The sequence below is a fragment of the Aureimonas sp. Leaf454 genome, assembly GCF_001424685.1.
Lineage (GTDB): Bacteria > Pseudomonadota > Alphaproteobacteria > Rhizobiales > Rhizobiaceae > Plantimonas.
The window spans coordinates 1-53848 of the sequence record NZ_LMQT01000003.1 but is presented as its reverse complement, the minus strand read 5'-3'; the positions used below and the strand labels follow the sequence as shown (position 1 = coordinate 53848).

Sequence of the window (53848 nt, the reverse complement as noted above, 5' to 3'; positions counted from 1 at the left end):
TACCGCGCCTCGGACCTCGACGGAGGCCTCCTCTGCGCCCCCGATCGGGACAGCTGGAAGGCGCTGCACGAGACGCTGTTCCAGGGGCGGCTGCAGCGAGAGGGATAGGCTCGAGACCCCATCGAGGTCGCCGTCCGTCGGCGGGCGTGGACGAACCTGCGCCGTCGCCGGATGGGATCCAGGCGCCGCTCGAATCAGACGCTCGCGCCGGTCTCGCGCTCGTTGCGGCGCAACAGTCGGCCCACCCCCAGAAGGAGGATGCCGACCGCGATGGTTGGCTGCATCGTCACCGTTTGTAAGATCGCCATGGCCATGTAGGGGTGGAAGCTGGTGATCACGGCGATGGGCGCGAGACCGAGAACGAAGACGATCCAGCCCACCATCGTCACGACAAGCCCGAGCGAGCGACGACTGAGCCAGATCATTCCGGCGAGGAGCACCACGGCGAAGATCAAGCCCATCGGGTGCTCCATCGCTTCGTTCAGATTGGCGAGTTCGTATCTCGCGGTTCAAGGATGAGTCCAGCGACGGACATGCGCCGTACGCGTCTCTTCGATTCCAATCCTGGGGTCTATTCCGCCGGCGTCTGAGCCTCCGCCTCGGCGATGTGCGGGTGGGGCTCGTTGAGGCGGGCGAAAAACTGGCCCTTCTCGGCGATGAAGACGCAGGCGAGCGAGGAGCAGGAGAGGACGACGAAGCCGAGATAGAGCGGCAGAAGCGTGCCGTCATAGAAGGACCCGATGACGGCGCCGAGAAGGCCGCCGCCGAGCGTCTGAACGAAACCGAGGACCGAGGATGCGGTGCCGGCGACGTGGCCGAGGGGATCGAGCGCCAGGGCATTGAAGTTCGTGCCGATGAAGCCGAACAGGCAGAAGGTCACGAGCATCAGACCGACGAAGAGCGGCAGGGGCATGATCCCGCCGAGCGCGAAGGAGAGGACGAGCTGGATGGCGCTGAGGAAGGCGAAGCCGCAGAGCGCGCCGTGCGACAGGCGCCGCATGCCGATGCGCTCCACGAGCCGCGAATTGGTGAAGGATGCGCCCGCCATGAAGATGGCCGTGGCGGAGAAGTAGAGCGTGAAGGCCGGACCGAGACGGTAGATGCCGGTGTAGATCTGCTCCGCCTGATTGATGAAGCCGAAGAGGACGCCGAAGATCAGGGCCGTCGCGATCGTGTAGCCGAAGGCACGCCGGTTGGTCAGGACGATGCGGAAGGCTTCCGCCGTGCGCTTGACGGTAAGAGGCCGACGATCCTCGGGATGAAGGGTCTCGGGCAGGCGCAGATAGGCCCAGACGAGCACGCCCGCGCCGAAGAGGCCGATCAGGAGGAAGATCTCCTGCCAGGTGCCGTAGTTCATGATGATCTGCCCGACGTTCGGCGCCACCACCGGAACGGCCATGAAGACCATCATGATGAGCGACATGACGCTCGCCATGCGCGGACCGCCGAAGCAGTCGCGCACGATCGAAACGGCGATGACGCGGGTCGACGCCGCTCCGACCCCCTGAAGGGCGCGCAGTGCGAGAAGGACCTGGAACGTCGGAGAGAAGATCGCGGCCAGCGAGGCGAGGACGTAGATGCCCATGCCGACGAAGAGCACCGGACGCCGGCCGAACCGGTCCGACAGCGTGCCGTAGATGATCTGCGCGCCTCCGAAGCCGATGATGTAGGCGGTGATGACGAGCTGGCGCTGGTTTTCCGTCGCCACGCCGAGTTGCGTCCCGATTTCCTGCAGCGAAGGGATGAAGATGTCGATCGAGGCGGCGTTCAGGGCCATCAGGCAGGCGATCATCACGACGAGTTCCCAATAGGGGAGGCTCGACGCAGCGCTGGGGCGTGACGCGTTCGGCATTGTCATCCTTTCCGGGAGATGTCCGAGATAGATCCGCCCGCATGGCCATAGCAAGACCGTCGTGGCATTTTCATCGAACAGTTCGGTTCGATCGGCATCGAGCAAGAGATTGGGCGCAGCCGGAAAAGGTCGAGGGCCCGTCCGATGCCGGACGAGCCCTCGATGGCAGAAAAACGATGGGTCCGTCGCTTGTCGGATTAGCCGTTGGCGGCGACCTGTGCGGAGGTCGAGACGCCCTGTTCCTCGAAGAAGTCCTTCAACTCGCCGGCCTGGAACATCTCGCGAAGGATGTCGCAGCCGCCGACGAACTCGCCCTTGACGTAGATCTGGGGGATGGTCGGCCAGCCGCCATACTCCTTGATGCCCTGGCGGAGCTCATCGGAGGTCAGCACGTTCACGCCCTTGTACTGGACGCCCATGTAATCGAGGATCTGCACGACCTGACCGGAGAAACCGCATTGCGGAAAGCCGGGCGTGCCCTTCATGAAGACCACGACGTCGTTGGTCTTCACCTCGTTGTCGATCCATTCGTTGATGCCGGTCATATCATTCGTCCTCTCGGGCAGCAGGGCGCCAACAGCACCGATGCTCACGCCGTTTCCAAGTTGTCGATCCGCTCATTCCGGTGGATGAGCTCTCCGCGCGTTTCCGCAAGGATATAGGCAAGGGCGGATATCGCGTTCGCGACAGAGGTCAAACGCACTCCCAGCGCACCCAACTTCTGGTCGAATCCGCTGAGCTGACTCCGCATCAGACGAAGCTGCTCAAGGAGGATATTGGCGACGTCCTCTGTCATACCGCCCTGCTGTTCGCCTCGTCTATGTTCCGCTCGCTATCGTGATATCCGTCGCTGTCCTATTTCGGCGCGCTGGTCTGCAATGCGAGCGCGTGCAGGATGCCGCCCATATTGCCCTGCAGTGCCTGATAGACCATCTGGTGCTGCTGCACGCGGGATTTGCCGCGGAAGCTTTCCGCGACGACCTCTGCCGCATAATGGTCGCCGTCGCCCGCCAGATCGCGGATCGTCACCTCGGCATCCGGAATGCCGTCCTTGATCATCTTCTCGATGTCATGGGCGTTCATGGCCATCCCGTGCGGTCTCCTCGATTTCTGTCGCGCCGATCGTTTCGGCCTTGTCGAAGATAGGCGCTTACCCCCGCCCGATCAATCGAGCGGCGGTGCGCGGCGTTCATTCCGCGGCTTCGGCGAGCGTGCCGGACATGTAGTCGGGGAACCAGCTTTCGTGGGCGATCGTGAGATCCGACACGGCGACGGGCGACCCGTCGATGACGAGACGATCCCCGCCGGCCGTGCCGAGACGGCGAAGGGGGATGCCGGACGCCTTGGCCGCCGCTTCCACGCCATCCGCCTTGTCCACGGCGACGCCGACGACATAGCGCGCCTGGTCCTCGCCGAAGAGCACCGCGTGTCGTGGGCCCGAACCGGTGGAGACGACGGCGCCCAAACCGGCGGCCATGCACATTTCGGCCAGCGTCACGGCAAGGCCGCCATCGGAGATGTCATGGCAGGCCGGCGCGGTTCCCGCGCGGATGAGGCCGCGCACGAAATCGCCGTTTCGCTTCTCTTCAGCAAGGTCGACGGCGGGCGGCGCGCCGTCCTCGCGGCCCTCGATCTCGCGCAGGTAGATCGTCGCGCCGAGATGGGTGCCGTCGCGACCGACGAGGAAGAGGACGTCGCCTGAGGTCATGCCGCCGATCGAAGCGGTGCGGCTGCGGTCGTCGATGAGGCCGACGCCGCCGATGGTCGGCGTCGGCAGGATGCCGCGCCCATGCGTCTCGTTGTAGAGCGAAACGTTGCCGGAGACGATCGGGAAGGACAGCGCCGAGCAGGCCGCGCCGATGCCGCCGATGGCCCTGACCAGCTGGCCCATGATCTCGGGCTTCTCGGGATTGCCGAAGTTCAGGTTGTCCGTCGCTGCGATCGGTTCGGCACCGACGGCGGTGAGGTTGCGCCAGCATTCGGCCACGGCCTGCGCGCCGCCCAGATAGGGATCGGCCTCGCAATAGCGCGGCGTCACGTCGGAGGTGAAGGCGAGCGCCTTCGTCGGGTGGCCGTCGACCCGCACGACGCCGGCATCGCCGCCGGGGCGCTGCAGCGTGTTGCCCTGGATCAGCGTGTCGTACTGCTCGAAGACCCAGCGACGCGAGGCGATGTCGGGCGAGCCCATCAGCTTCAGGAGGGTTGCCGCGATGTCGGTCGGCTCGGCGAGGCTGGCCGCGTCGATCGGCGAGCCGACCTTCGGCTCGACCCAGGGACGATCGTATTCGGGAGCCTCGTCGCCGAGCTCCTTGATGGGCAGGTTCGCGACTTCGACGCCTTCGCGCAGGATGCGGAAGCGCAAGTCGTCCGTGGTCTTGCCGACGACGGCGAAATCGAGCCCCCATTTGACGAAGATCGCTTCCGCCACCGCCCGGCGGGACGGCTCCAGCACCATGAGCATGCGCTCCTGGCTCTCCGACAGCATCATCTCATAGGCGGTCATGCCCGCTTCGCGGACCGGCACCTTGTCGAGGTCGAGCTCGATGCCGAGATCGCCCTTGGCGCCCATCTCGACCGCCGAACAGGTCAGTCCGGCCGCGCCCATGTCCTGGATGGCGATGACGGCGCCGGTCTGCATCAGTTCGAGACAGGCTTCGAGCAGGCATTTCTCGGTGAAGGGATCGCCGACCTGCACGGTCGGGCGCTTCTCCTCGATCGTGTCGTCGAATTCCGCAGAGGCCATGGTCGCGCCGCCGACGCCGTCGCGGCCGGTCTTGGCGCCGAGATAGACGACGGGCAGCCCGACGCCCTTGGCTTCGGACAGGAAGATCGCATCGGTCCTCGCGAGGCCGGCCGCGAAGGCGTTGACGAGGCAGTTGCCGTTGTAGCGCGCGTGGAAGTTCACCTCGCCGCCGACGGTCGGCACGCCGAAGGAGTTGCCGTAGCCGCCGACGCCGGCGACGACGCCGGAGACGAGATGGCGGGTCTTCGGATGATCCGGCTCGCCGAAGCGGAGCGCGTTCATGGCCGCGATCGGCCGCGCGCCCATGGTGAAGACGTCGCGCAGGATGCCGCCGACGCCGGTCGCCGCGCCCTGATAGGGTTCGATGAAGGACGGATGGTTGTGGCTTTCCATCTTGAAGACGACGCAGTCGCCATCGCCGATATCCACGACGCCGGCGTTCTCGCCCGGTCCCTGTATGACGCGGGGCCCCGTTGTCGGCAGCGTCTTCAGCCACTTCTTGGAGGACTTGTACGAGCAGTGCTCGTTCCACATGGCCGAAACGATGCCGAGCTCGGTGATCGTCGGCTCCCGGCCGATGAGGTCGAGGAAGCGCTGATATTCGTCCGGCTTCAGGCCGTGGGCGGCGACGAGCTCGGGCGTGATCGCAACATCGGACATCTCGGGAACTCCAGGGGTCTTCCGGGTGCCCGGACCCGCTGATCTCCCGTCAGCCGGTCCTGGCGTCTACAAGGTTTCAGGCCGCGGTCCAGTCGGAGCGTCGGCGGCAGATGGCGGTCTCGGAATCGCGACGCAGGATCGCCGCGTCGTCGGCCACTTGGCTGATGCCGGGCTCGAAGACGCGTCGCTGGAACACGAGCAGCGCATAGGCCTTGCCGGAGCGCAGGCACAGCGCATAACCCGTCTCGGGATCCGCCGTGACGAAGGCCCGCGTCCGCTGGACGTCGCGTCGCTTGAAGACGATGCGGGCGGTGTCGCCGGCATAGGTGATCTCGACCGGGCTCGGGCCGGGCGCGCCGAGATCGGCGACGGGGGCGGGCGCTTCGAAGTCGGCCGGCATGGCCTCGCTGCGGATCTCGAAGGTCCGCACGCCGCCGGTCGCGTAGAGGCATCCCGGCAGGAAAGCCGCCGACAGGAGAGCGGCTGCCGCTAGGCAACGCCGCCGCAGGCGTGCCGCGCGCTCAGGCATCGCAGCGATCGCTGCCGGAGTTCCAGCGCCGGATGTCGCCGCTGAGGCGGGAGGCGAGGCCGGTGCCCATGAGCGGACCGTAGGTCAAGACGTCCCGCGATCCGTCCTGGCCCTCCACGACGAGAAGCGGCTTGGCCTCCATGCGCCCCTTGGGGACCAGGAGGAAGCGGGGCTTGCCGGAGAAGGAGGAGAGTTCCGGCGCGAGACTGTAGGCGCGGAAGGCCGGATCGCCCGACTTGAACCAGCAGCGATTGGCCGCGAGCGTCACGCGCTCCATCCGGTCGAGAGCCGACAGTTGCTTGGCTGCGGGCGCCTGCGTCATGCGCGGCGTGCGGGCCGGGCTGGCGCAGGCGACGAGCCCGAGGGCCAACGCGTTGGCGACGACGAGCGTCGCGACCTTGCCGCGCCTCATGCCGCGAGCCTCGGGACGAGACCGAGCACGCTCTCGAAGATGCCGCGTCCATCGGTGCCGCCGTGCTCGGGCTCGATGAGATTCTCCGGATGCGGCATCAGCCCGAGGACGTTGCCGGCCTCGTTGACGATCCCGGCGATGTCGCGCGAGGCTCCGTTGGGATTGGTGCCCTCGGCATAGCGGAAGACGACCTGTCCCTCGCCGTGCAGCCGCTCCAGCGTCGCATCGTCGGCGAAGTAATTGCCGTCGTGATGGGCGACCGGCGAGCGGATGACCTGTCCCTGGCGATAGGCGGTGGTGAACCGTGTGCCGGCGTTCACGACCTCGAGCTTCACCTCACGGCAGACGAAGCGCAAGGTCGTGTTGCGCATGAGCGCGCCCGGCAGCAGGCCCGCCTCGCAGAGGATCTGGAATCCGTTGCACACGCCGAGGACGGATACGCCCCGGGCCGCCTTCTCCGCGACCGCCCGCATCACGGGCGAGCGCGCGGCGATGGCGCCGCAGCGCAGATAATCCCCATAGGAGAAGCCGCCGGGCACCACGATGAGGTCGACGTCGGGAATGTCGGTGTCGGTCTGCCAGACGGTGGCCGGCGCCGTGCCGGAAATGGTCGTCAGGGCGGCGATCATGTCCCGGTCGCGGTTGAGACCGGGCAGGAGGACGACGGCGGTTTTCATGCTCGGGCGTCTCGCGAAGGGAACGGTGACGACGAAGATGCGAGGGCGGCGAGGCCCGTCGCGCTCAGCGAAGCTCGACCGCGTAGTTTTCGATGACCGTGTTCGCCAGGAGCTTGGCGCACATCTCCTCCAGCTGCGCCCTGGCGGCGTCGGCGTCCGAGCCTTCGAGTTCGACGTCGAAGACCTTGCCCTGACGCACCGAGCCCACGCCGGCGAAGCCGAGGCTGCCGAGCGCACCCTCGATGGCCTTGCCCTGGGGGTCGAGAACGCCGTTCTTCAGCGTGACGTGGATGCGCGCCTTGATCACTGGACCTGCCTGTCTCTGCTATAGACGAGTTTGATACCCGATGCTGGTTGCGACGCGTTTCCGCGCCGCCGCCTTACTTGACCAGCACCGGCCCCGTGGGGCGGGGCGTTTCGTTCTCGTTCATGATGCCGAGACGACGGGCGACTTCCTGATAGGCCTCGACCAGACCGCCCATGTCGCGGCGGAACCGGTCCTTGTCCATCTTTTCCTGCGTCTGGACATCCCAGAGCCGGCACGAATCCGGCGAAATCTCGTCGGCGACGATGATGCGCATCATGTCGCCCTCGTAGAGCCGCCCCGTCTCGATCTTGAAATCGACGAGCTGGATGCCGACGCCGAGGAAAAGACCGGACAGGAAGTCGTTGACGCGAATGGCGAGCGCCATGATGTCGTCGATTTCCTGCGGGCTCGCCCAGCCGAAGGCCGTGATGTGCTCTTCGGAGACCATCGGGTCGTCCAGCGCATCCGCCTTGTAGTAGAACTCGATGATCGAGCGCGGCAGGACCGTGCCCTCTTCGATGCCGAGGCGCTTGGCGAGCGAACCCGCCGCGACGTTGCGCACCACGACCTCGAGCGGGATGATCTCGACTTCCTTGATCAGCTGCTCGCGCATGTTGAGCCGGCGGATGAAGTGCGTCGGGATGCCCATCCGGTTCAGATGGGAGAAGATGTATTCCGAGATCCGGTTGTTGAGGACACCCTTGCCGTCGACGATCTCATGCTTCTTCTTGTTGAAGGCGGTCGCGTCGTCCTTGAAGAATTGCACCAGCGTGCCCGGCTCGGGACCCTCGTAGAGGATCTTTCCCTTGCCTTCGTAGATCCGGCGACGACGTGTCATATACGGTACTCGATCATGAATGAGGGAACGCGCTACCATCGATGCGCGAAGGCGGTCGGTTCTGGCGCGTGCTTAGACCAAACGGCTCGTTTTGCCAATGCTCGCCCCTGTCAAGAGCGTTCGAGCAGTCCTTGTCCACCGTTCAGGTGGCGATCCTCCCTTGCGATGCAAGCCATGTGAATTGCTTTCCGCGTTCCATCGCGAGTCCTCTACAAAAACCACCTGAGAGAGCCTATTCCCAAGAGGACGGTCCGGCGAGCGCCGAATCGATCATCGGGAGAGAATCTTATGTCCATGCAGGATCGGGAACAGGATTTCGAAGCACGCTTCGCCCATGACGAGGCTCTTCGCTTTCGCATCGAGGCCCGGCGCAACAAGCTTCTCGGGCTTTGGGCGGCCGGCGAACTCGGCAAGTCGGCCGAAGAGGCGACGGCCTATGCGCAGGAGGTCGTGAAGGCGGATTTCACTTCGCCCGGCGACGACGACGTCTTCGCCAAGATCCGCGCCGATTTCGACGCGGCCGGCGTGGCGAAGTCGGATCATCAGATCCGCCGAACGATGGCCGAGCTTCTGATCGAGGCGGAGCGGCAGGTCCAGGCCGACTGAAAGCCGGCGCCGTCCGCGAGGTTTCAAGGAGAAGAGTATGGCGCTTTCGACGCTACGGGACCACTTGGCCGATGACGGGTTCGTCCTGTCCTCCTGGTGCGGCTTGCGCGACCCGGCGGTGCACGAGGCCCTGATCCGCTCGTCCTTCGACGCGATCACCTTCGACATGCAGCATGGCGTGCAGGACGTCGCGAGTCTGGAACTCGGGATCGGGCGCGCTGCGATGCTCGGCAAGCCGGCGCTCGTTCGCCTGGCCTTAGAGGACCGGGCGAATGCGGCGCGTTCGCTCGACTTCGGAGCCTCGGGCGTCGTCATGCCGATGATCGGGTCGGCGGAGGAAGCGCGGATCTTCGCCGAGGCGGTGAAATACGCGCCGCTCGGCAGCCGGTCCTACGGTCCGACGCGGGCGGTCGAGGTCCATGGCCTCGCCGGCGGCCGCGACTACATGCGAACGGCCAATCGCGACACGCTGGCGCTCGCGATGATCGAGACGCGATCGGCGGTCGACGCGCTCGACGAGATCCTCGACGTGGAGGCGATCGACGGCGTGTTCGTCGGCCCGTCCGACCTTTCGATCGCGCTGTCCGGCCGGGGCGAGCTCGATCCCTACAGCGAGGCCAACTCGGCCGCGATCCGCCGCATCGCGGAGGCGGCCCGCCGTCGGGGAAAGCTGGCCGCGATCTATGCGCTGAACGCGGAGGACGCGCGGCGCTACCGGTCCGACGGCTATCGGCTCGTCTGCGTCGCCTCCGACGTCGGCCTCCTGAAATCCGCCGCAGCCGCTCTCGTCGAAGCCGTCCGCGCCTGATCCGGACGGCCCGCGCCGGTCATTGCGTGAGCGGAAGCTGCGAGACGAACTTGCCGAAGGTCAGGAGACCTTCGGGCCAGGGTCCATGTCCGCTCTCGGCATTGAGATGGCCCGAATCGCCGGCGTCCACGAAGAGCGAGCCCCAGGCCGCCGCGATGTCCTCGGCGACGTCGAAGGTCGAGAACGGGTCGTTGCGGCTCGCGATCACGACGGAGGGAAACGGCAGGGGATCGCGCGGATAGGGACCGAAGGTCTGCAGATGCTTCGGGCGCAGGGCGGGATTGGCGACGTCGGGCGGCGAGACGAAGAAGGCTCCGGCCACGCGATGCGTGAAGAGGGGAATCGCCTGGACCGCGCTGGCGACGCCGAGCGAATGGGCAACCAGCACCACCGGCCGCGTCGATTCGTTGACCGCGTCCGCCACCGCCTGCACCCAGTCCTCGCGCACCGGCTTGGTCCACTCGCGCTGGTGCACGCGGCGCGCCGTCGACAGGCGGTTTTCCCAACGGGTCTGCCAGTGTTCGGGCTGCGAGCCCCGGTAACCCGGGACGACGAGGATATCGGCTTCTGAAACGCGCATGGCCCGCAGATGCGAAGGTCCCGCCGTCTTGTCAAGCGATGCGCCGTCCCCGGCCGGTCAGAGAAGCGGGCTGATCAGGCGCATGGCGTTCTCGAGGAGCTTGGTGAAGAAGCCGCGGGTCTCCCATTCCTCGACCGTCAGACGGCGGCTCTTGGCGCGATAGTCGGTCTCGATGACGCGAAGCTGCCGAACCGTCTCGGCATCGTAGGCGATGAGCGTCACCTCGGAGTTCAACTCGAACGAACGCCGGTCCATGTTGGCGGAGCCAACGACCGCGATCTCGTCGTCGATCGAGAGATGCTTGGCGTGCAGGAATAGCTCGCCATAAAGCATGACCTCGACGCCGGAGCTCAGAAGCTCGTCGTAATAGGAACGCTGGGCGTGGTCGATGAAGACGCTGTTGGTCGTCTCCGTCACGAAGAGCGTGACATGCACGCCCTTCTGCACGGCGGTCCGCAGCGCGAGGGACAGAGGCTCGTTCGGGATGAAGTAGGGCGTCGTCAGGACCACGCGCTCGCGGGCGCTGTGGATGAGGTCGGTGAACAGCGTGTCGACGCGGGCGGCGGGATGATCCGGCCCGCTCGGCAGGACCTGGGCAACCGCGCCGCCCTCCATCTTGCCCGGCACCGGCATGAGGGCGGGGCCGGAAATGTCCTCGTCGGTCTCCAGATACCAGTCGCCGATGAAGATCGCCTGGAGTTCCAGCACCACCGGCCCGACGACGCGCGCCATGACCTCGCGGTAGAAGGTGTTCGGCTCGTATTCCTTCTGGTGCATGTTCTGCGAGCCGACCCAGCCGATGCGCCCGTCGACGACGACGATCTTGCGGTGATTGCGCAGGTCGGCGCGGGTGGCCCGGTTCCAGAAACGCAGCGGCAGGATCAGGCGGATCTCGACGCCGCTGCCGTGGAGGCGACGCACGATCGCGTTGCGCCGATAGGAGGAGCCGACCGCGTCGATGAGGAGGCGGCACTGGACGCCGCGCTTGGCCGCTCGTTCGAGAGCCGAGAGGAGCTTGTTGCCGGCCTCGTCGTCCTGAAGGATGTAGAACATGGCATGGGCGTGATCGGTCGCCGCATCGATATCGGCGGCGATGCGATCGACCACCCGGTCGTAATCGTGGTCGAGATCGATCGTGTTGCCGGCGAGGGCGGGCAATTGCCCGATCGACTGGACGAGACGCGAGGCGACGCGGGTCGAGGGCGGAAGCTCGTCGCTGGAATCGCGCGCCTTGGCCGGAATGTCGGCGACGGCTTTCATCACGACCGAGGGCACTTCCTTGATGCGCTCGCGCCGCCATTTCGGATGACGCGCATCCCCGATGACGAGATAGAGGACGAGCGCCAGCACCGGCTGGAAGAAGAAGAGCAGCAGCCATCCCTGCGCCGCTTCCGGCGAACGACGGAAGGGGATCACCACGAGAGCGCCGACGATGATCGTCCAGTTCATCACGGCCAGCGCGATGGACCAGTAATTGACGTCGAGATTCATGCTGCGTCGCGCCTGCCTTTCCGCTTCCGCCTGCCCTCAACGAGGTTCTTTCAAAGGGCGTGGATGGCGCCCTTAGAAGCACGACGGGTTCCGCTTGACCATGCCCCGGGATATCGTGCCGAACGTCCGCTTGCCGAAGATCAGCCGACGACCGATATGGCCCGCTGCGCCGGGCTTGAAAGCGTCGGCCGTGGCGGAATCAGGGCGGCAAATCAAGGCAAGGATCGCGATGCTGCGTATCGTCTACGCGAACCTCGGCTATTCCCGAGAGATCAACGGCTCGATCGGGCACCACATCCGGCGGGCGCACCACCATGTCTACACGCCGCGGGCGGCCCAGATGCGCAGCCTCGGCTTCGTCAAGGAGACGCTGCGGGGACTGAAGCCCGATCTCTCCTGTTTCGTGGAGATCGACCAGGGCTCGCTCACCAACGGCTTCCTCAACCAGCTGCCGATGCTGCGCGAGGATCACCACCAGTTCGCGACGATCGACAACAAATACTCGGCTGCGCCGAAATTCGGCCGCCTCTCCGTTTCCAAGGGCAAGTCGAACGCATTTCTGGCGACCCATCCCGTCGATTTTCGGGCCCGCTATCTCGACGACGGGACCAAGCGCCTCGTCTACGACATCGACATCAAGGGTTTGCGGGTGATGGTCGTGCATTGCTCCCTGCGCGCCCGGGTGCGGGCCCGCCAGTTCGAGCAGATGGCCGGCTGGATCGCCGAGCGCGACACGCCGACCATGCTCGTCGGCGATTTCAACCTGTTCAAGGGCGCGGGCGAGCTGGCCCCGCTGCTCAGGAGCGGAGCGCTGTTCCATGCCAACAGCGCCTCGGGGCCGACGTTTCGCTTTGGGCCCTACCGCGCCAATCTCGACAGCTGCCTTCTCTCGCCGAGCCTCCAGGAGCGGGCGAGCGTCGACGTGATCGACCAGCCGTTTTCCGACCACCAGATGCTGAAGATCGACATCGGGTTCGATCAGGCGGCCTGATCGAGGAGAGGCGAGGGCGGCCGGTCGGACCTTGGCCCCCGCCACGCCAGCGGTCTCACGTCCGGCCGAACACGCGGCGGAAGATCGTGTCGACATGCTTGGTGTGATAGCCGATGTCGAACTTCTCGCGGATCTCGGCCTCCGGCAAAAGGGCGGTCACCTCGGGGTCGCCGAGCAGCTGGTCGAGGAAGTCGACCTCGGCCGTCCCGTTCGCCTGATAGCTGTCCCAGACCTTCATCGCGTTGCGCTGCACGAGGCGGTAGGCGTCTTCCCGGCTCGCGCCTTTCTGGGTGAGGGCCAGGAGAATGCGCTGCGAATGAACGAGACCGCCCAGGCGGTTCATGTTGCCTTCCATGCGGGCGGGATAGACGAGGAGCTTGTCCACGACCCCGGTCAGGCGGGCGAGCGCGAAGTCGAGGGTGATCGTCGCGTCCGGACCGACATAGCGCTCGACCGAAGAGTGCGAGATGTCCCGCTCGTGCCAGAGCGCGACATTCTCCATCGCCGGCAGCGCGTAGGAGCGCACCATGCGGGCGAGGCCCGTCAGATTTTCGGTGAGCACCGGGTTTCGCTTGTGCGGCATGGCGGACGAACCCTTCTGCCCCGGCGCGAAATATTCCTCCGCTTCCAGGACCTCGGTGCGCTGGAGATGCCGGATCTCGATCGCCAGCCGCTCGACGCACGAGGCGATGACGCCGAGCGTCGCGAAGTACATGGCATGACGGTCGCGGGGGATCACCTGCGTCGACACCGGCTCCGGCGTGAGGCCGAGGGCCTTGGCGACATGCTCCTCGACGAAGGGATCGATGTTGGCGAAGCTGCCGACGGCACCCGAAATCGCGCAGGTCGCGATGTCCGCGCGGGCTGCGACGAGGCGATCGCGGCATCTCTGGAACTCGGCGTGGGCAAAGGCGAGCTTGATGCCGAAGGTCACGGGTTCGGCATGGATGCCGTGCGAGCGGCCGATCGTGACCGTCTCCTTGTGTTCGAAGGCGCGCCTTTCCAGCGCCGCCAGGAGGGCGTCGAGATCGGCGAGCAGAATGTCGGACGCTTTGACGAGCTGCACGGAAAAGCAGGTGTCGAGCACGTCGGACGAGGTCATGCCCTGATGGACGAAGCGCGAATCCGGGCCGATGAATTCAGCGAGATGGGTCAGGAACGCGATCACGTCGTGCTTGGTCACGCGCTCGATCTCGTCGATCTTCTCGACGTCGAAGACCGCCGCACGGCCCTTCTCCCAGATGTTCCGCGCGGCCTCCTTCGGAATGACGCCGAGTTCGGCGAGCGCCTCGCAGGCATGGGCCTCGATCTCGAACCAGATCCGGAACTTCTGCTCCTGCGACCAGACGGCCACCATGTCGGGGCGGGAATAGCGCGGGATCATCGGCAGGACTTTCGAGGGAAAACGTTGGCCGGGGCATAACAGACGCGTCGTCGCGCCTCAACGGCGCTCGGCCCGTCGCATCATGGACATGGCGAGGGCATATGCCTCAAATGTAGGCAGAGATGCCTCTTGCTTAACAGCCGTTAGCCATCTTAGCTTCATGGCGTCGGAGCGGCCGATGTTGATCCACTCGGGGGATGCACAGCATGTCGATGTCCAGTCCGTTCGAACTCAAACGCGCCAAACCTGCCGAGGCCGAAGCCATCTTCGAACTCGTGCGGGCCGCCTACGCCAAATGGATACCGGTGCTCGGCCGCGAGCCGATCCCGATGACGGCGGACTATGATCGCGCCGTTCGCGACAACGAGGTCGACGTTCTCTACGACAGCCGTGACATGGTCGCGCTGATCCAGACGGTTGAGCGGGCGGACGATCTCCTGATCGAGAGCGTCGCGGTGGCGCCGGACTGGCAGGGCGCCGGTCTCGGCCAACGTCTCCTGCGGCATGCCGAGGCGAAGGCGCGCGCCGGCAAGCGCAACCGCATCTCCCTGCAGATGAACGAGATCTTCGGCGACACCATCCGTCATTACGAAGCCGCCGGTTTCCGGATCGACGGGCGTGACTTGCAGGATGACGGCACCATGGTGCGGATGAGCAAGGATCTCGCTCCGAACGAGGTGACGGCGATCACCGCCGCGCGCTGATCTCGATCCAGGCTGGAACCCGATCGGCATCGGACGGCAATGCCGCGTGAACGCCGCGTGCAATCGCCCGTGACATGACGGCGGCCGCGGCCGCGCCCATCTCGATCCGGTCTCCGGCGTCCGGTTTTCGTGCCACCGCACCTGTCGCCAGTGCGAAGACGAGGTCTCCGTCGAAATCGGTGTGCGCGGGCCAGAGGGCGCGCGCAAATCCATCATGCGCGGCGATGGCGAGACGCTTGGCCTCGGCTTTCGTCAGGACGGCATCCGTCGCGATCACGGCGATCGTCGTGTTCGCCCGCTCGGAGGCGCCGGCCTTGGTGCGCGGCACCGTCGCGGTCGCCGGCAGCGGGTGAGGAAGCCCGAGGCCCGCGAACTCCGCTCCGATCTCGAACGGAGCGGCCCAGAAATGGGGTCCGCCGGCCACGAGCGGGCTGCCGAGGGCGTTCACCGCCACAAGAGCGGACACGGTGAAGCCGCTGTTCAGCCTGACGGAAGCGGAGCCGAGGCCCCCCTTCACATCGACGGTGACGGCTCCCGTTCCCGCGCCGACGGTGCCGAGGGCGAAATCCAGCCCCGCCGACTGCGCCGCCTCGTGGCCGAGTTCGCGATAGGGCGGGTATCGACCCCAGGTTTCGCCCCCGCCGGCGGCGAGATCGAAGAGGATCGCGGCGGGCACGATCGGAACACGGTGGGGACCGACGGCGAAGCCGCGCCCCGCTTCGCGCAGAAAGGCCTGGACGCCGGACGCGGCATCGAGGCCGAAGGCCGAACCCCCGGAAAGAACCAGAGCGTCGACGGCCTGCACCGTGTTTTCCGGCGACAGGAGATCGGTCTCCCGCGTGCCGGGTGCGCCCCCGGCCACATGAACGGCGGCGGTCGCGGGCCGGTCGCAGAGGATGACGGTGGTGCCGCTCGCCAGCCGTCGATCCGTCGCATGGCCGACGCGAAGCCCCGCGACGTCGGTCAGGAGATTGCGGGTGCCGGCCTGTCCCAGACCCATGGCCCGTCCCGGCTCCATGGTCAGCCGTCCGATTCCGGGACGAACGTCGTCCCGTCGAACCGAAACGTGCGGTAGAGATCGAGATCGCCGTCGCCCTTGGCATCGAAGCGCACGAATCCGAGGGCGGTGGAGAAGCGTGTCGTGTCGAGAACCTCCCGGAGCGTTCTGCCGCTGCGTTGGGCGTCCGTGACGGCGGCGAGAGCGATCTCGGTCGCCGCGAGCGAGGGTCCGAAATAGCCCTCGCGCTCCTCGGGCGGAGGTTCCGAACCCGCGTCTGTCCCATCCGCCGCGGATGTCCATTGCCAAGCCGGCGCAACGGCGACGATGCCTTCGGGCAGGGGCACCGCGCCGGGCTCGTCGAGAAGCGTCTCGCCGGCGACGATGTCCAGGACGAGACCGCTCGCGGCGGCATCCCGTGCGATGATCGCGATGTCCGGCCGGTCGCCCGCGATGACGACCCGCGTCACTCCGCTGGCGAGAATGCGCCGGACGAGACCGAACTGCTTCTCGTCGGCGGGCCTGAACGTGTCGACCAGGATCGGCTTGGCCCCGGCTGCTTCGAGGCGTGACCGCACGGCGTCGGCGAGGCCGCGCCCGTCCACCGATCCGTCGTCCACGAGTCCGAAGGGGCGATCCTTCCAGCGGGCCGAGACGGCCCCGGCGAGCGCCTCCGCCGCTGCGTCCGAACGCGGCGCGACGCGCCAGAGGAGAGCGCCCGATTTCGCCCGCCGATCGGTCAGGCGCGTCGCCCTGACACCGGAGGTGATCGTCGGGATCCCGGCGGCGGCGAGGATCGGAAGCGCGGCCTCCAGCGCTTCGGTGCAGACGAAACCGGTGACCACGCCGACCTTGGCGGCGACGAAGCGCTGGGCGGCCTCCCGTCCGCCCTCTTCGGTGCAGCGCGTATCGATCTCAAGACGCTTTGCCGCGGGGGCTGCGGCCATCGCCCGCCGGGCGCCGGCTGCGACCTGCGCGCCGAGCACCGCGGCGGGACCGCTCGTCGGCGCGGCGACGCCGATCAAAGCATCCGCGGCGAAGGCCTGGGGCCGGCCGAAGGACGAGACCGCGGCGAAAACGAGAGCTGCGAGACTGTGACGAGTTGCCATGCCGGAAGGCTAGCGCCAATTCACCGCGAATTCGAGACGCGATCCGCCGGCGCCCGATCGCTTCGATCGTCGGGCGCGATCGAAATTGCAGCGAGAGGAGATCGCATGTCGTATCGGCTCTACTATTGGCCGGGCATCCAGGGGCGCGGCGAGTTCGTCCGCCTCGCGCTGGAAGAAGCCGGCGCGGACTATGTCGACGTCGCGCGGGGTTCGGACGAGGCGGGTCTCGGACTGCCCGCGATGTTTCGGCGGATGGAGAAGGGGCGTGGCGCATCGCTTCCCTTTGCGCCGCCCTTCCTCGAAGACGGCGATCTCCTCCTGTCGCACGTGGGCAACATCCTTCTTCACCTCGGCACGAAGCACGGACTTTTGCCGGGCGATCCCGCCCTTCGTCTCGTGGCGCACGGTCTTCAGCTAACGATCGCCGACCTCGTCTCGGAGGTGCACGACACGCACCATCCCGTCGCGACGAGCCGCTATTACGAAGACCAGCTCGATGAAGCCAAGGCGAAGGCGGCCGAGTTCCGCCGGGACCGCATGCCGAAGTATCTCGGGTATTTCGAAACGGTTCTCGAGCGAAATCCGGCCGGGTCCGACCATGCGATCACCGGCGAAACCACGACGGTCGATCTCTCGCTCTTCCAGGTGATGGAGGGGCTGTCCTACGCCTTTCCCCGCGCGAGCTCCAACCTAGCGTCGCTTTATCCGAACCTTTCCTCGCTCCGGGCCCGGATCCGCGCCCGGCCGCGGATCGCCGCGTATCTCGCCTCCGAGCGGCGGATCCCGTTCAACGAGGACGGCATCTTCCGACGCTATATCGAGCTCGACGGCGATCCGTCCTGACGATACCCCGCGTTGTTGCGATGCGAAGGTCCTGCGTCGCGGTTGCGCGTGCGAATCGCGCGAGATCGCCCTATGTCAGGCCATGCCGAGCCGCGATCCTCGCGGCCGGTCCGCAGATCCAGCCGAGAGGGCAGCGCCTTGCTGACGACGCCGACGATCGAACCGCTGCTGTTTCGCGATGCGATGAGCCGCTTCGCAGCCGCGGTGCATCTCGTGGCGACCGACGGGCCAACCGGCCGCCGGGGCGTCACGGCGACCTCGGTCGTCTCCGTGTCGGACAGTCCCGCCAGCCTCCTCGTCTGCCTGAACGCTTCGAATGCCGCCAATGCCCGCTTCGACGGCAATGGCTGCTTCGCCGTCAATGTTCTCGGACGGCGTCACGAACACGTTGCCCGCAAGTTCTCGGGCGAGGGCAATCTGACACCGGAGGAGCGGTTCGGCGCCGCCCCCTGGACGCGGCTCTCGACGCAGGCGCCGGTCCTCGTCGACGCGCTGGTCTCGTTCGACTGCCGGCTCATCGACTCGCGCATCGTCGCGACGCATCACGTCTTCATCGGCGAGGTCGTCGCGGTCGCGCTCGGCCAGCCGGACGAAGCGCTCGTCTATCTCGATCGTGCCTACCGGCACGTCTGAAGAGGTCCGCTTGCGGTTCTGGCTTCGACGCTCATATTGAAGGGGCCGCGCGGCCGTATCGCGGGCCTGCGATCCGGAGGAAGTGCTCCCTTGTCCGATCCCCATGCCGTTCCGGATTCGATCGATGCGACCGAGGCGATGCTCGATCGCGAGAACTACGTCGCCGACCGGGCGCTGGCGACGGTGCTCTTCCTGTCGCTGCGAATGGGGCGGCCCCTCTTCCTCGAAGGCGAGGCGGGCGTCGGAAAGACCGAGATCGCCAAGGTCCTCGCCTCCGCCCTCGACCGGCCGCTGATCCGGCTGCAATGTTACGAAGGGCTCGACGTCTCCTCGGCGTTGTACGAGTGGAACTATGCCGCGCAGATGATCGAGATCCGGATGCGGGAAGCCTCCGGCGACACGTCGAAGGACGCGATGCGCTCGGATATCTTCTCCGAGCGCTTCCTCATCCGCCGCCCGATCCTGCAGGCGCTGGACGGTGCGCCTGGCCGCGCGCCGGTGCTTCTCATCGACGAACTCGACCGCACCGACGAGGCGTTCGAGGCCTTTCTCCTGGAGGTTCTGTCCGACAACCAGGTGACCATTCCGGAGCTTGGCACCATCAGAGCCGCCGAGCCGCCGATCGTGATCATCACCACGAACCGCACCCGCGAGATCCACGATGCGCTGAAGCGCCGCTGCCTCTATCACTGGGTCGATTATCCCGCTTCGGATCGCGAACTGGAGATCGTTCGCCGCAAGGCGCCGCGCGCCAATGCCGAACTCGCCGCAGAGCTCGTCGCCTTCGTGCAGCGGCTGCGCAAGATCGATCTCTTCAAGGCGCCGGGTGTCGCCGAGACCATCGACTGGGCGAACGCGCTGACGGAGCTGAACGCCGTCGCGCTCGATCCGGCCCATGTCTCCGACACGCTCGGCGTTCTCCTGAAGTACCAGGACGACATCGCGCGCCTGGAAAAGGGCGAGGGCCGCGAGATCCTCGCAGAGGTGCGGCGCGGCCTCCAGGCGGCGGGCTGAGGCGGGCCATGTTGAACCGGGACCGGGAGGCGGAGATGCCGATGCCGGACAGGGCGGCGCCCGAAGGACGGCTCGCCGACAACATCGCCTATTTCGCGCGCACGCTTCGCAGGGCCGGCCTGAAACTCGGCCCGGCGGCGACGCTGGATGCGATCGCGGCGGTGAAGGCGGCCGGCATCGGTTCGCGCGACGATTTCTACTGGACGCTCCACTGCGTTCTCGTCACCCGGCGCGAGGACGACGCCGTCTTCGACGAGGCCTTCCGGCTGTTCTGGCGCTCGCGCGAGCTGATCGAGAAGATGATCGCCATGTTCTCGCCGAAGGCCCCGCCGCGCGACGTCGCCCCGGACAAGAAGAGGGCCGGTGAGAGCCGCGTCGCGGATGCGCTGTTCGAAGGTGCCAAACGCCGGGAGACGGAGCAGACGCGGCCGGAGATCGAAATCGACGCCAGCCTCACCGTGTCCGAAGCGGAGGTGCTGCGCGCCAAGGATTTCGCGCAGATGTCGGCGGCCGAAATCGAAACCGCCAAGCGCGCGATCGCCGATCTGCGCCTGCCGGCCGATTTCGTGCGGACGCGACGCTTCACGCCCGATCCGCGCGGCGTGCGCATCGATCCCCGCCGGATGATGCAGGCCTCCCTGCGGACCGGCGGCGCCCTGATCCTGCCGAAATATCGTTCCCGCCGGGAGGTGCATCCGCCGCTGGTGGTGATCGCCGACATATCCGGCTCGATGAGCCAGTACACGCGGATCTTCCTGCACTTTCTGCATGCGCTGACGGAACAGCGGCGACACGTCCACGCGTTTCTGTTCGGCACTCGGTTGACCAACGTCACGCGGCAGATGCGTCACCGGGACCCCGACGATGCGCTCGACGAATGCGCGGGCGCGGTCAAGGACTGGTCCGGCGGCACGCGCATCGCGGAGGCGCTGCACGGCTTCAACCTGCGCTGGTCGCGCCGGGTGCTGACGCAGGGCGCCGTGGTGCTGCTCATCACGGACGGTCTGGAGCGCGATTCGATCGTCGAACTCGAAGCGGAGATGGAGCGGCTGCACAAGAGCTGTCGTCGCCTGATCTGGCTGAACCCGCTCCTTCGCTTCGACGGCTTTTCGGCGCGGGCAAGGGGCGTGCGCGCCATGCTGCCACATGTCGACGAGTTCCGGTCGGTGCATTCGCTGGCGGCGATGACCGATCTCTGTTCGGCTCTCTCCGGCACGGGCGGTCCCTCGACCGATCCCCGACGCTGGATCGACGCCGCCGACGCCGCCATGGCGGCCTGAGCGAAGGAAACGCACCGTGTCCGACACGATTTCGTCCGAACTCGACATCCTGGCCACGGCCGAGGCCTGGGCCGGCGAAGGCCGCCGGCTCGCGATCGCAACCGTCGTGGAAACCTGGGGTTCGGCACCCCGGCCCGCCGGGAGCCGCCTCGTGATCGACGAGGAGGGGCGCTTCGAGGGCTCGGTGTCCGGCGGGTGCGTGGAAGGAGCCGTCGTGACGGAGGCGGTCGACGCGATCGAGGCCGGTACGCCGCGCATGCTGGAGTTCGGCGTGGCGGACGAAACGGCGTGGCGTGTCGGCCTCTCCTGTGGCGGGCGCATTCGCGTCTATGTCGAGCCGATCGAGGCAAGGCGCTGATGCATATCGATCTTTTGTCATCGATCAACGCGGAACGTCGAGCGCGTCGTGCCGTGGTTCAGGTGACCGATCTCGCTTCGGGGGTCAGCCGCATCGTGCGGGAGGCGGAGGTCTCGGGCGACCCGCTGGCCGACGAGATCGGCAAGGCGCTTCGGGCCGGCAAGTCTGGGCTGGTGCGTGTCGGCGAGGCCGAGATCTTCCTCAACGTCGATGTTCCGCCCGCGCGCATCCTCATCATCGGCGCCGTGCACATCAGCCAGGCGCTGGCTCCGATGGCCCGGCTGGCCGGCCTTGACGTCGACATCGTGGATCCCCGGACGGCATTTGCGACGCCGGAGCGGTTTCCCGGCGTTGCGCTTGCGGCCGAGTGGCCGGAGGACGTCCTGAAGCGCCGTCCGCTCGACGCCTACACCGCGCTCGTCGCCGTCACGCACGATCCGAAGATCGACGACATCCCCCTCAAGGCCGCCCTTGATGCCGACTGTTTCTACATCGGCGCGCTCGGAAGCCGGAAGACCCACGCCAAGCGCCTCGAACGCCTGACCGCCGCCGGAGCGACGGCAGACCAACTCCCACGCATCGAGGCACCGATCGGGCTCGACATCGGGGCCGCCACGCCGGCGGAGATCGCGGTCGCGGTGCTCGGCTCGATCATCCGCGCGTTGCGCCGCCGATCGGTCGCGATGGACGCCTCGTGAAGTTCGGGCGCGTTCCGCTCGCGGATGCGGAGGGCGCCATCCTCGCCCATGCCGCCAAGCTCGAAGGCGGGCGGCTGCCCAAGGGTCACCGCCTGACGGTCCCCGATCTGCGGCGCCTGGAGGAGGCCGGTCTTTCCGACATCGTCGCGGCCTGTCTCGATGACGGAGACCTTTCGGAGGACGATGCGGCCGAACGGCTTTCCCATGTCGGCGGAAGCGCCGTGAAGGCCGGACCGGCGGGAACGGGACGGGTCAACTTCTTCGCGGAGGCCGCCGGTCTCTTCCTGCCCGACACGGGGCTCGTCGACGCCATCAACGCCGTCGATCCCGGCATCACGCTCGCCACCTTGCCGGCCTTCGCGCCGGTCGAGCCGGGCCGGATGGTCGCGACGGTGAAGATCATTCCGCTCGCGGTCGCCGGGTCGTCCGTGGAAGCGGCGCTCTCTCTGATCGGCTCGGATGCCGCCTTCCGCGTCGCGCCCTTTCGCGCCCTTCGCATCGGGCTCGTGCAGACGGAACTGCCCGGCATCAAGAAGAGCGTGCTCGACAAGACACGCCGCGTGCTCGAGGCTCGACTGAAGCCTTCGGGATCGACGGTGATCGCGGAAGAGCGCTGCGCTCATCGCACCGAAGCGCTGACGGCGGCTCTTGCAGCCTTGCCACCGGCAGACCTCACCGTGGTCTTCGGAGCGTCCGCCGTGATCGATATCGAAGACGTCATCCCGGCCGCCGTCGTCAGATCCGGCGGTCGCGTTCTGCATCTCGGCATGCCCGTCGATCCCGGCAATCTGCTCCTTCTGGCCGAGCGAGACGGACGCCCGCTGCTTGGTGCGCCGGGCTGTGCAAGGAGCATCAAGGAAAACGGATTCGATTGGATCCTCAACCGTTTGCTTTGCGATGTCGACGTATCGGGTGAAGATATCCGCAAGATGGGAGTCGGCGGGCTCCTGATGGAGATCGCGACACGGCCCGCGCCCCGCGAGCCGGTGAAGCCGACGCCTGGACCGGTGGTCGATGCGATCGTCCTCGCCGCAGGCCGGTCGAGCCGGATGGGCGAACATCACAAGCTCCTGGCGCTGTTCGACGGGGTGCCCCTGATCCGCCGAACGGTCGAAACCGCGCTGGCCAGCCGCGTGCGGCGCGTCCGTGTGGTGGTCGGGCATCGTGGACGCGAGATCGCCGAGGCGCTGTTGGGGCTGGACGTCGAGATCCACGAGAATGCGAACCATGCCGAAGGTCTGTCCACATCCCTGAAGCGTGGCTTTGAGGCCTCGCTGACCGCCGAACGGCCGGCCGAGGGACTTCTCGTGCTGCTTGCCGACCAGCCGCAGCTGACGGCGTCGGATCTCGACCGGTTGATCCGGACGTTCCGGCCCGCCGGCGCGGGATCGATCGTCGTGGCGACGGACGAGGGACGCCGTGCCAATCCGGTCATTCTCCCGTCGACCCTGGCGGGCGACGTGATGAAACTCAGCGGAGACGTCGGAGCCAAGCCTCTCATCTCCGCGCATTGCGAACTCGTTCGCGACGTCGAGATCGGCCCGGCGGCGGGTCTCGACGTGGATACGCCGGACGCTCTCGCCGCCGCCGGTGGCTTTCTTCCCTCTCATGGCGCATGAGAGGTCGGCTGTAAGCAATTCATCTTGTTGATGCCTAAGGCTTGGAAACTGTCTTTTTGGCGTCTCGTCGGCATCGCTCGGAGCAGTATTTGACCGTCTCCCAGGTCCGCTCCCACTTCTTGCGCCAGACCATCGGACGCGCACACTGCGCGCAGATCTTGACCGGCAGGTCGGCTTTTCGACGCATCATGTCCTCCGTTTCGCCCGTCACTTCGGGCGCTCGTCCGGATCGAACAGGGACCGCGCTGTCCCGCCGCACTTGATGTCGCCGTTCCTCGGTGCATGTGCCGCCGGCGAATGGGGAGATCTTCATGGGACGATATCTGATCCTCGGTGCCAGCGGGGGCATCGGCGAGGCGACCGCGCGACGTCTGGCGAAGGCGGGGCACGATCTGGTCCTGGCCGGCCGCGATCAAGCGGGCCTTGCGGCCCTTGCCGACGAGATCGGGGGAGCCACGGGCATCGCGGATGTGCTGTCGGCTGATCTCGGAGGCCAACTCGCCGAGATGGCGGGTTCTCGGCTGGATGGTCTTCTCTACGCCGTCGGCACCATCACCCTGAAGCCGTTCGAACGCTTGAAGGACGACGACTTCTTGAGCGATTTCAAGATCAACGCGCTGGGTGCTGCGAAAGCGGTTCAAGCCTTGCTGCCGGCGTTGAAGGCTGCGGACGGCGGCGCCAGCGTCGTCATGTTCTCGACCGTGGCGGTGGATCAGGGGTTTGCGGCGCACGCGTCCATCGCGATGGCGAAGGGCGCGGTCGTCGGACTCGTTCGCTCGTTGGCGGCGGAATACGCCCCGTCCATTCGCGTCAATGCGATCGCACCCTCCCTGACGCAGACGCCGCTCGGGCAGAAGGTCGCGGGCAACGAGCGAATGGCGGAGGCCGTCGCGAAGCTGCATCCGATCCCCCGGCTCGGTGAGGCCGACGACATGGCCGCCATGGCCGAACTTCTCCTCACCGGCGGTACCTGGATCACGGGTCAGGTCATCGCGATCGACGGCGGGCGCTCGACGCTGCGGGTCGCACGCAACTGAGCCGGCCGACCCCCACGATCCGCTTCGTTCTCGGCGACCAGTTGTCCGAAGCGATCCCGACGCTCCGAGATCTTCGGGAGGGCGACGTGGTGCTGATGGCGGAGGTCGGCGAGGAGGCGACCTATGTCCGCCATCACAAGCGCAAGATCGCCTTCCTCTTCTCGGCCATGCGGCATTTCGCAGACGCGTTGCGCGCGCGGGGCGTCGTGGTCGATTACATCCGGCTCGACGATCCCGAGAACGGCGGTTCCTTCGGGTCGGAACTCGCGCGCGCGGTGGAGCGCCATCGTGCGGGAAAGGTCGTCGTGACGGAGCCGGGTGAGTGGCGCGTCGCGGAGATGATGCGCGGCTGGTCGAAGGACCTCGGCATCCCCGTCGAGATCAGGTCCGACACGCGGTTCCTCTGCTCGCACGAGGATTTCGAGCTCTGGGCGGGTGCGCAGCGCGGGCTCCGAATGGAGTTCTTCTATCGGGAGATGCGGCGTCGGACCGGGCTTCTCATGGCGGGCGACAAGCCGGTGGGCGGGCGCTGGAACTTCGACGCGGAGAACCGCGAGGCGCTGCCGAAGACGATCGATGCGCCGAGGCGGCCGGACTTTCCACCGGATGACACGACGGAAGCGATACTCGGTCTCGTCGCGCAGCGGTTCGGCAATCATTTCGGCGATCTCGACATGTTCGACTATCCGGTCACGCGGGAGGACGCGCTCGCCTATCTCGACTGGTTCGTCTTCGTGGCGCTGCCGAACTTCGGCACCTACCAGGATGCGATGCGGCAGGGAGAGCCGCTGCTGTTTCACTCGCACCTCTCGGCTCTGATCAATTGCGGTCTTCTCGATCCCCTGGAATGCTGCCGACGGGCGGAGGCGGCCTATCTCGACGGCGATGCGCCGATCAACGCCGTCGAGGGTTTCGTGCGCCAGATCATCGGTTGGCGGGAGTTCGTGCGCGGCATCTATTGGCGGGAAATGCCCGGCTACGGCGCGCGAAACGCTCTCGATGCCCGTCGGCCGTTGCCGGACTTCTTCTGGACCGGCGACACCGACCTCAATTGCCTGCGGCAGTCGATCGCCGAGACGCGGGCGAATGCCTATGCCCACCACATCCAGCGACTGATGGTGATCGGCAACTTCTGCCTCCTCGCCGGTCTCGATCCCGTCGAGGTCCAGGAATGGTTTCTCGTCGTCTACCACGACGCCTACGAATGGGTCGAAATGCCGAATGTGGTCGGGATGATCCTCTATGCGGACGATGGGCTCTTCGCGTCCAAGCCCTATGCCGCGTCGGGCAACTACATCGACAAGATGTCCGACTACTGCCGCTCCTGCGTCTATTCGCCGAAGGTCAAGCAGGGCGAGGGCGCCTGTCCCTTCAACCCGCTCTACTGGGACTTCCTGGCGCGCAACCGCGACAAGCTTTCCCGCAATCAGAGGCTCCAGCGGCCCTATGCGACGCTCGACCGGATGGCACCCGACAAGGTCGCCGCCGCTCGGCGGGACGCACAGGCGTTCCTGACCGGTCTCGTCGGCGACGGCGACTATTGAAGATGCCGTTTTGCGCCTTGCTCTCTTCGGGTTCAGCGATTTAGATTCGATTAACCATTTCAGGCGCAGCATTCTGAGGCCGGCATGGCATTCTCCACCGGCGACGAGATGGAGCGTGTCGATGCAAAAACGCGTTGCAGACCCGGACTTCCAGAAGATGCTCGGCGGATACGGCCTGACGACGGCCGAGATCCTCTACCGGATGCCGGACCACCCTTCCTTCCTGCAGACCTTTCACTGGCAGTTCGCCGATCTCGCCCCGGACTATCCGCGGCTGAAGCGCTTCCTCGCCCACTGGGAGCGCGAGGTGGAGGCCGCGATCTATTCGGTGCGGGTCATGCATGCCGGGCTGATCGGCCCGCGCGAGGTTCGCCTGGTGCGCGACATCGGCCATCTCCACTGACATCGGCGCACGGTCGCGGGCAGGGCGCTGGCCTCTCGGCCCCGCCCGGCCGGCGCAGGTCACATCAGTCGGAGCCCCTTGAGGCTGGCATGGCCGGACCGGCCGACGATGATGTGATCGTGGACGGCGATCCCGAGCGGCTTGGCGGTTTCGACGATGGTCTTGGTCATCTCGATGTCGGCCCGCGAGGGCGTGGGGTCGCCCGAGGGATGGTTGTGGACGAGGATGACGGCGGTCGCGGACAGTTCCAGCGCTCGGCGCACCACCTCGCGCGGGTAGACCGGCGTATGGTCCACCGTTCCGGTCTGCTGCACTTCGTCGGCGATCAGAGCGTTCTTCTTGTCGAGAAACAGGATGCGGAACTGCTCGCGCGCCTCGTAGGCCATCGCCGCCTTGCAATAGGCGAGAACGGCCGCCCAGGACGACAGGACCTCCCGCTCGATCACGCCGGAGCGCAAGGCCCGCGCGTTGAGCGCGGCGAGGATCGTGAGATCGAGAGCGGAGGCCGCCCCCATGCCGGCGATTTCCGACAGGCGGGCGGCTGGCGCATTCAGCACCTCCGACAGCGAGCCGAAGCGCTTCATCAAGGCCTTGGCGATCGGCTTCACGTCGCGTCGCGGGATGGTGCGGAAGAGAACGAGTTCGAGAAGCTCGTAGTCCGCGAGGGCTGCAGGCCCCGCCTCGGCGAAACGCTCGCGCAGGCGATCGCGATGGCCGTCGTGGTGCTTCTCGATCCGGTTCGAAGCGCCGCGCGACGACGTCGAGGATTCCGAAAGGCCCGGAGAACGTCGCTCGTCGTCCTCCGGTTCGTCCATGGCGCTAGAGCGTCGGCAAGGTGGAGGGATCGATGGCGAGGCCGGGCGTATCGAGGCCACCCGGCGAGAAGGTGAAGACCTCGCAACCGGTTTCGGTGACTCCGACCGTGTGCTCGTACTGCGCCGACAAGGTGCGGTCGCGGGTGACCGCGGTCCATCCGTCGGCCAGGACCTTCACATGCGGGCGACCGAGATTGATCATCGGCTCGATCGTGAAGATCATGCCGGGACGAATCTCTGCGCCTTCGCCCCGACGTCCATAGTGCAGGACGTTCGGCGCGTCGTGGAAGAGGCGGCCGACGCCATGGCCGCAAAAGTCACGGACCACCGAGCAGCGTTCGGCTTCGGCATAGTCCTGGATGGCCGCTCCGATGTCGCCCATTCGTCCGCCTGGCTTGGTCGCGGCGATGCCGAGCATCAGCGAGCGATAGGTCACCTCGCACAGACGCTCGCCCGCGCGCTTGACCTTGCCGACCGGGTACATGCGCGAGGCATCGCCATGATAGCCGTCGACGATCAACGTCACGTCGATGTTCACGATATCGCCGTCGCGCAGCGGCTTGTCGTTCGGGATGCCGTGGCAGACGACGTGGTTGATCGAGGTGCAGACGCTTTTCATGTAGCCGCGGTAGTTCAGCGTCGCGGGGAGGGCGCCGTTGGCGAGGCCGAAGCGAAAGACATGCGCGTCGATCGCCTCGGTCGTGATGCCGGGCTTCACGATGGCGGCGAGGCTGTCGAGGCACCGTGCGGTCAGCTGGCAAGCCCGGCGCATGCCCTCGAACGCCTCGGCGTCGTAGAGGCGGATCGCGCCCGTGTTGCGCGTCGGCAGCACTTCGGCTTCGAGATAGGTGGTCATGGGCGGTCCAGGCTGCGAATGTCCGGCGTCGTCTTCCGGTGTTGGATGTCGCACCGAATGCGTCCGGCTTCAAGCCCGACGCGGCCGGACGTCCGGCCGGGATCGGTTTGCCGGTCCACCGATCGCAGATCAGCTCTTGACGAGGACGTAGGATCCCGGAGCGTCCTCGATGATGTCGAGCCGACCGCCTCCGGGCTCGCGGGCAGGCACGCGGTCGCCGGACAGCGGTTCGATCCAGCGTTGCCAATGCGGCCACCAGGAGCCCGGGCTCTCCTCGGCCTTCGCGAGCCATTCGGCGAATGACACGTCCGGCGAGGGTTTGCCGTTCGTCCAATACTGGTATTTCGGCTTGGACGGCGGATTGACGACGCCGGCGATGTGGCCGGAGCCCGTGAGGACGAAGGTCACGTTCGGCCCGAGCAGGAGGCTGCCCGTGTAGACGCTGAGCGCCGGCGCGATGTGATCCTCCTTGGTCGCCAGATTGTAGATCGGTATCTCGACCTTGGACAGATCGAGCCGCATGCCGTCGATCTCCATGCGCCCGGTCGCGAGACGGTTCTCGAGATAGCAGTTGCGCAGGTAGAAGAGATGGTTGGCCCGCGGCATGCGCGTGGAATCGGCGTTCCAGTAGAGAAGGTCGAAGGCCATCGGCTCCTTCCCCCTCAAATAGTTGTCGACGAAGTAGGGCCAGATCATGTCGCCCGCCCGCAGCATGTTGAAGGCGGTCGCCATGCGCGAGCCTTCGAGATAGCCCTTCGCCTTCATGCTGTTGGCGAGTTGGTCCAGTTGCTCCTCGTCGACGAAGACCTTGAGGTCGCCGGCATGGGTGAAGTCGACCTGCGTCGTCAGGAGGGTCGCGGACCGGATCCGGTCGTCGCCCTTGCCCGCGAGATAGGCCACCGCCGCCGCGAGAAGCGTTCCGCCGACGCAGTAGCCGACGAGATTGGCGCCTCGCTCGCCCGTCGCCTTCTCGATCGTATCGAGCCCGAAGAGAATCCCGTCCTGGATGTAGTCCCGCCAATCCTTGGCGGCGTGGCTTTCGTCGGGATTGACCCAGGAGATCACGAAGACCGTGTGGCCTTCCGCGACGGCCCAGCGGATGAAGGATTTCTGGGCGTTGAGATCGAGAATATAGAACTTGTTGATCCAGGGCGGACAGATCAGGAGCGGACGCGCCAGAACGGTCTCGGTCGTCGGCGTGTATTGGATGATCTGGCAGACCGGGTTCTGTGCGACGACCTTGCCCGGCGTCGTCGCCATGTCGCGGCCGACCGTGAAGCACGAGGCGTCGGAATGGCGCATGCGAAGCTGCCCGCGTCCCTCGGCCATGTCCTCGGCGAACATCTTCATACCCCGCACCAGATTGGCGCCGTTCGACTCCAGCGTCTCGCGATAGAGCTCGGGATTGGTCAGCAGAAAATTCGACGGCGAGAGCGCGTGCGAGATCTGTCGAACGTAGAAGGCGGCCTTGTGCCTTGTATGGGGATCGAGACCCTCGGCGTTTTCGACGAGCTCGTCCGCCCAGGTCGAGGTCGTGAGATAGACCTGCCGCAGCACGTCGTAGAGAAGGTTCTCGTGCCAGGCGGGATCGGCGAAGCGCTTGTCCGCGCGACCGGGCTGCAGCGTTTCGGTCTTGGCCTCCTCCTCCTCGCCGCCCAGACGCTTCACAGCTTTCGCCCAGATGTCGAGATAGCCGGTCATCAGCTTGGTCTGCGCCTCGACCAGACGCGAAGGGTCCGACATCCAGTAGTCGCCGACCTTCGACAGCGTCGTGACGAGTTGCTTGATGCTGACCGGACTGTCGTCGACCGACTCGCCGCGCTCGCGGGGCTCGACCCAGGCCGCCGCGGCCTTGCCGAGATGCTCGATCACATGGGCCATGTTCCGCGTGAAGGCTTCGGGATCCCGCGGCGCGAAGGGCGGCATGGCGTTCGGTTCGGCTTGGCTTCCCGGTGTGTTGCCGTCCATGCCCATTTCCTCCCGGCTTCGGTCCGCACGCCATTCGTGTGGCTCGCCGCACGACCCGCCGCCGCGATGCAACGTCCCCCGTTCCGCCGAACCGTGCACCGACGAAAGGTCGGCGGCACGGGAGGACCGAACATCTGCGACGTTTCATCGAGATCTCGGCGCTCGAGCTTCGACCCCTCTCTTAAAAGCACAATCCTCCGGTCTTGTTCACCCATTGGCTGTGCTGCACCGCCGTCGCAGAACGCTTTTCTTCCAAAGCGTCGGCGGCTGCGCTATGAGCGAGGCGAAACATGGTGAAGGCGGACATCCGCGATGATCAAGAAGATGCGTGGGAGCAGCCTCGCCGCGGTGTCGTGCACCGTCATGGCTTTGGCAGGCTGCCAGTCGATTCTGCCCGGCGATGGTCCGTCGCGTCTCGCCTTGCGACAGATCCCCGTGGTGGCGTCGTCGGGACAGCGGCTCGGTCCCGACGGCTACCCGCTCCTCGGCGACTATCCAAACGCGGCGACCGCGCAGATCGACACGGCGTCCGTCGAAGCCGCGAAGAGCGAGTTGAAAGCGGCGGGCGCGTCGCGGCGTGCCGATGCGGCGTCGACCGACGCCGCCTACCGCAGCAAGCTCGCCGAGATGGAGAGCATCAAGGCGGGACAGCGACGGGCCGTCGCGGAAGCCGCCGCGCCGCCGGCCGAATCGCCGAAGGCGCGGGTGTCCGGCAGCGATCCCGACGCGGTGCTCCGCGAGATCGAAGGTCAGCGCTAGAGGCGACATCCTGCGCGTCGGCGCGATGGTGATCGAGTTCAGGCGGTTCGGTCGAACCGCTTTCCTGTTTCAGACCGCGAGGACATGCCATGACCGAGGAGTTCCATAAGGTTCGCCGCCTGCCGCCCTACGTCTTCGAGGAGGTCAACCGCCTGAAGGCGTCGGCGCGCGGACGCGGCGCCGACATCGTCGATCTCGGCATGGGCAATCCGGATCTTCCGACGCCGTCCTTCGTCGTCGACAAGCTCTGCGAGGCGATCCGCGATCCGCGCACGCACCGCTATTCCGCATCGAAGGGCATCGCGGGCCTGCGCCGCGCCCAGGCCGCCTATTATGAGCGGCGCTTCAACGTGAAGCTCGACCCCAACACCGAGGTCGTCGCCACGCTCGGCTCGAAGGAGGGCTTCGCCAACATGGCGCAGGCGATCACCGCGCCCGGCGACGTCGTCCTCTGTCCCAATCCGACCTATCCGATCCATGCCTTCGGCTTCCTGATGGCCGGCGGCACGATCCGCGCGATCCCGGCCAAGCCCGACGACGACTTCCTCGTCGCCATCGAGCGCGCCGTTCGCCACTCGATCCCCAAGCCGCTGGCGATCATCCTCAACTTCCCGGCCAACCCGACCGCCTATGTCGCGGACCTCAAGTTCTACGAGGCCGTCGTCGCCTTCGCCAAGAAGCACGAGATCATCGTCCTCTCCGACCTCGCCTATGCCGAGATCTTCTTCGACGGACCGCCGCCGCCCTCGATCCTGGAAGTTCCGGGTGCGATCGACGTCGCGGTGGAGTTCACCTCCATGTCGAAGACCTTCTCCATGCCGGGCTGGCGCATCGGCTTCGCGGTCGGCAACCGTCGCCTGATCGCGGCGCTGGCGCGCGTCAAGTCCTATCTGGACTATGGCGCCTTCACGCCGATCCAGGTGGCTGCGACGGCGGCCCTCAATGCCGGCGACGATGCGATCGCCGAGGTCCGCTCGATCTACAAGCACCGCCGCGACGTTCTCGTCGACTCGTTCGGCCGAGCCGGCTGGAAGGTTCCGTCGCCCTCCTCGACCATGTTCGCCTGGGCCCCGATTCCCGAGGCTTACCGTCACCTCGGTTCGCTCGAATTCTCCAAGCTTCTCATCGAGAAAGCGGATGTCGCGGTGGCGCCCGGTGTTGGCTTCGGCGAGCACGGCGACGATTTCGTGCGCATCGCCCTTGTGGAGAACGAGCATCGCATTCGACAGGCTGCGCGCAACATCAAGCGTTTCCTTGCACCGACGCAGGAAGCGGGGCAAAACGTCGTGCCCTTCAGCGCTCGCGCCTGACGGCTCCAAGCGATAAAGACACGTCGCCGTGCGTCACCCTGGACGCGCGGCGTTCTCACATGACGCATCGATCGGCACGGCCGTGCGGCCCCCGGTCCCACCAGCAAGGCAGGCTTTCATGGACAGCCCGTTGAGGCTCGGCATCGCCGGGCTCGGTACCGTCGGCGCATCGGTCGCCAAGCGCCTCATCGAGCGCGCGGCGCAGTTCGCAGCCCGCTCGGGCCGGCCCATCGCGGTCGCTGCCGTCTCCGCGCGCGACGCCGGCCGGGACCGCGGGGTCGATCTCTCCGCGGCGACCTTCTTCGACGATCCGGTGAAGCTCGCCGCCAAGGGCGAGATCGACGTCTTCGTCGAGTTGATGGGCGGATCGGAAGGACCTGCGCTCGAAGCGGTGAAGGCGGCCCTCCAGCGCGGACTGCCGGTGGTGACCGCCAACAAGGCTTTGCTCGCCCATCACGGCGTCTCGCTTGCCAAGCTCGCGCAGCGCAAGGGAACCACCATCTTCTTCGAGGCGGCCGTCGCCGGCGGGATCCCCATCATCAAGACGCTGCGGGAGTCGCTCGCCGGCAACTCGGTCAGCCGCGTCTACGGCATCCTGAACGGCACCTGCAACTACATGCTGACGCGGATGGAAAAAGAGGGCATCGCCTTCGACGACTGCCTGAAGGATGCCCAGCGGCTCGGCTATGCCGAGGCCGATCCGACCTTCGACATCGGCGGCTTCGATGCCGCGCACAAGCTGGCGCTTCTCACGTCGCTCGCCTTCGGCTGCGAGATCGACCTCGACTCGGTCTTCATCGAGGGCATCTCCGCGATCTCCAACGACGACATCAAGGCCGCGGCCGAACTGGGCTATCGCATCAAGCTGCTTGCGGTCGCCCAGCGCACGGAAAGCGGCATCGAGCAGCGCGTCCACCCGACGATGATCCCCGCAAGTTCGGCGCTCGCTCAGGTCGACGGCGTGACGAACGCGGTCGCGGTCGACACCGACCTTCTCGGATCGATCCTCCTCGTCGGCCCGGGGGCGGGCGGCAATGCCACGGCGTCTGCGGTGCTCGCCGACATCGTGGACATCGCGGTGGGCTCGGCGACGCCGACCTTTTCCGTCGCACCGTCCGATCTGGTGCCCTACAAGAAGGCGCGCATGCGGGCGCACGAGGGCGGCTACTATATCCGTCTCAGCGTCCTCGACCGCGTCGGGGCCTTCGCTTCGATCGCCCGGCGCATGGCGGAAAACGGCATTTCTCTGGACTCGATCGTCCAGCGCAAGCCGCAGGGAAGTCGGGACGAGGAGACCGCGCCCGTCGTCCTCATCACGCATGAGACGACGGAGGCGGCCGTGCGCAAGGCGCTCGACGGGCTTTCCCGTGACGGGCATCTGGCGGGCGAGCCGCGCATGATCCGGATCGAGCCGCTGGATTGAACCTTCGCCTGGCCCGGCCAGGCGTTCTGCCGCAGCCATCGTCCCGTCAAGGGCCGGGCGGATAGACCCGCTTTTCGACAGGAGCATTCCATGAGCGAGACGATGGCCGAACGGGGACCTCTGGACCGGGCGCTGACGATGGAGATCCTCCGCGTCACCGAACGGGCTGCCGTCGCCGCCGCCATGCTGCGGGGCCGCGGCGACGAGAAGGCCGCCGATCAGGCCGCCGTCGATGCGATGCGCTCGGAACTGAACATGCTTCCGATCGACGGCACGATCGTGATCGGCGAGGGCGAGCGGGACGAAGCGCCGATGCTCTACATCGGCGAACGGGTCGGTCGGGGCGGCGGGGCGGTGGTCGACATCGCGCTCGACCCGCTGGAGGGCACCACGATCTGCGCCAAGAACCTGCCGAATTCTCTCGCCGTGATCGCGATCGCCGAGAAGGGCAGCCTGCTCAACGCGCCCGACGTCTACATGGAGAAGGTCGCGATCGGCCCGGGATATCCCGACGATACGATCGGCCTCGACCGCACGCCGGAAGCCAATCTCCTCGCTCTCGCCAAGGCGAAGGGTGTGCCGGTCGGCGAGATCACGGCCTGCATCCTCGACCGGCCCCGTCATGCCAAGCTGATCGAGGAGGTGCGCGCCACCGGCGCCGCGATCCGGCTTCTCGGCGACGGCGACGTGGCCGGCGTCATTCACACCACCGATCCCGAGGAAACCGGGATCGACATCTATATGGGCATCGGCGGTGCGCCGGAGGGCGTTCTGGCGGCCGCGGCGCTCCTGTGCACCGGCGGGCAGATGGTCGGTCGGCTGAACCTCAACACCAACGAGAAGCGCATCCGCGCGGAATCCATGGGGATCACGGATCCCTACAAGATCTACCGGCTGGAAGACATGGCGCGCGGGGACGTGATCTTCGCGGCGACGGGTGTGACCGACGGCAATCTCCTTGACGGTGTCCGCTTCTACCGCGACCGGATCGAGACCCACACGCTGGTCATGCGCTCCTTCTCGAAGACGATCAGGACCGTGCGTGCCAAGCATTTCGACCGCAAGAAGTTCGGTCTCTGACCTCGGTCGTTCCCGGAGCGCCTCGGGCATGAACCGCGAGCGGCTCTTTCTCGGCGTCGAGGCGTCCGCCGGCGGGCGTCGGTGGGTCCATGCCTTGAGCGAACGAGCCGAGGTGCTGGCCTCGCAGATCGCGCAGGCGCACGGCCTTCCCGATGTGCTCGCCCGCGTTCTCGCGGCCCGCGGCGTCGCGCCGGCCGATGCCGCGCGCTTTCTGGCGCCGACGATCAAGGAGCTGATGCCCGACCCCTCCGATCTCACCGACATGGCGGCGGCAAGCGTGCGCATCGCCGACGCGATCGAGCGGGGAGAGCGGGTCGCGATCTTCGGCGACTACGATGTGGACGGCGCGGCCTCCGCCGCGTTGCTCTGGCGCTACCTTGCCCCGTTCGGCATCGAAGCGACGATCCGCATCCCGGACCGCATCACGGAAGGTTACGGGCCCAATCCCGAGGCGATCCGCGAGCTGGCTCTGGCCGGTGCGACCCTCATCGTCACCGTGGATTGCGGCACGACCAGCCACGAGGCGCTGGAAGCCGCGCGGGCGGCTGGCGTCGATGTCGTCGTGCTCGATCATCACCAGACTGGCACGTCGCTTCCCGAAGCGGTCGCGATCGTCAATCCCAACCGGCAGGACGATCTTTCGGGGCAGGGGCATCTGGCGGCAGTCGGCGTCGTGTTCCTGACGGTGGCCGCAGTGTCGCGCGAGTTGCGCCAGCGCGGGCGGCCCGGCCGCGACCTGCCGGACATTCTCGGCCTGCTCGATCTCGCGGCGCTCGCGACGATCTGCGATGTGGTGCCCCTGATCGGCTTCAACCGCGCCTTGGTGGCGAAGGGGCTCGCGGTGATGCGGGCGCGGACCAATCCCGGCTTGCGCGCGCTGGCCGAAGTGGCGCGCATTTCCGGTCCCCTCGATCCCTATCATCTCGGCTACATTCTCGGCCCCCGCATCAATGCCGGCGGCCGGATCGGCGAGGCCCATCTGGGAAGCCGGCTCCTGACCGTCTCTGACGCGAACGAGGCGGCTGCGCTGGCCGACCAGCTCCATCGTCTGAACGAAGAACGCCAGGCCATGGAGCGACACATGGTGGCCGATGCCGAGGAGGAGGTCGCGGCCGAGATCGGACAGGGCGAAGGGCCGCCGGTGCTCGTCGCCGCCCGTTCGGACTGGCATCCCGGCATCGTCGGGCTGATCGCCGCTCGCCTCAAGGAGCGTCACCGTCGGCCGGCCTTCGCCATCGCCTTCGACGCCTCGGGCAAGGGCAGCGGCTCCGGGCGGTCCGTGTCCGGCTTCGACATCGGCGCGCTGGTGCGCGGCGCCGTCGAGGCCGGCATCTTGGAGAAGGGGGGAGGGCACGCGATGGCCGCCGGCCTCACCATTCGTCGCGAGCGGCTCGGTGCGTTCCGTGCCCATGTGGAAACGGGTACAGGCAATCTTGCGGCGGAGCTGCGTCGCGGAGAGGTCCTGTCGATCGACGGTGCGGTCAGCGCCATGGGTCTGACGCGCTCGCTGCTCGATCACCTGGAAAGCGCGGGTCCCTATGGATCGGGCCACGCTCCGCCCTTGCTGGCGCTGCCCCGGCACCGGATCGACTCATCGGCTGTCGTTGGAGCCGGTCACGTTCGCGCGACCCTCAAGGCACAGGACGGCGCGGTTCTGTCCGCAATCGCCTTCCGCGCCGAGGAGACGGAGGTCGGGCGGATGCTGCTCGACCACCGCAACCGCCTGGTCCACGTGGCGGGAACGCCGACGCTCGACCGCTACCGCGGACGCGAGTCCGTCGGCTTTCGAATCGTCGACGTCGCCGCAGCCGGGCTGTGACTTTCAGTTTCGGTCTTGCTGCGTTCGTCCCGGTGACGATCCCGATGCCGGGCGCCCGTTTCAGGCGATGTAATCCCTGTCATCGCCAGTCGCGCGGTCTTCGGTCTGCTGACGCACGCTTTCTTCGAGATCGGCGAGGCCGTCGGCCGTCTCGTGTCCACCGGAAGCATCGTTGCCGGCGGTGATCTCGCTCATCGGCTGTGTCGCGACATCCATGTAGAGCGCATCGTCGTCGGCGAGGCTCGCCGGTTCGCGATCGTCGGGATCGCGTCGCGATTCGCCACCGGCGCTCTCCAGGATCGGCTGATCCGCATCCAGGAGTTCACCCTCGGCCGCATAGCCGGACGATGGAGCGTTCGGCTTGCGCTGCTCCGGAAAATCCTTCGTCATGTCGTCTCTCCTGTCCATCAACGTTCGAGATAGCAATGATGTCGGCGTCGTTGGGTTGCGGCTGAGACTCCGGTCTTGTGGCCATCGCCGGTCTCGCGAGGGTCCGTCACGACACCAGCGTCAACTGCTTCTGGGAGGAAGCCGACGCGGGTTCGCGACGCGTCGCCCAGTCTGCGGCGATAACCTGCGTCGGTGCGGTGGTCAGCGTGACCTCGTCGCCCCAATGCAAGCCGTAGAGCGGCCCGTCATAACCTGCTGCCCGCCATTGCCGCATCAGCATGTTCCAGACGCTCGGCGTCTCCAACTGACGGCCGAGCATCCAGAGCAGCTTGCTCTTCTTGATGCGGATCGAGCCGACATCGTCGAGATCATGAAAAAGGGCGTGGAGAAGATCGTACTTCAAGGTCGTCGTCCGTTGGTCGGGGCGTCGACCGGCCCGTAGCGAGCCTATCGATCCTGCTGGTAGCCCTGATGGGTCGTGTTGATTTTCGCGTTGCCCTGCTGGCCCTGCTTATCGGTATTGCCCTGGCCCTGAGCCATCTGGTCAGGTGCGTCCTTGGAGGTTCCAGGATCGCCGGCGCCCTTCGGGCTGCGATTCTCCGTGGGGACCGGGGGTGCCTTGCTCGTCATCGTCGGGTTCCTTTCGAAATGGACGTTGTTCGACGTCGCGGGGTCGACCGCCGGGATGGGTTCAGAAGGGTCTCGGGTCGAGGAGACCTTGTGTCAGCGAGACTTGGTGCTGCTCTCGTCGCCCGACACGATGGTCCGCTCCCCGCCCATGACGCCGGTCGTGTTTTCGGTGTCTTTCGGCGCGTCGAGCGGCGCGCCCTGTTGATTGGCAACCGTGTCCTGCTGCTGCTCGACCTGCACGAACTTGGAATCGAGGCCACGCTCGTCGCCATGCTGCGCCTTGTCCCGGTTGCTGAGAACCATGTTCTGCCCGAGAATCTGGTCCGCGAGGTCCGTCATCGCGCCCGATCCGTCGCCCTTGCCCTGGGTGCCCGGGCCGAGATGCTTCTTGCTTGCGTTCGCCATGGGACCGTCTCCGTCGAAGTGATCGATGGAAGAGGAATCGAGAGGACGGGGGGACCGTTCCGGAGCAAGTGGTTCGGCGCCTAAGGGAGATCGGCCGCTTCCAATCGATTCCCGCACACGGATCCGCTGCGGAACATGCGTCGGTCCGATCGGATTGACCTCCTCGAGATCCCCATTCCGAGCAGAGGTTCCCATGCGAACGAGACATGTCCTGATTCTGGCCCTCCTTCCCTTCGCAATCCATTCCGTCGCAGCCCAGACGACGCCGGGCCTCGACGCCGCCGTGCGTTCGGAGATGACGCCGGACGAGGCCTTCGCGACGAATGCGGCTTCATCCGACCTGTTCGAGATCGAATCGAGCAAGATCGCCCTGGAGAAGGCCAGCCGGGAGGATGTGAAGACCTTCGCGACCCACATGATTCGGGATCACGAAGCGACGTCCGCGAAGCTGAAGGCTGCGGCTGCGGCGGACGGCTTGGAACCGATTTCCGCGCCCGATTCCAAGCGCGCCCAGATGATCAAGAACGCCCAGCAGGCGAAGAAGGATCATTTCGACGCGACCTACCTGAACCTGCAGGTCACGGCGCATCAGGAGGCCGTGGCTCTCTTCGATGACTACGCCAAGACCGGTACCGGTCAGAACCTCAAGGCCTTTGCGGTCGAGAGCCTGCCAGCGCTCCAGCAGCATCTGGAGGAAGCGAAATCCCTGGATTCACAATAGGCCGTCTTCGGCGAACCCGTTCGCGGGCAACCATCCATGGCGGAGGGCATCGGTGCCCGATGCGGCATCAGTGCTCGATGCGGCATCGGCATCCTGCGCCAAAAGCGGACAGCGCGTCGCTTAACGCGAGCTTCGTGCAAGCGCAACGCATGTCGCAGCGATGATGTCTATGAACGGTCGGCTTCGACGAGAAGCCCTTTGTCGAAGATCCGCCGCGCACCTTGCGGACCACTTCTTTGGGGAAGTGGTACGCCCAAGGGGAGTCGAACCCCTCTCTCCACCGTGAAAGGGTGGCGTCCTAACCGATAGACGATGGGCGCAGCGAGGGCGTGTATAGAGGCCTTCCCTGGGAGGCGCAAGAGGTGAAATCAGGGAGACATGCAGGTTTTTACCACCCCGCGCGCTTGGCCGATTCGAGAGGATCGAGAGTCCTCCCACCTCACGGATCGTCAGGTCCGGCGTCGCCGGCAGGCCCAGTTCCAGTCGCGCTGGGCTCCGATGTCGATGTGGATCGCGGTCGTATGGCAGTAGGTGCCAACACCGCCGCGGCCGGGCAGATTGCGCACGTAATTGGCCACTTCCAATTTGTTCGCGCCGGGGATCTGGATGTCGGCCGCCTTGCAGGCCATGTGCATCGATCGCTTGGCGCCGTTGACGGCGCGGTTGTGCGTCGGACTGCGATAGCCGGACGTCACGACGACCTTGGTGCCGAATCGGGCCTCGACGGCGCGGATCATCGCGACCAGCTTCGGCTCGAAACAACTCGTCTGGACGTCCGGGCGCTGCACGCGAAGCCCGTTCGGGGCCAATCGCGCCATGCCGCCGAGGGAGGCGACTTCGTAGCTGCCCTCCTCACCGGTGGCCTCTTCGAGGATTTCCGCATCGTAGTCGGCGGACGCCTTCTGTCCGATCTCGAAGAGCGAGGCATTCGACTTCACGCCGGGAAGCGCCGGACCGCCGTGATCGACGGCCGTCGGAGCACCCTCCTGATGGAGAATCACGCGCCGGCTCTTGCCACTCTCGCCGTTGCGAATCGGCGTCTTGGCTTCCGATTGGGTGAACAAAGACGCAAACAGCGTGGAATCGGCCTGCCGAACCGCCTTGCGGTCGGGATCGGGCGACGAGGCGTTGATCGTGCCGCCGGCATAGGCGGCAATGGTGGTGCGACCGCTTGCCAAAGGCTTCTCGCCCTCTTCGGCCACCGCATCCCCGTCGACCGCAGCGGCGAGGCGCGACGACTTGCCGTCGGATCCATCAATCGTCGCTGGTTCCTCGGACGTGCCGCCCGTGGTCGCCGCAACATCCGCCTTCGCGTCGTCCACAGCGCCTTTCGCAGCATCGGCGGCCCCGTCGGCCGCCTCCGCCGGAACCGGCGCCGTTCCAGCCGCATCGTCGGCAGCCGCCTGCTGAGCATTGTTGAACCCGAAGGCGGACGTGTCCTCGACCGCTGAAACGCAGCCGCCGAGCAGGGGCACCATGACGGCGAGAGTCGCAGCCGCGGTGGTCCGCCGAAGTGCACGCAGACGCGAGCCGAAGGTCGATGTCGTCAAGCCTGTCCACCCTTTACGATGGGCACGGCCCGTCGAGCCGCTTGCACCCCTGAAGACGTGCCGACGACATCGGCAGGTCCGATCATTCCATCGACGGCAGGTCCCCACCCGCCGCATACCTCCCGAGAGAGGCACGCGGCGCCGTCACAGCCTGTAAAGCAATTCATGCGCTATGGCGAGAATGCGGCCTTACGAAGGCTTAATGTTTTACCAGGAACCGGTGTTCTGCATGGAAACCCATGGTTCCTCGGGAGCCTTGGCCGGACCTTTCTGCAACAGTTCGAAGGAAATGTTGTCCGGTGATTTGACGAAGGCCATGTTGCCGTCCCGCGGCGGGCGATTGATCACGACGCCCTTTTCCATCAGCGCGCGGCATGTCTCGTAGATATCGTCCACTTCATAGGCAAGATGGCCGAAATTGCGTCCGCCCGTATAGGTTTCAGGATCCCAGTTGAAGGTGAGTTCGATGAGCGGCGCCTTCGTTTCCGTCGCGGTCTCCAGATCGTCCGATGCGGACAGGAAGACCAGCGTGAAGCGGCCCTTCTCGTTCTCCGTCCGGCGGGTCTCGATCAGGCCCATCTTGCCGACATAGAAGTCTAGCGACTCGTCGAGGTCGCGCACGCGGACCATGGTGTGCAGATAACGCATGAGGTTCTCCGGATTGCCGATGCATCAAGGGTAGGGTGAAAGTTCCGCCCGCCAACCGACGGCGCCGGTTCGGCACGTTTTTGACGTGTCGCTGTGCGAAGAGGCACCAAGACGTACTGACAAACGCTGTGATGCTGATATCGTCATTTTTAGTGATTCGTTCAGGCGTGAGAGGCCGAAGTCCCGGATGTCCGAGAGCACCTCTGCCAGATTTCGCCTCGCCCTCGATCCGCTCTCCGACGAGCGAAGCGACGGTGAAGGCTTGGACCTCGATATGATTTCGGGCCACATCAAGTGGTTCGACGTTTCCAAGGGGTTCGGCTTCGTCGTGCCCGACGGCGGCGGCGAAGACGTGCTTCTGCACGTGACCTGCCTTCGCCGGGACGGCTTTTCCACGGTCCTGGAGGGAACCCGCGTGGTCTGCGAGGTGCAACGCGGCGACCGGGGGCTGCAGGCGTTCCGTGTCCTGTCGATGGATGCGTCGACGGCGGTTCACCCTTCGCAGATGCCGCCATCCCGCCTTCAGGTGCAGGTCGTGCCCGATAGCGGGCTGGAGCCTGCGACGGTGAAATGGTTCAACCGCACCAAGGGCTACGGTTTCGTGTCCCGAGGGGAGGGCACGGAGGACATCTTCGTCCACATGGAGACGCTGCGCCGTTTCGGCATGACGGAGCTCCGGCCGGGGCAAGAGGTTCTCGTGCGCTTTGGAACGGGATCGAAGGGGCTCATGGCGGCGGAAGTCCATCCCGCGTCCGGTTCCGAGCAGCCGGCTTCGCATTGAAGGGTCCAGTCGCAATGCCCGGACGGACGCGTCGCCGCTCGATCGCCTTCATCGCGGGCCTCCTCGCCTTGATCGGCGCGGGAACCGCCACCCTCTACACGGCGATGGCCGGTTCCGCCGGCACGCTCGTGACGCAAAGCGCTCAGCACTCGATCGACGTCGAGGTGGCCGATACGCCCGACGAGCGCGAGTACGGCTTGATGAACCGGCAGTCGATGCCCGCGGATGCCGGCATGCTGTTCGATTTCGAGGCGGATCGGCCCGTCACCATGTGGATGAAGGACACCTATATCCCGCTGGACATGGTGTTCATGGACGCCGGCGGCCGGATCACCCGGATCGCCGCCAACGCGCAGCCGCTGTCCCTGGATCTCATCGAATCCGGCGGGCCGGTGCGCTATGTCCTGGAGCTCAACGGCGGAGCGGCGGCTCGGTACGGACTGAAGGCCGGCGATCGACTGGATCACCCCCTGATCGGCCGCAAGCCCGCCGATCCCTGATCGCGTCGAAGCCGTGGGCATCGGTCATCGGCGGAGGGAAGCCAGGTTTCGATTTCGAGGGCGCTCGACGACCTCGCCCGACGCCCGCCTCGGATCTGTAGGCTCGGACCTCGAATCCATCACGTTCTCTCGTGTCGTGATTGGCGCCAAACCATGACATCGGTGATTCACAGCTGGATCTTGCGCGGCACATAGCCGCCGCGGCGGATGATGGCGGCGATGGCGATCTGCTCGTTGAGAGGCTTGCTGAGAATCGGGAGGACGCGTCGCTCCCAAATCTCGCGCTGCGCGGAGTCGAGACTGCCCTGTCCACGCTCCGCCACCGCTTCGGCGACGGCCATCTCCTTCGAGCCCGGCTCCAGCAGTTCGGCGGCGATCACGTCTCGGATGAGATCCTTCAACTCGCGATCGACCGTCGTCATGCGACTCATCTGCCACTCCTCCATGCAACTCGGCGCTGGAGGTAGTTCGTTGGTGCGCTCGGTCCAAGACGGGTGCCGACCAAAACTTCGTGTGATGGAAAACGAGGCCCTCGACCGGCGAGCCGCCATGGCTTCAACTGGACGCGCCGTCCCCGACATCGCCTTCCCCGTCCTGCGAGTCCGTATCCGGCAGCGTGCCCGCTCCGGGCGTCCGGCTGTCGTCGGTCAGCTCGGGCTTGGCATGCGGACCGGCCGCCGGCCGCTCGTCGTCGGCCCCGCCGCCGCCACTGGTCCCGGCTGCGTCTGAGGCTTTCGTTCGATCCTCGATATCGTCCGCCATGCGACGATCCCTTTCCAATAGTCTGAGACGGGCACTTTGGAACGGGGCATCCCGTTTCGTACCCGATACCCGTTCCCTGGTTTCGAAACGCCGTCCCCGCAGGCCGGTTGCAGCCTTTTGCGTCCCGGCCCGAAAGCTTGCAGCGAAGGGTCGGCACGATCGGTGGGCATCGCCGCGCCCGGCCGCCGCTTCGTCGCGCTTGACTATCTCGGCGAAAGCCCGCAAAGCCTCCACCTCAGGCCATGTCGGAGCGTAGCGCAGCCTGGTAGCGCATCTGGTTTGGGACCAGAGGGTCGCAGGTTCGAATCCTGCCGCTCCGACCATGGCCTGACGGTCTTCGGCAGCGTCGTCATGCGGCGCTTTGAGGTTTGAGCATGGTCGCACGCATTTTCCGTCCCGCCCGAACCGCGATGCAATCCGGCAAGGCCGGCACGCGTGAATGGCTTCTCATGTACGAGCCGGAAGAGGCCAAGAAGGTCGAGCCGCTGATGGGCTACACCTCGTCCGGCGACATGCTGGCCCAGATCCGCCTGTCCTTCGAGAGCCGCGAGGCCGCGGTCGAGTATGCCGAACGCAACAGCATTCCCTATCGTGTCGAGGAGCCGAAGGACCCGACGCGTCGCAAGGTGTCCTACACCGACAATTTCCGCTACGATCGTCGTCAGCCCTGGACGCATTGAAGCGTTCGCCGGCCCGAGTGCAACTCGATCGGCCCCGTAGCTCAGAGGATAGAGCACCGGCCTTCTAAGCCGATGGTCGCTGGTTCGAATCCAGCCGGGGTCACCAACGATTTCAGCGATTTAAGTGGTGACCTGCCGCTCTTCATGTCGCAAACATGTTGCATCGGGTTTCGTTGATTTTCATGCATTTTCCTACGGTCGCCGCTAGTCGATGCGACATGGAATGCGACATGGAAGGGGGTCACGAAACGTTACCCCCCTTGGGGTCTCCCCACTTCTGGGACACCCAACAGAGCCGATCCTATCGGCTTAGTCGCAGGGAGTAGCGCTTCGCGACCCCCTCGGGTCTGTCCAGTTTTGGGCATACCCTTTCCCCCAAATTGGGGGGCTACGTCGACCGCCCCAAATTTGGGGCGGTTGGGGGTCTCCTCAATTTTGAGGACACCCACTTCCGACGCCATTCGTCGGATGTCACCCCGCCACGTTGAAGGTGCAGGGCACCGCCATCGTCAGCAGATAGACCGGGCCGACGGCCGTTAGCGTCATCGTACGACGAACGGAAGAGCCGTGGCAGCCGCGCAGACGCCGTGCCAAGATGCCTCGACCGGACGAGGATCCATGAGCGCAGCACCAGACGATTCGAGCGGTAATCGCAGCCTCAACCTTGGCTTCTCCCTAACAGGGATGCTCGATGTCTATCGCGATCGGGACGTTGAGGGGCAACTGCTAGGGGCAGATGTGACGTGGTGTGAGAAGGAGGACGACAAGCCCCAAATCACCAGCCTCATGTTTGTCTGGACTGAGAAGCCGGAGAATCGGAAAAGCGTGCTTGCCACGCGCGACGGCCTGAGTGTCACCGTCCGACTGACATCCCTTCCGGTCTTTGAGCGAATCGCCAGCCTCCCAGTCGGCCGCATTGTCCAGGCACGAGCGTCATTCGACGTGCCGGTCCTTTCATCGTTTCATGTCGACATGCCGAAGCCGTGGAATTGGAGACGGTGGTCGCTTCCTTCGCGGTAAGCATTAAGTCGACGAGTGTGTCGGCTGGTATGCGGAAGACGGCCTGAAGCAATGCGCGAAACATATAGCTCTCCTCCGAATCCTGAGAAGAAAGGGTGGCGTCCCATGCCCTCTTCGCCAAACTCGTCCAAGAAGCGGAGCGGACGCGCTTGATCCATTCGTTGCAGCTATGGATTTCGGACCTTTGGTCCGCTGTTTTCGAGCTTTGGACCGGATTCTGGTCCATTTTCCCTGCGGAAATCGATCCCGGGTACGCGGCAATCTTCGGTTCCGTAGTTAGCGGGTGCGTCGCCGTGATCGCCGCCTACATCGCGTTCACAAACATTTCCAGGCAAGCGCGTCTCGGCTTTCGGTCACTCATACGTTCCCAAGCAAATCAAGCAAAACTTGATCGAGACGCTCGTGTTGAACAGTCGGTATTGGATAGGGTAGCTAGAGAGCATCAAGCTGATCTTAGCCGAATTTCCGAAGCGAACCGCAAGACTGAAGAGCGCAAAACGCTTGCTAATTCGCTTGTTGGCGAAATCTCGGCGATAACTCAACAGGTCAAAGACAGGCAACTGATTGCACGACTGTACATAGAGTGGATGAATACTGGTGTAGAGATACCTGGCCTCGATTTATCTAAATTGCTTATGAGTTATAAAGCGCCGGTTTTTGATGCTAACATCCATAAAATCGGCGACCTTGGAGCGTCTATGGCGTCAGACATAGTGCTTGTTTGGGCTCTCCCTCAGTCTGTCTACACCGGTGCGACACCAATCAACTCTAACCGGGAGATGGCAATACTTTTTCTCCAGGGTTTAAACGACGCCCACGAACAATGGACGTTCGACGCCTATCACGTTCAGGAACGCCTGCTTGCAATGCTAAGCGGATCTGCGGATCCGGGACCTGTGTTTTTCGCGCGGAAGAAGCGGAAAGAAGCTGCGGTGAGCGCTTCTAAAGGTGGCAAGGCACAGGTTCAGCCGACGTAAGCCATCTCTCATTACACGAACAGCAGCGCCACGACCGTCAGCATCGCCGCGGCCGTGAGCGCCACGTCCAGCGCGAGCCGCGGCTTCACGCGGGCTCCACGAGGCGCAACGCTGGCGTCTTGGCGAAGGGATCGATCCGCCGCCGGTGACGTTCGGCCAAGTGGGGATGATCTGGTGCGAGACGTTGACGCCAAGTTCATCGCGGAGAACAGCGGCGGGCCGGGAGCGCGACTGAGGAAGTCTTATGTTGGAAGCTCATAGAACGATGATTGACAAACAATCGAGACCTAGAAAATTTCCCGTCGCCGCTGGTGTGCTATTTGGCTTGGGGCTGGGTGGTTTCTTCGACGGCATCGTACTGCATCAGGTGCTTCAATGGCACCACATGGTTAGCAGCAAATATCCTCCTGATACAATCGAGAACCTAAGGCTCAACACGCTTCTTGACGGCATCTTCCATGCAAGCACCTACGTCTTCGTTGTTCTCGGTCTTCTCATGCTGTGGCGGACTGCTCACAAATCGCATCTTTGGTGGTCCAGCAAACTTTTGCTCGGCACAATCCTGATGGGCTTCGGCATGTTCAACCTGGTGGAGGGGATCGTCGATCATCAAGTGTTCGGACTTCATCACGTCAACGAAACCGTCCCGCGAGAGCAGTGGATTTACTGGGATGTCGGCTTCCTCATTTGGGGTGCGGCTATGCTGATCGGCGGGTGGATGCTGTTCCGGTCTGGCCAAAAAGATTCGGCGGGGGAAACCGTGAGATGAGCCGCTGCTTCTTGAAGCCACACGAAGCACGCCAAGGGCGACGAGGTGCTCGACGCGCGCAGGCAAGGCTTCTCGGCTCTCGCCGGTCCGGTGGAACTCCGAAGGAAGCCGTGTGTTGATCCGCCTTACCGTGTGCCTCCTCGCCTTGGTCGTCGGCAGCGCGCAAGCGGACCCGATCCAGTCCTACGACACTTACAGGTCCTGGCTCCTTGCCTGTGACAACACCCTCAACTGCGTCGCGAAAGGGTTCGGTGACATCGATCCACGTGCCGAAGTCACGCTGGAGCGAGCGGCAGGGTCAGACGGCGAGCTCCTGCTCAGGTTGGCCTCTGGTACGGCCTTCACGATCGATCAAGTGGCGATCGACGGCAATCCCGTCATCCTTGAGAGCAGCGAATGGGCTCCGGTGCCGGGCGACGTTGGGACCACTTTCTCGTCAGATCAGCTTCCGGTCGTCCATTCGCTGCTGGCTCAGATCAAAGACGGTCATGAGCTCTCATTCGGCCCAGGTGGTGAGATACCTCTGGATGGTTTGGTCGCCGCCCTGCTGCGAATGGATGAGCGGCAGGGACGCCTCGGTGGGACGACAGCGCTCATACGAAAAGGCAGATTGCCGGCAAGCCGAGTTCCGGACGCCCCTCCTGTTCCCACGATACCGGATCGACCGATAACCGCCTCGCTCAACCCAGGTGAGGCCGAGCACCTTGCAGCCACTGTCAGATCGACACAAACGGCCGTGTTTGCTGAGGAAGGGTGTCAAGACGATCGGCTCGCCATTGAGCCGAGTGTCTACGCCCTGAGCGATGCGCAAGCTCTTGTAACCTTCGCTTGTATCATGGGAGCATACCAGGGTTCATCGATCGGCTTCCTTATATCTCGCGATAACAAGGTCGCGCAGCAGCTGAAGTTTCCGGTCTCTTATCAGAGCAATGGAACTCAACCCGTAAATGAAGACCTTCTGTCGGAAAGTGATTTCAATCCAGAAACAGGTCGGCTCTTCATGTCCGCCAGAGGGCGAGGACTATTCGACTGCGGCATGTCCGCGACATGGTTGTGGAACGGCCGCGAGTTCATCATGACCGAACTTGCTCTTCAGGAAAGATGCGGAGGCACCGAGCTAGCCGACTGGCCGACGGTGTTTCGCTCAAATCCTTGAGCCAGCGGGACCTTTGGAAGGTAAGCGATGCGCGCTACACCCAGCCAGAAATGCAGCTTTATCTGCAGTCGACAAGCTCGCCGGAGGCCCCAGCGCTCCACACAACGCATGTCGGCTTCGCCGTTTGACACGCCGTCACCGCAAGCGAGATGATCACGCAGATGGCTAATCGTCCCATGCCAGACCTTCCCTTGTAATTCTTCCTGAAGCGGAGCAACCGATGACCCGCCTGTTGACGATCCTGCTGATATGCTTGAGTGGGCTCGCTCCTAGCCATGCTGAAGAATGGCAGACGCTGCGGAATGAAGCCTATGGCTTCTCGGTCGAAGTGCCAGACGGGTTCGAAGTTCGGGATCCTGACGTCTACGGATGGACATTCGCAGACGCTTCCGGTGTTAGAGTGTTGGTGTTTGCCGTAGACTTGCTCGTCAACACGTTCGAAGGGGAAGCTTCGAACAAGGTCGTCTTCGCGATGGACAACGGGTGGGGAATCGAACAGTCGTCCATGGGTCAGGAGAGAGCCAAGTTTATTGGCGTAAAAAACGGGCGTGTTCTGGAGGCCTATGGCATCTGGCTCTGCATGGACGCCGCAGCAGTCATCAACGTCGAGTACGATCAAGCACGGTCGCGAGTTCTCGAACCGACGATCAAACGTCTTGTAGCAAACCTCAAGCCGCCCGAGGGATGTGAGTTGTCCGAACCCTGACGCAGCTCGGTTGCCTTTCTCCAGGTCACTGACCGCTCAGGTACTTCCTGTTCACCCAGCCCTCTTGCCCTGACGAGCGGATCTTCTGCCAAGAGCCTTTGGCGTACGGCAGGAATGAGATCTCGCACTTATTACGACCGAGACGTAGCAGCACCTTGCTCTGGGTCGATGGGTAGGCGCGAAGGTTCAGTTTGTCTCCCGCAGCCACTCCGGACACGCAGTAGCGTGCTGGTGAGACCATCGAGATGAAGCGCTCGTTAACCCAGCCCTTTCGCTGACCATCGTCAACAGGGCACCACCCGTTGCTGCAATCGTTCGTTACGAGGATGCCGCAGGTGCCGTACTTCTTACCCGCCAACACCTTCGCTGAGGCGCTTGGAGCCTTGCGCAGGTTGAGTGCGTCATTCGCAGCGACGTCTACGACGCAGTGCTCCTCGCCTGGAACTGCCGACGCAGCGTGAGCAGGAGAAGAACTCCAGGCTGCAGCGACAATCACCGCAGATCCGATGAATTGTAGCGCGCGTATCATGGCGACCTCCCGTAAGCTCAAGATCATCGGATAATGCTCGATGCAATCTGACTTGTCGATGAACGAGCTAGAAGACCCTAGGTGTCCTGTCGCGATGTTGCTTCTGCGCGCCGTAGTTAGGGTGAGCCAGGGTAGGCGCCCCTGCTTCAACGAGAGGTGACGTTCGCTCAACGATCTATATCTTGGCAGCGTTCTTACGGGAGGCTGCCATGACAGGCGTATCCGTCGCGCTTTATCTTTTCCTCGCATTCGGCTTGCTCCTCAAGGCTGCGAAGTACGCGTTCGGCCCTGTATCAGCGTCGCATCATCGAGCAGCACTCGAGCGAGATGGCGCTCCGCTGACTCCAAACCTAGTGGTCCTGCTGCGAGCGATCTACATCCCGATGAGCGCGGCTATCGCTGACTTCGCCGTCCTCTTGGCTGCACTGGCCGTTGTTCCGATTGCAGCAGGAGAGCAATGGGCCAGCATGGCGGCTACCGGCGCCGAGCCGCTTGGCTTTTAGTTCAAGGTCCTACCTTGAACGGAATAGAGGCATAGTAGGCAGCTACGTCAGCGATATCGGCGTCCTCAAGTCCAGACGCCACCACCGCCATCTGTTCGTTCTGACGCGCTCCCGTCTTGTAATCCATGAGCGCTTTGACGAGGTAGCTCTCCTTTTGTCCAGCTAAGTTCGGTGCTTCTTCAAGCTTGGCGATGCCGTCTTTGCCGTGACAGACTTGGCACATGCCCATGACCTTTTTGCCGCGGACGAGATCAGCGGCTGAAGCTTGTGTCAGTGTCAGGCCTACGGCTATTGCCGCGAGAATATACATGCGTTTATGCAAAGTCGCGCTCCCATGTGCGAATGGATACAACTAGCAAGGCGCGGCAATCTACTCGCCGCGCCTTCTCGATCATCCCTCGTACGCGATGCGCCAGACAGCACCTGCCAGATCGTCCGAAACGAGCAGAGAGCCGTCGTTCAGCACCTGAACGTCAACCGGCCGACCAAGATATTCGCCATCAGCCGTCAGCCAGCCGTCAGCGAAGACCTCCGTCTTGTCGGCCGTGCCATCCTCCTTAAGCGAAGTGAAGAGCACACGAGCACCTACTGGCTCGACTCGGTTCCAGGAACCGTGTTGCGTTGTAAAGAAGCCGCCCCGATAAGCTTGAGGGAACTGCTTGCCATTGTAGAAGGAAAGTCCAAGGTCCGCGGCGTGTGCATCGCGCTCTACTGCCGGGAAGATCACCCCATCCGGTACCTTGTCGTCCTTGTACTCCACCGTGCGCGTGTTGCCGCCGCCGTACCAGGGAAAGCCAAAGTTCTGGCCGGGTCCGGTGACGTGATTGGTCTCGCCGACCGGGATCATGTCACCCATGCCGTCGACTTGATTGTCGTTGACCCAGACCGTCTTGTCTTTCGGGTTGAAATCGATGCCGAGCGGGTTACGCATGCCAACAGCATAGACCTGGCGGTCCGTTCCATCCGTCTTCATCGATATGACGCCGCCGATGCCTTGCTTCTGAAAATCGGGCATGACGTCGGCCGCCGGCACGTTGAAGGGCTGTCCGAGCGTCACGTAAAGACGGCCGTCCGGTCCAATTCGGCAGGTCCGAGCGGTGTGGTTGTAGCTCTCGGCCGAGGCCGGCACGAGTTCACCCTGCTTCACGACCGGAAAGGCCGCAACGTCTGGGCCCTCGTAAAAGAACTCGGCCGCGGGAAACGACAGGACGCGATTCTGCTCGGCAAGGTAGAGAACGCCGTCGCGCGAGAAGCAGACGCCGTTCGGCACCGCCATCTTTACAGACGGGGCAAACACCTTCACGTCGTCGGCGACCCGGTCCTTGTTGCGATCGGTCATCGTGTAGACGAGTTCCTTGCGTGTTCCGACGAAGGTCACGACCCCCTGCGGCCCAACGGCCATGTGACGCGCATCTGGCACGGCCGCATAGAGGCTGACCTTGAAGCCGGCCGGCACCTTGATCTTGGCAGCGATCGCCTTCAGCGCGTCGACATTCTCGCCGCTTTGCGCAATCGGCTCCATCATGGCGGTTCCGGTCGTCTTGAAGCCGCCGAGCTTCTCCAGATTGGCGTCCTGCGCCATGGCGGTGGTAGCCAGCCATGCCGTGGTCAGCGCCACGATTGTGGTTTTCAACATAGAAACCTCCCCAGGTCATTGTCGCCGGCGTTTCCCGGTCGTTGTCCCATCTCATTTTGCAACGGGACATGGAGAGTAGACGAGGCGGCGCTTCCTTTAGCAAGCGACGTTCGCATGCAGCGACGCCGTACTCATTAGAATTTGAGAGACCGGGCTGCGAGGGTTGTAGTCGAAAAGCCAATTACCTCTGTAGGATACCTTTAGGCAGCGGAGGTGAAACGCGCCTGAGAGGTGACCTGTCATAACCACATAGATGAAGGCTTAGGGTCAGGACCTACTGATTTGAGGGCGACGATCTGCTTCAGGCTCCGTGAGGAGACTGCGTATGAGCGATCGGTTTTGGCTGACGGACGAGCAGATGGAGCGGCTGCGCCCGTTCTTTCCCAGGAGCCACGGCAAGCCCCGGGGTCGATGACCGGCGGGTTCTGAGCGGCATCGTCGTCAATCGCAACGGACTGCGCTGGCGGGATGCACCGAAAGACTATTGTCCCGCCAAGACGCTGTACAATCGTTGAAAACGTTGGGGCGTGATAGGGATTTTTGTACGGATAATGGAAGGGCTGGCTGCCGCGGGGGCCGAGCCGAAGACGGTGATGATCGATGCGACTTACCTGAAGGCGCATCGCACGACATCGAGCCTACGGGTTAGAAAAGGGGCTTGGACGCCTGATCGGCCGCACCAAAGGCGGTATGAACACCAAGCTCCACGCCGTCACGGATGCGAACGGTCGTCCCTTAAGCTCCTTCATGACCGCCGGGCAGGTCAGCGATTAAACAGGTGCGGCGGCTCTGCTGGACGATTTTCGCGAAGGTGCCCGGTCGCAAATCCCGGATTGAGCCCATCAAATACGACAAGCGACGCTATAGGCGTCGTAGCCGCATCGAGATCATGTTCGGACGTCTGAAGGACTGGCGACGCGTCGCCACCCGTTACGACCGGTGCCCGACCRTCTTCTTCTCCGCCATCGCTCTCGMAGCYACCGTCCTRTTCTGGCTCTGATCAATGGGTCATGACCCTAGATTTTGTCCTCCATAGCATGCGAGTGTCTGACGTCGCTAAGGCGGCTGCAGAAGGGATCTGCCATGTCAGCGACCACGAAGCGTAAAGTCGTACCGCTAGAGAACATCATCGCTCTAAAGCTGACAAATAGTAGTTACATCCTTGGCTTTCTCGTGGCACTATCCGATGCCCCGACTGGGTATTTTGTATTTGGGTCTCATAACTATGCTTTCTCAAGTCTATTTTTTTCCATTTCCTACCTAATTTGCCATCTCATCTCGAGCGGTGGTTACGATCGCGTGGCGAGAATGATCTTTGTCACAATCATGAGCGTACACTTTGGCGTTACGCTAATGTTTGTGGGGCCCTATGCAGGGGTGGAGGTGTACGCCATCTGCATGCTCTTAGTTCCAATGCTGATATTCAGTAAGTCGGAATTAGCCCTTTTAAGGGCTGCGTACGCAATCATGATTTCTCTTATTTGCGTATCAGAGTATGCAGCATCTTTGTATCCGCCAGTTCTTGTCTTGAGTGAAGAAAGCAAAAATATTTTCTACATTACGAACTTGATTTCTGTCGCTATCGTAGTGACATTTTTGTTGTATTTTTATTCTAGGTCTTCACTTAAAAATTATATTGATCTGCAGTTGGAAAGAAATAAGTCGGAAAACATGCTGCGGGATCTTCTTCCCCAAACTGTAGCTGAAAAAATGATACGTGGAGAGCAGATCGTAGCTCAGAGCAACGGCGAATGTACCGTTCTGTTTGCGGACTTAATAGGGTTTACGCGACTATCTGAAAAACTCTCACCGATACACCTTGTAGAATTATTAAACGACATATTCACGGACATCGATGTTATCTGCGATCGCTACGGAATTGAGAAAATAAAAACGATTGGTGACTGCTACATGGCAGCAGCGGGAGCTCTGGAGACACAGGGACAGCCGACTGAGATGGCGCTGCTCGGCTTGGGTATCATCGACATTGTCAAGGACTACGCAGAGCGTACCGGTTATCCCCTTGCAGTCCGTGTTGGCATCAACACTGGACAAGTCGTGTCCGGCGTTATCGGGACGAAGAGACGGATGTTTGATATTTGGGGCCAGACTGTCAATGTCGCGCAGATGCTGGAGTCGAACTGCCTGCCCAACAGGGTGTTGGTCTCCGAGAGCATGCAGTGGCGCCTCAGGCATCGGTTCGAATTCAGCGATGCTCTGCTGCTCGAGGCGAAATCTGGACTAACAATAAACGGTTATTTCATCACAGGGGAACGAGCAGGTCTCGTTAATGAGACTGCTAAGCCGTGATTTCTATTCTACCCAGCTGCACACAGCAATCGCCGCGGTGTTGAGAGCCACGACCACGGCGATCGGCGTCCTCAAGCCGCCGGCCGCTGCGTCGGCACCGGAACATTCTCCGGCGCTTGATCGTCCTTTCCCGTGCCTTCGCCTGGCTGCTTGTTCTCGAAGCTGGTTGTGGCGCCGCCGGAGCGTGAATCTTGTGGGTGACGCTCGTAATCCGGTAGGCTCCGTCATGCCTCGGCGGGCACTACAGAATTGTCTGGACCACGCTTGCCGCCGACGGATGACAGCATAAGCTGTAGAGCCGAGTCGTTAGCCTTTACAGTCTGCACCACATGTTCCCTGGTGTAGCCATTCCTGCGCAAGCCGCTCTCCGATCAGCACCTCGCCGGCGTCGCGTCCGTCTTTCAAACGGAACGTGACAAGCTGCCGGCCATAGCCGTCATCCCGCCGGCAGTCGATGGTGAAGCCGCATAATAGGAGCGCGCCGAGCCGGCGCTTCTCTGTCACGCAGCGGTCAGGTCATCGTGCTTCAGCGGCGTCGAGCGGATGCGGACCACCCCGATTGCGTTGTGCTGGCGCAAAAGGGATTACACGATGGCCGTCGAGATGCTGAACGCGTGGGAAGAAGAAGCGGTCGCTATGAAGCGGCGCGATCTGATGAAGGACGAGACACAGGCTATCAGCGAAGAGATGCTTAAAGGCACGCTGAAGCCGGATATGGACAGGCGCAAGCGAAAGAACGCCATTCGTACTGCTGTCGAAAGCGTGCGCCACGGCCGCTAGGCGCCGAATTGTCGGCGGAGCAGTTGGCGTTGCAGCGGTCTGTAACGCCGACGCTCCGCCCCAGGCGTCTTCATCATCAGAGGGGCGGGTATCTTTGGCTGTGAGGCTCTTTAAGGTCGACCGTACATTGTCACCGGGCGTGCTTTGGTCGTGTCCCGGGACGTGGTGTAGGAAGCGGCCCCTAAGGAGGTGGCCATCACCGATCTTCGGTTAGGGTTCGCATGCGAACTCGAACCTGGAGCCTAAGA

The 53848-nt window shown here is 64.5% G+C and carries 63 protein-coding genes, 3 tRNA genes and 1 pseudogene (1 of these 67 cut by a window edge); 35 read left to right on the top strand and 32 right to left on the bottom strand.

Annotation, left to right across the window (positions count from 1 at the left end; translation table 11 throughout):
• On the top strand, nt 1-108 hold the 3' portion of the coding sequence (locus ASG43_RS06005) for an inositol monophosphatase family protein (RefSeq protein WP_056501746.1). 732 nt of this gene lie to the left of the window's left edge; only the last 108 of its 840 coding nucleotides appear in the window; its start codon lies beyond the left edge, outside the window; the stop codon is at nt 106-108.
• An 86-nt stretch (nt 109-194) separates the two neighbouring features.
• Here the strand turns inward: ASG43_RS06005 and ASG43_RS06000 are convergent, their stop codons facing one another.
• The 11 genes from ASG43_RS06000 to purC form a co-directional block, all read right to left on the bottom strand.
• Nucleotides 195-461, bottom strand: a complete 267-nt coding sequence (locus tag ASG43_RS06000) for a hypothetical protein (protein ID WP_056501744.1) — start codon at nt 459-461, stop codon at nt 195-197.
• Between the two features lie 110 nt (nt 462-571).
• Nucleotides 572-1852: a multidrug effflux MFS transporter gene (locus ASG43_RS05995; RefSeq protein ID WP_056501951.1), complete on the bottom strand. Its 1281-nt coding sequence runs from the start codon at nt 1850-1852 to the stop codon at nt 572-574.
• Between the two features lie 197 nt (nt 1853-2049).
• Entirely contained in the window at nt 2050-2397 is a 348-nt protein-coding gene (grxD, locus tag ASG43_RS05990) for a Grx4 family monothiol glutaredoxin (RefSeq protein ID WP_056501742.1), read from the bottom strand.
• Between the two features lie 44 nt (nt 2398-2441).
• Nucleotides 2442-2648, bottom strand: coding sequence for a hypothetical protein (locus ASG43_RS05985; protein ID WP_056501740.1), 207 nt, complete (start codon nt 2646-2648; stop codon nt 2442-2444).
• A 59-nt stretch (nt 2649-2707) separates the two neighbouring features.
• Entirely contained in the window at nt 2708-2941 is a 234-nt protein-coding gene (locus ASG43_RS05980; RefSeq protein ID WP_056501737.1) for a BolA family transcriptional regulator, read from the bottom strand.
• 100 nt (nt 2942-3041) lie between these two features.
• Nucleotides 3042-5255 (bottom strand): phosphoribosylformylglycinamidine synthase subunit PurL, encoded by a 2214-nt coding sequence (gene purL / locus ASG43_RS05975; RefSeq protein WP_056501735.1) that lies wholly within the window; start codon nt 5253-5255, stop codon nt 3042-3044.
• Nucleotides 5256-5331: 76 nt separating this feature from the next.
• Complete coding sequence (locus ASG43_RS05970) at nt 5332-5784, bottom strand: hypothetical protein (RefSeq protein WP_056501732.1); 453 nt, start codon at nt 5782-5784, stop codon at nt 5332-5334.
• Nucleotides 5777-6196: a hypothetical protein gene (locus ASG43_RS05965; RefSeq protein ID WP_056501729.1), complete on the bottom strand. Its 420-nt coding sequence runs from the start codon at nt 6194-6196 to the stop codon at nt 5777-5779. The genes ASG43_RS05970 and ASG43_RS05965 overlap by 8 nt, the downstream gene beginning before the upstream one ends.
• Nucleotides 6193-6873, bottom strand: a complete 681-nt coding sequence (gene purQ, locus ASG43_RS05960) for a phosphoribosylformylglycinamidine synthase subunit PurQ (protein ID WP_056501726.1) — start codon at nt 6871-6873, stop codon at nt 6193-6195. Before purQ ends, ASG43_RS05965 begins: the two co-directional genes overlap by 4 nt.
• Before the next feature lie 64 nt (nt 6874-6937).
• On the bottom strand, nt 6938-7180 hold the full coding sequence (purS, locus tag ASG43_RS05955) for a phosphoribosylformylglycinamidine synthase subunit PurS (protein ID WP_056501722.1): 243 nt from the start codon (nt 7178-7180) through the stop codon (nt 6938-6940).
• A gap of 73 nt (nt 7181-7253) precedes the next feature.
• Nucleotides 7254-8018 (bottom strand): phosphoribosylaminoimidazolesuccinocarboxamide synthase, encoded by a 765-nt coding sequence (gene purC / locus ASG43_RS05950; RefSeq protein WP_056501720.1) that lies wholly within the window; start codon nt 8016-8018, stop codon nt 7254-7256.
• 288 nt (nt 8019-8306) lie between these two features.
• On the opposite strand from purC, the gene ASG43_RS05945 reads away from it, so the two are divergent.
• Nucleotides 8307-8624, top strand: a complete 318-nt coding sequence (locus ASG43_RS05945; RefSeq protein ID WP_056501718.1) for a DUF1476 domain-containing protein — start codon at nt 8307-8309, stop codon at nt 8622-8624.
• A gap of 37 nt (nt 8625-8661) precedes the next feature.
• Nucleotides 8662-9432 carry an aldolase/citrate lyase family protein gene (locus tag ASG43_RS05940; RefSeq protein WP_056501715.1) on the top strand — a complete coding sequence of 257 codons (771 nt, stop codon included), beginning with the start codon at nt 8662-8664 and terminating at the stop codon, nt 9430-9432.
• Nucleotides 9433-9451: 19 nt separating this feature from the next.
• Here ASG43_RS05940 and ASG43_RS05935 read toward each other — a convergent pair whose 3' ends face one another.
• Nucleotides 9452-10012 carry an alpha/beta hydrolase gene (locus ASG43_RS05935; protein ID WP_056501712.1) on the bottom strand — a complete coding sequence of 187 codons (561 nt, stop codon included), beginning with the start codon at nt 10010-10012 and terminating at the stop codon, nt 9452-9454.
• Nucleotides 10013-10069: 57 nt separating this feature from the next.
• Complete coding sequence (gene cls / locus ASG43_RS05930) at nt 10070-11503, bottom strand: cardiolipin synthase (protein ID WP_056501709.1); 1434 nt, start codon at nt 11501-11503, stop codon at nt 10070-10072.
• Between the two features lie 229 nt (nt 11504-11732).
• Between cls and ASG43_RS05925 the strand changes: the two genes are divergently transcribed.
• Complete coding sequence (locus tag ASG43_RS05925) at nt 11733-12494, top strand: endonuclease/exonuclease/phosphatase family protein (protein ID WP_056501706.1); 762 nt, start codon at nt 11733-11735, stop codon at nt 12492-12494.
• A gap of 55 nt (nt 12495-12549) precedes the next feature.
• Here ASG43_RS05925 and purB read toward each other — a convergent pair whose 3' ends face one another.
• Entirely contained in the window at nt 12550-13878 is a 1329-nt protein-coding gene (gene purB / locus ASG43_RS05920; protein WP_056501702.1) for an adenylosuccinate lyase, read from the bottom strand.
• 206 nt (nt 13879-14084) lie between these two features.
• On the opposite strand from purB, the gene ASG43_RS05915 reads away from it, so the two are divergent.
• Nucleotides 14085-14582 carry a GNAT family N-acetyltransferase gene (locus tag ASG43_RS05915; protein WP_162244684.1) on the top strand — a complete coding sequence of 166 codons (498 nt, stop codon included), beginning with the start codon at nt 14085-14087 and terminating at the stop codon, nt 14580-14582.
• On the opposite strand, the gene ASG43_RS05910 is transcribed toward ASG43_RS05915, so the two are convergent.
• Both ASG43_RS05910 and ASG43_RS05905 read right to left on the bottom strand, forming a co-directional pair.
• The gene (locus ASG43_RS05910; protein WP_056501949.1) at nt 14566-15576 is read right to left on the bottom strand and encodes a P1 family peptidase; all 1011 of its coding nucleotides are present in this window, start codon (nt 15574-15576) and stop codon (nt 14566-14568) included. The genes ASG43_RS05915 and ASG43_RS05910 overlap by 17 nt on opposite strands.
• A 26-nt stretch (nt 15577-15602) precedes the next feature.
• On the bottom strand, nt 15603-16688 hold the full coding sequence (locus ASG43_RS05905) for an ABC transporter substrate-binding protein (RefSeq protein ID WP_056501697.1): 1086 nt from the start codon (nt 16686-16688) through the stop codon (nt 15603-15605).
• A 105-nt stretch (nt 16689-16793) separates the two neighbouring features.
• On the opposite strand from ASG43_RS05905, the gene ASG43_RS05900 reads away from it, so the two are divergent.
• The 7 genes from ASG43_RS05900 to ASG43_RS05870 all read left to right on the top strand — a co-directional run bounded on the left by ASG43_RS05900 (nt 16794) and on the right by ASG43_RS05870 (nt 23133).
• On the top strand, nt 16794-17531 hold the full coding sequence (locus ASG43_RS05900) for a glutathione S-transferase (RefSeq protein WP_056501695.1): 738 nt from the start codon (nt 16794-16796) through the stop codon (nt 17529-17531).
• 138 nt (nt 17532-17669) lie between these two features.
• A complete protein-coding gene (locus ASG43_RS05895) occupies nt 17670-18164 on the top strand; it encodes a flavin reductase (RefSeq protein WP_244487998.1) in 495 nt (164 codons plus the stop codon).
• 90 nt (nt 18165-18254) lie between these two features.
• Entirely contained in the window at nt 18255-19178 is a 924-nt protein-coding gene (locus ASG43_RS05890) for a MoxR family ATPase (RefSeq protein ID WP_056501693.1), read from the top strand.
• Between the two features lie 41 nt (nt 19179-19219).
• A complete protein-coding gene (locus ASG43_RS05885) occupies nt 19220-20458 on the top strand; it encodes a VWA domain-containing protein (RefSeq protein WP_244487997.1) in 1239 nt (412 codons plus the stop codon).
• Nucleotides 20459-20474: 16 nt separating this feature from the next.
• The gene (locus ASG43_RS05880) at nt 20475-20816 is read left to right on the top strand and encodes an XdhC family protein (RefSeq protein ID WP_200939477.1); all 342 of its coding nucleotides are present in this window, start codon (nt 20475-20477) and stop codon (nt 20814-20816) included.
• Entirely contained in the window at nt 20816-21514 is a 699-nt protein-coding gene (locus tag ASG43_RS05875) for an XdhC family protein (RefSeq protein WP_056501688.1), read from the top strand. Before ASG43_RS05880 ends, ASG43_RS05875 begins: the two co-directional genes overlap by 1 nt.
• Nucleotides 21511-23133, top strand: a complete 1623-nt coding sequence (locus ASG43_RS05870) for a molybdopterin-binding/glycosyltransferase family 2 protein (RefSeq protein ID WP_056501684.1) — start codon at nt 21511-21513, stop codon at nt 23131-23133. Before ASG43_RS05875 ends, ASG43_RS05870 begins: the two co-directional genes overlap by 4 nt.
• A gap of 34 nt (nt 23134-23167) precedes the next feature.
• Here the strand turns inward: ASG43_RS05870 and ASG43_RS22030 are convergent, their stop codons facing one another.
• A complete protein-coding gene (locus ASG43_RS22030; protein ID WP_082490687.1) occupies nt 23168-23320 on the bottom strand; it encodes a DUF2256 domain-containing protein in 153 nt (50 codons plus the stop codon).
• Between the two features lie 124 nt (nt 23321-23444).
• Between ASG43_RS22030 and ASG43_RS05865 the strand changes: the two genes are divergently transcribed.
• From ASG43_RS05865 to ASG43_RS05855, 3 genes are all read left to right on the top strand, one after another.
• Complete coding sequence (locus ASG43_RS05865; protein ID WP_056501941.1) at nt 23445-24170, top strand: SDR family oxidoreductase; 726 nt, start codon at nt 23445-23447, stop codon at nt 24168-24170.
• Nucleotides 24167-25714, top strand: a complete 1548-nt coding sequence (locus ASG43_RS05860; RefSeq protein WP_056501681.1) for a cryptochrome/photolyase family protein — start codon at nt 24167-24169, stop codon at nt 25712-25714. Before ASG43_RS05865 ends, ASG43_RS05860 begins: the two co-directional genes overlap by 4 nt.
• A 121-nt stretch (nt 25715-25835) precedes the next feature.
• Nucleotides 25836-26117 carry a hypothetical protein gene (locus tag ASG43_RS05855; RefSeq protein WP_056501675.1) on the top strand — a complete coding sequence of 94 codons (282 nt, stop codon included), beginning with the start codon at nt 25836-25838 and terminating at the stop codon, nt 26115-26117.
• 59 nt (nt 26118-26176) lie between these two features.
• Here the strand turns inward: ASG43_RS05855 and radC are convergent, their stop codons facing one another.
• From radC to phaC, 3 genes are all read right to left on the bottom strand, one after another.
• A complete protein-coding gene (gene radC, locus ASG43_RS05850; RefSeq protein ID WP_056501673.1) occupies nt 26177-26932 on the bottom strand; it encodes a DNA repair protein RadC in 756 nt (251 codons plus the stop codon).
• A gap of 4 nt (nt 26933-26936) precedes the next feature.
• Complete coding sequence (map, locus tag ASG43_RS05845) at nt 26937-27788, bottom strand: type I methionyl aminopeptidase (protein WP_056501672.1); 852 nt, start codon at nt 27786-27788, stop codon at nt 26937-26939.
• A gap of 129 nt (nt 27789-27917) precedes the next feature.
• Nucleotides 27918-29756 (bottom strand): class I poly(R)-hydroxyalkanoic acid synthase, encoded by a 1839-nt coding sequence (gene phaC / locus ASG43_RS05840; RefSeq protein ID WP_056501669.1) that lies wholly within the window; start codon nt 29754-29756, stop codon nt 27918-27920.
• A gap of 312 nt (nt 29757-30068) precedes the next feature.
• On the opposite strand from phaC, the gene ASG43_RS05835 reads away from it, so the two are divergent.
• The 5 genes from ASG43_RS05835 (at nt 30069) to recJ (ending at nt 36147) form a co-directional block, all read left to right on the top strand.
• Nucleotides 30069-30515, top strand: coding sequence for a hypothetical protein (locus ASG43_RS05835; RefSeq protein WP_056501667.1), 447 nt, complete (start codon nt 30069-30071; stop codon nt 30513-30515).
• 89 nt (nt 30516-30604) lie between these two features.
• On the top strand, nt 30605-31825 hold the full coding sequence (locus tag ASG43_RS05830; protein WP_056501664.1) for an LL-diaminopimelate aminotransferase: 1221 nt from the start codon (nt 30605-30607) through the stop codon (nt 31823-31825).
• Between the two features lie 118 nt (nt 31826-31943).
• A complete protein-coding gene (locus tag ASG43_RS05825) occupies nt 31944-33248 on the top strand; it encodes a homoserine dehydrogenase (protein WP_056501662.1) in 1305 nt (434 codons plus the stop codon).
• 90 nt (nt 33249-33338) lie between these two features.
• A complete protein-coding gene (glpX, locus tag ASG43_RS05820; RefSeq protein WP_056501657.1) occupies nt 33339-34328 on the top strand; it encodes a class II fructose-bisphosphatase in 990 nt (329 codons plus the stop codon).
• Between the two features lie 28 nt (nt 34329-34356).
• Nucleotides 34357-36147, top strand: coding sequence for a single-stranded-DNA-specific exonuclease RecJ (gene recJ / locus ASG43_RS05815; RefSeq protein WP_056501654.1), 1791 nt, complete (start codon nt 34357-34359; stop codon nt 36145-36147).
• Nucleotides 36148-36207: 60 nt separating this feature from the next.
• On the opposite strand, the gene ASG43_RS05810 is transcribed toward recJ, so the two are convergent.
• The 4 genes from ASG43_RS05810 to ASG43_RS05795 form a co-directional block, all read right to left on the bottom strand.
• On the bottom strand, nt 36208-36537 hold the full coding sequence (locus ASG43_RS05810; protein WP_056501651.1) for a hypothetical protein: 330 nt from the start codon (nt 36535-36537) through the stop codon (nt 36208-36210).
• Nucleotides 36538-36643: 106 nt separating this feature from the next.
• On the bottom strand, nt 36644-36940 hold the full coding sequence (locus tag ASG43_RS05805) for a hypothetical protein (RefSeq protein ID WP_056501650.1): 297 nt from the start codon (nt 36938-36940) through the stop codon (nt 36644-36646).
• A 44-nt stretch (nt 36941-36984) separates the two neighbouring features.
• On the bottom strand, nt 36985-37167 hold the full coding sequence (locus tag ASG43_RS05800) for a hypothetical protein (RefSeq protein WP_056501648.1): 183 nt from the start codon (nt 37165-37167) through the stop codon (nt 36985-36987).
• Nucleotides 37168-37260: 93 nt separating this feature from the next.
• On the bottom strand, nt 37261-37572 hold the full coding sequence (locus ASG43_RS05795; protein ID WP_056501644.1) for a hypothetical protein: 312 nt from the start codon (nt 37570-37572) through the stop codon (nt 37261-37263).
• A 193-nt stretch (nt 37573-37765) separates the two neighbouring features.
• Between ASG43_RS05795 and ASG43_RS05790 the strand changes: the two genes are divergently transcribed.
• Nucleotides 37766-38293 carry a DUF4142 domain-containing protein gene (locus ASG43_RS05790; protein ID WP_056501641.1) on the top strand — a complete coding sequence of 176 codons (528 nt, stop codon included), beginning with the start codon at nt 37766-37768 and terminating at the stop codon, nt 38291-38293.
• Between the two features lie 245 nt (nt 38294-38538).
• Here the strand turns inward: ASG43_RS05790 and ASG43_RS05785 are convergent.
• The 3 genes from ASG43_RS05785 to ASG43_RS05775 form a co-directional block, all read right to left on the bottom strand.
• A tRNA-Glu gene (locus ASG43_RS05785) sits at nt 38539-38613 on the bottom strand.
• Between the two features lie 129 nt (nt 38614-38742).
• On the bottom strand, nt 38743-39843 hold the full coding sequence (locus ASG43_RS05780) for a D-Ala-D-Ala carboxypeptidase family metallohydrolase (protein WP_056501638.1): 1101 nt from the start codon (nt 39841-39843) through the stop codon (nt 38743-38745).
• Between the two features lie 207 nt (nt 39844-40050).
• Nucleotides 40051-40491: a VOC family protein gene (locus ASG43_RS05775; protein ID WP_056501635.1), complete on the bottom strand. Its 441-nt coding sequence runs from the start codon at nt 40489-40491 to the stop codon at nt 40051-40053.
• A 187-nt stretch (nt 40492-40678) separates the two neighbouring features.
• Between ASG43_RS05775 and ASG43_RS05770 the strand changes: the two genes are divergently transcribed.
• Together ASG43_RS05770 and ASG43_RS05765 are read left to right on the top strand one after the other, a co-directional pair.
• On the top strand, nt 40679-41272 hold the full coding sequence (locus ASG43_RS05770) for a cold-shock protein (RefSeq protein ID WP_056501634.1): 594 nt from the start codon (nt 40679-40681) through the stop codon (nt 41270-41272).
• Nucleotides 41273-41286: 14 nt separating this feature from the next.
• Nucleotides 41287-41772, top strand: coding sequence for a DUF192 domain-containing protein (locus tag ASG43_RS05765; protein ID WP_056501632.1), 486 nt, complete (start codon nt 41287-41289; stop codon nt 41770-41772).
• Between the two features lie 167 nt (nt 41773-41939).
• On the opposite strand, the gene ASG43_RS05760 is transcribed toward ASG43_RS05765, so the two are convergent.
• Together ASG43_RS05760 and ASG43_RS05755 are read right to left on the bottom strand one after the other, a co-directional pair.
• Nucleotides 41940-42203: a hypothetical protein gene (locus tag ASG43_RS05760; RefSeq protein WP_156386506.1), complete on the bottom strand. Its 264-nt coding sequence runs from the start codon at nt 42201-42203 to the stop codon at nt 41940-41942.
• Nucleotides 42204-42327: 124 nt separating this feature from the next.
• Nucleotides 42328-42534: a hypothetical protein gene (locus ASG43_RS05755; RefSeq protein ID WP_082490672.1), complete on the bottom strand. Its 207-nt coding sequence runs from the start codon at nt 42532-42534 to the stop codon at nt 42328-42330.
• A 246-nt stretch (nt 42535-42780) separates the two neighbouring features.
• On the opposite strand from ASG43_RS05755, the gene ASG43_RS05750 reads away from it, so the two are divergent.
• From ASG43_RS05750 to ASG43_RS05720, 8 genes are all read left to right on the top strand, one after another.
• Nucleotides 42781-42857, top strand: a tRNA-Pro gene (locus ASG43_RS05750).
• A 51-nt stretch (nt 42858-42908) separates the two neighbouring features.
• Nucleotides 42909-43214 (top strand): ETC complex I subunit, encoded by a 306-nt coding sequence (locus ASG43_RS05745; protein WP_056501626.1) that lies wholly within the window; start codon nt 42909-42911, stop codon nt 43212-43214.
• Between the two features lie 30 nt (nt 43215-43244).
• Nucleotides 43245-43320: transfer RNA gene (locus ASG43_RS05740), tRNA-Arg, on the top strand.
• A gap of 512 nt (nt 43321-43832) precedes the next feature.
• Entirely contained in the window at nt 43833-44234 is a 402-nt protein-coding gene (locus ASG43_RS05735) for a hypothetical protein (protein ID WP_056501623.1), read from the top strand.
• 95 nt (nt 44235-44329) lie between these two features.
• On the top strand, nt 44330-45211 hold the full coding sequence (locus tag ASG43_RS22570; RefSeq protein WP_162244683.1) for a hypothetical protein: 882 nt from the start codon (nt 44330-44332) through the stop codon (nt 45209-45211).
• A gap of 244 nt (nt 45212-45455) precedes the next feature.
• Nucleotides 45456-45980, top strand: a complete 525-nt coding sequence (locus tag ASG43_RS05730) for a DUF2243 domain-containing protein (protein WP_244487995.1) — start codon at nt 45456-45458, stop codon at nt 45978-45980.
• 115 nt (nt 45981-46095) lie between these two features.
• Nucleotides 46096-47136, top strand: coding sequence for a DUF1176 domain-containing protein (locus tag ASG43_RS05725; protein ID WP_162244682.1), 1041 nt, complete (start codon nt 46096-46098; stop codon nt 47134-47136).
• A gap of 220 nt (nt 47137-47356) precedes the next feature.
• Nucleotides 47357-47842, top strand: coding sequence for a hypothetical protein (locus tag ASG43_RS05720; RefSeq protein ID WP_056501618.1), 486 nt, complete (start codon nt 47357-47359; stop codon nt 47840-47842).
• 25 nt (nt 47843-47867) lie between these two features.
• Here ASG43_RS05720 and ASG43_RS22025 read toward each other — a convergent pair whose 3' ends face one another.
• Complete coding sequence (locus tag ASG43_RS22025; RefSeq protein ID WP_162244681.1) at nt 47868-48371, bottom strand: SH3 domain-containing protein; 504 nt, start codon at nt 48369-48371, stop codon at nt 47868-47870.
• Nucleotides 48372-48580: 209 nt separating this feature from the next.
• Between ASG43_RS22025 and ASG43_RS23060 the strand changes: the two genes are divergently transcribed.
• Complete coding sequence (locus ASG43_RS23060) at nt 48581-48874, top strand: hypothetical protein (protein WP_162244680.1); 294 nt, start codon at nt 48581-48583, stop codon at nt 48872-48874.
• A gap of 1 nt (nt 48875) precedes the next feature.
• On the opposite strand, the gene ASG43_RS05710 is transcribed toward ASG43_RS23060, so the two are convergent.
• Both ASG43_RS05710 and ASG43_RS05705 read right to left on the bottom strand, forming a co-directional pair.
• Nucleotides 48876-49184, bottom strand: coding sequence for a cytochrome c (locus ASG43_RS05710; RefSeq protein ID WP_200939476.1), 309 nt, complete (start codon nt 49182-49184; stop codon nt 48876-48878).
• Between the two features lie 81 nt (nt 49185-49265).
• Nucleotides 49266-50510 carry a PQQ-dependent sugar dehydrogenase gene (locus tag ASG43_RS05705; RefSeq protein ID WP_056501608.1) on the bottom strand — a complete coding sequence of 415 codons (1245 nt, stop codon included), beginning with the start codon at nt 50508-50510 and terminating at the stop codon, nt 49266-49268.
• A 325-nt stretch (nt 50511-50835) separates the two neighbouring features.
• On the opposite strand from ASG43_RS05705, the pseudogene ASG43_RS22020 reads away from it, so the two are divergent.
• The 3 genes and pseudogenes from ASG43_RS22020 to ASG43_RS05690 all read left to right on the top strand — a co-directional run bounded on the left by ASG43_RS22020 (nt 50836) and on the right by ASG43_RS05690 (nt 53600).
• Nucleotides 50836-51510: pseudogene (locus tag ASG43_RS22020) on the top strand (IS5 family transposase).
• A gap of 83 nt (nt 51511-51593) precedes the next feature.
• The gene (locus ASG43_RS23455; protein WP_082490669.1) at nt 51594-52820 is read left to right on the top strand and encodes an adenylate/guanylate cyclase domain-containing protein; all 1227 of its coding nucleotides are present in this window, start codon (nt 51594-51596) and stop codon (nt 52818-52820) included.
• A gap of 591 nt (nt 52821-53411) precedes the next feature.
• Entirely contained in the window at nt 53412-53600 is a 189-nt protein-coding gene (locus ASG43_RS05690; protein WP_156386503.1) for a hypothetical protein, read from the top strand.
• Nucleotides 53601-53848 lie beyond the last annotated feature (248 nt).

Excerpts from the sequence above, each read along its gene's own strand:
- ASG43_RS06000 (WP_056501744.1), bottom strand. The coding sequence starts at position 461 with ATGGGCTTGATCTTCGCCGTGGTGCTCCTCGCCGGAATGATCTGGCTC.
- ASG43_RS05995 (WP_056501951.1), bottom strand. The coding sequence starts at position 1,852 with ATGCCGAACGCGTCACGCCCCAGCGCTGCGTCGAGCCTCCCCTATTGG.
- grxD (WP_056501742.1), bottom strand. The coding sequence starts at position 2,397 with ATGACCGGCATCAACGAATGGATCGACAACGAGGTGAAGACCAACGAC.
- ASG43_RS05985 (WP_056501740.1), bottom strand. The coding sequence starts at position 2,648 with ATGACAGAGGACGTCGCCAATATCCTCCTTGAGCAGCTTCGTCTGATG.
- ASG43_RS05980 (WP_056501737.1), bottom strand. The coding sequence starts at position 2,941 with ATGGCCATGAACGCCCATGACATCGAGAAGATGATCAAGGACGGCATT.
- purL (WP_056501735.1), bottom strand. The coding sequence starts at position 5,255 with ATGTCCGATGTTGCGATCACGCCCGAGCTCGTCGCCGCCCACGGCCTG.
- ASG43_RS05970 (WP_056501732.1), bottom strand. The coding sequence starts at position 5,784 with ATGCCTGAGCGCGCGGCACGCCTGCGGCGGCGTTGCCTAGCGGCAGCC.
- ASG43_RS05965 (WP_056501729.1), bottom strand. The coding sequence starts at position 6,196 with ATGAGGCGCGGCAAGGTCGCGACGCTCGTCGTCGCCAACGCGTTGGCC.
- purQ (WP_056501726.1), bottom strand. The coding sequence starts at position 6,873 with ATGAAAACCGCCGTCGTCCTCCTGCCCGGTCTCAACCGCGACCGGGAC.
- purC (WP_056501720.1), bottom strand. The coding sequence starts at position 8,018 with ATGACACGTCGTCGCCGGATCTACGAAGGCAAGGGAAAGATCCTCTAC.
- ASG43_RS05945 (WP_056501718.1), top strand. The coding sequence starts at position 8,307 with ATGTCCATGCAGGATCGGGAACAGGATTTCGAAGCACGCTTCGCCCAT.
- ASG43_RS05940 (WP_056501715.1), top strand. The coding sequence starts at position 8,662 with ATGGCGCTTTCGACGCTACGGGACCACTTGGCCGATGACGGGTTCGTC.
- ASG43_RS05935 (WP_056501712.1), bottom strand. The coding sequence starts at position 10,012 with ATGCGCGTTTCAGAAGCCGATATCCTCGTCGTCCCGGGTTACCGGGGC.
- cls (WP_056501709.1), bottom strand. The coding sequence starts at position 11,503 with ATGAATCTCGACGTCAATTACTGGTCCATCGCGCTGGCCGTGATGAAC.
- ASG43_RS05925 (WP_056501706.1), top strand. The coding sequence starts at position 11,733 with ATGCTGCGTATCGTCTACGCGAACCTCGGCTATTCCCGAGAGATCAAC.
- purB (WP_056501702.1), bottom strand. The coding sequence starts at position 13,878 with ATGATCCCGCGCTATTCCCGCCCCGACATGGTGGCCGTCTGGTCGCAG.
- ASG43_RS05915 (WP_162244684.1), top strand. The coding sequence starts at position 14,085 with ATGTCGATGTCCAGTCCGTTCGAACTCAAACGCGCCAAACCTGCCGAG.
- ASG43_RS05905 (WP_056501697.1), bottom strand. The coding sequence starts at position 16,688 with ATGGCAACTCGTCACAGTCTCGCAGCTCTCGTTTTCGCCGCGGTCTCG.
- ASG43_RS05900 (WP_056501695.1), top strand. The coding sequence starts at position 16,794 with ATGTCGTATCGGCTCTACTATTGGCCGGGCATCCAGGGGCGCGGCGAG.
- ASG43_RS05885 (WP_244487997.1), top strand. The coding sequence starts at position 19,220 with ATGCCGGACAGGGCGGCGCCCGAAGGACGGCTCGCCGACAACATCGCC.
- ASG43_RS05875 (WP_056501688.1), top strand. The coding sequence starts at position 20,816 with ATGCATATCGATCTTTTGTCATCGATCAACGCGGAACGTCGAGCGCGT.
- ASG43_RS22030 (WP_082490687.1), bottom strand. The coding sequence starts at position 23,320 with ATGCGTCGAAAAGCCGACCTGCCGGTCAAGATCTGCGCGCAGTGTGCG.
- ASG43_RS05865 (WP_056501941.1), top strand. The coding sequence starts at position 23,445 with ATGGGACGATATCTGATCCTCGGTGCCAGCGGGGGCATCGGCGAGGCG.
- ASG43_RS05855 (WP_056501675.1), top strand. The coding sequence starts at position 25,836 with ATGCAAAAACGCGTTGCAGACCCGGACTTCCAGAAGATGCTCGGCGGA.
- radC (WP_056501673.1), bottom strand. The coding sequence starts at position 26,932 with ATGGACGAACCGGAGGACGACGAGCGACGTTCTCCGGGCCTTTCGGAA.
- map (WP_056501672.1), bottom strand. The coding sequence starts at position 27,788 with ATGACCACCTATCTCGAAGCCGAAGTGCTGCCGACGCGCAACACGGGC.
- phaC (WP_056501669.1), bottom strand. The coding sequence starts at position 29,756 with ATGGACGGCAACACACCGGGAAGCCAAGCCGAACCGAACGCCATGCCG.
- ASG43_RS05835 (WP_056501667.1), top strand. The coding sequence starts at position 30,069 with ATGATCAAGAAGATGCGTGGGAGCAGCCTCGCCGCGGTGTCGTGCACC.
- ASG43_RS05830 (WP_056501664.1), top strand. The coding sequence starts at position 30,605 with ATGACCGAGGAGTTCCATAAGGTTCGCCGCCTGCCGCCCTACGTCTTC.
- ASG43_RS05825 (WP_056501662.1), top strand. The coding sequence starts at position 31,944 with ATGGACAGCCCGTTGAGGCTCGGCATCGCCGGGCTCGGTACCGTCGGC.
- glpX (WP_056501657.1), top strand. The coding sequence starts at position 33,339 with ATGAGCGAGACGATGGCCGAACGGGGACCTCTGGACCGGGCGCTGACG.
- recJ (WP_056501654.1), top strand. The coding sequence starts at position 34,357 with ATGAACCGCGAGCGGCTCTTTCTCGGCGTCGAGGCGTCCGCCGGCGGG.
- ASG43_RS05810 (WP_056501651.1), bottom strand. The coding sequence starts at position 36,537 with ATGACGAAGGATTTTCCGGAGCAGCGCAAGCCGAACGCTCCATCGTCC.
- ASG43_RS05800 (WP_056501648.1), bottom strand. The coding sequence starts at position 37,167 with ATGACGAGCAAGGCACCCCCGGTCCCCACGGAGAATCGCAGCCCGAAG.
- ASG43_RS05795 (WP_056501644.1), bottom strand. The coding sequence starts at position 37,572 with ATGGCGAACGCAAGCAAGAAGCATCTCGGCCCGGGCACCCAGGGCAAG.
- ASG43_RS05790 (WP_056501641.1), top strand. The coding sequence starts at position 37,766 with ATGCGAACGAGACATGTCCTGATTCTGGCCCTCCTTCCCTTCGCAATC.
- ASG43_RS05775 (WP_056501635.1), bottom strand. The coding sequence starts at position 40,491 with ATGCGTTATCTGCACACCATGGTCCGCGTGCGCGACCTCGACGAGTCG.
- ASG43_RS05770 (WP_056501634.1), top strand. The coding sequence starts at position 40,679 with ATGTCCGAGAGCACCTCTGCCAGATTTCGCCTCGCCCTCGATCCGCTC.
- ASG43_RS05765 (WP_056501632.1), top strand. The coding sequence starts at position 41,287 with ATGCCCGGACGGACGCGTCGCCGCTCGATCGCCTTCATCGCGGGCCTC.
- ASG43_RS05760 (WP_156386506.1), bottom strand. The coding sequence starts at position 42,203 with ATGAGTCGCATGACGACGGTCGATCGCGAGTTGAAGGATCTCATCCGA.
- ASG43_RS05755 (WP_082490672.1), bottom strand. The coding sequence starts at position 42,534 with ATGGCGGACGATATCGAGGATCGAACGAAAGCCTCAGACGCAGCCGGG.
- ASG43_RS05745 (WP_056501626.1), top strand. The coding sequence starts at position 42,909 with ATGGTCGCACGCATTTTCCGTCCCGCCCGAACCGCGATGCAATCCGGC.
- ASG43_RS05735 (WP_056501623.1), top strand. The coding sequence starts at position 43,833 with ATGAGCGCAGCACCAGACGATTCGAGCGGTAATCGCAGCCTCAACCTT.
- ASG43_RS05730 (WP_244487995.1), top strand. The coding sequence starts at position 45,456 with ATGTTGGAAGCTCATAGAACGATGATTGACAAACAATCGAGACCTAGA.
- ASG43_RS05720 (WP_056501618.1), top strand. The coding sequence starts at position 47,357 with ATGACCCGCCTGTTGACGATCCTGCTGATATGCTTGAGTGGGCTCGCT.
- ASG43_RS22025 (WP_162244681.1), bottom strand. The coding sequence starts at position 48,371 with ATGATACGCGCGCTACAATTCATCGGATCTGCGGTGATTGTCGCTGCA.
- ASG43_RS23060 (WP_162244680.1), top strand. The coding sequence starts at position 48,581 with ATGACAGGCGTATCCGTCGCGCTTTATCTTTTCCTCGCATTCGGCTTG.
- ASG43_RS05710 (WP_200939476.1), bottom strand. The coding sequence starts at position 49,184 with ATGTATATTCTCGCGGCAATAGCCGTAGGCCTGACACTGACACAAGCT.
- ASG43_RS05705 (WP_056501608.1), bottom strand. The coding sequence starts at position 50,510 with ATGTTGAAAACCACAATCGTGGCGCTGACCACGGCATGGCTGGCTACC.
- ASG43_RS23455 (WP_082490669.1), top strand. The coding sequence starts at position 51,594 with ATGTCAGCGACCACGAAGCGTAAAGTCGTACCGCTAGAGAACATCATC.
- ASG43_RS05690 (WP_156386503.1), top strand. The coding sequence starts at position 53,412 with ATGGCCGTCGAGATGCTGAACGCGTGGGAAGAAGAAGCGGTCGCTATG.